Annotated in this window: 51 protein-coding genes and 2 tRNA genes (2 of these 53 only partly in view); 27 read left to right on the plus strand and 26 right to left on the minus strand. The window is 69.9% G+C overall.

The annotated features are described in order from the left end of the window. Window positions 1-206, minus strand: partial view of an RNA polymerase subunit sigma-70 gene (locus tag PUT80_RS24605; protein ID WP_275293637.1) — the beginning only. 697 nt of this gene lie to the left of the window's left edge; only the first 206 of its 903 coding nucleotides appear in the window; it begins with the start codon at window positions 204-206; the stop codon falls past the left edge of the window. 7 nt (window positions 207-213) lie between these two features. Then, entirely contained in the window at window positions 214-1,092 is an 879-nt protein-coding gene (locus tag PUT80_RS24610; protein ID WP_275293638.1) for a LysR family transcriptional regulator, read from the minus strand. 112 nt (window positions 1,093-1,204) lie between these two features. On the opposite strand from PUT80_RS24610, the gene PUT80_RS24615 reads away from it, so the two are divergent. The 6 genes from PUT80_RS24615 (at window position 1,205) to PUT80_RS24640 (ending at window position 7,720) form a co-directional block, all read left to right on the plus strand. Further along, a complete protein-coding gene (locus PUT80_RS24615; RefSeq protein ID WP_275293639.1) occupies window positions 1,205-2,902 on the plus strand; it encodes an aldehyde dehydrogenase family protein in 1,698 nt (565 codons plus the stop codon). Window positions 2,903-2,969: 67 nt separating this feature from the next. Continuing rightward, window positions 2,970-4,313: a hypothetical protein gene (locus tag PUT80_RS24620; RefSeq protein ID WP_275293640.1), complete on the plus strand. Its 1,344-nt coding sequence runs from the start codon at window positions 2,970-2,972 to the stop codon at window positions 4,311-4,313. Continuing rightward, window positions 4,314-5,303 (plus strand): membrane dipeptidase, encoded by a 990-nt coding sequence (locus PUT80_RS24625; RefSeq protein WP_275293641.1) that lies wholly within the window; start codon window positions 4,314-4,316, stop codon window positions 5,301-5,303. Continuing rightward, window positions 5,300-5,992 (plus strand): hypothetical protein, encoded by a 693-nt coding sequence (locus tag PUT80_RS24630; RefSeq protein WP_275293642.1) that lies wholly within the window; start codon window positions 5,300-5,302, stop codon window positions 5,990-5,992. Before PUT80_RS24625 ends, PUT80_RS24630 begins: the two co-directional genes overlap by 4 nt. Then, the gene (locus PUT80_RS24635) at window positions 5,989-6,390 is read left to right on the plus strand and encodes a RidA family protein (RefSeq protein WP_134663108.1); all 402 of its coding nucleotides are present in this window, start codon (window positions 5,989-5,991) and stop codon (window positions 6,388-6,390) included. The genes PUT80_RS24630 and PUT80_RS24635 overlap by 4 nt, the downstream gene beginning before the upstream one ends. After that, on the plus strand, window positions 6,380-7,720 hold the full coding sequence (locus PUT80_RS24640; RefSeq protein ID WP_275293643.1) for an MFS transporter: 1,341 nt from the start codon (window positions 6,380-6,382) through the stop codon (window positions 7,718-7,720). Before PUT80_RS24635 ends, PUT80_RS24640 begins: the two co-directional genes overlap by 11 nt. A gap of 49 nt (window positions 7,721-7,769) precedes the next feature. Here the strand turns inward: PUT80_RS24640 and PUT80_RS24645 are convergent, their stop codons facing one another. Then, entirely contained in the window at window positions 7,770-8,432 is a 663-nt protein-coding gene (locus PUT80_RS24645) for a fasciclin domain-containing protein (RefSeq protein WP_275293644.1), read from the minus strand. A gap of 64 nt (window positions 8,433-8,496) precedes the next feature. Continuing rightward, window positions 8,497-10,014: a molybdopterin-dependent oxidoreductase gene (locus PUT80_RS24650; RefSeq protein WP_275293645.1), complete on the minus strand. Its 1,518-nt coding sequence runs from the start codon at window positions 10,012-10,014 to the stop codon at window positions 8,497-8,499. A 185-nt stretch (window positions 10,015-10,199) separates the two neighbouring features. Between PUT80_RS24650 and PUT80_RS24655 the strand changes: the two genes are divergently transcribed. Continuing rightward, window positions 10,200-11,519, plus strand: a complete 1,320-nt coding sequence (locus tag PUT80_RS24655) for a PQQ-binding-like beta-propeller repeat protein (RefSeq protein ID WP_158714494.1) — start codon at window positions 10,200-10,202, stop codon at window positions 11,517-11,519. Here PUT80_RS24655 and PUT80_RS24660 read toward each other — a convergent pair. Then, window positions 11,509-12,003, minus strand: coding sequence for a DinB family protein (locus tag PUT80_RS24660; protein ID WP_037813966.1), 495 nt, complete (start codon window positions 12,001-12,003; stop codon window positions 11,509-11,511). The genes PUT80_RS24655 and PUT80_RS24660 overlap by 11 nt on opposite strands. Window positions 12,004-12,053: 50 nt before the next feature. Between PUT80_RS24660 and PUT80_RS24665 the strand changes: the two genes are divergently transcribed. After that, complete coding sequence (locus PUT80_RS24665) at window positions 12,054-13,232, plus strand: DUF6236 family protein (RefSeq protein WP_275293646.1); 1,179 nt, start codon at window positions 12,054-12,056, stop codon at window positions 13,230-13,232. An 11-nt stretch (window positions 13,233-13,243) separates the two neighbouring features. Here the strand turns inward: PUT80_RS24665 and PUT80_RS24670 are convergent, their stop codons facing one another. The 4 genes from PUT80_RS24670 to PUT80_RS24685 all read right to left on the minus strand — a co-directional run bounded on the left by PUT80_RS24670 (window position 13,244) and on the right by PUT80_RS24685 (window position 17,996). After that, window positions 13,244-16,036, minus strand: coding sequence for a BTAD domain-containing putative transcriptional regulator (locus tag PUT80_RS24670; protein WP_275293647.1), 2,793 nt, complete (start codon window positions 16,034-16,036; stop codon window positions 13,244-13,246). Window positions 16,037-16,098: 62 nt separating this feature from the next. After that, the gene (locus tag PUT80_RS24675; RefSeq protein WP_037813959.1) at window positions 16,099-16,926 is read right to left on the minus strand and encodes a hypothetical protein; all 828 of its coding nucleotides are present in this window, start codon (window positions 16,924-16,926) and stop codon (window positions 16,099-16,101) included. A 7-nt stretch (window positions 16,927-16,933) separates the two neighbouring features. Next, window positions 16,934-17,359 (minus strand): HutD family protein, encoded by a 426-nt coding sequence (locus PUT80_RS24680; protein WP_238605090.1) that lies wholly within the window; start codon window positions 17,357-17,359, stop codon window positions 16,934-16,936. 58 nt (window positions 17,360-17,417) lie between these two features. Further along, window positions 17,418-17,996, minus strand: a complete 579-nt coding sequence (locus tag PUT80_RS24685) for a TetR/AcrR family transcriptional regulator (protein WP_275293668.1) — start codon at window positions 17,994-17,996, stop codon at window positions 17,418-17,420. 103 nt (window positions 17,997-18,099) lie between these two features. Between PUT80_RS24685 and PUT80_RS24690 the strand changes: the two genes are divergently transcribed. Next, on the plus strand, window positions 18,100-19,053 hold the full coding sequence (locus tag PUT80_RS24690; protein ID WP_275293648.1) for a hypothetical protein: 954 nt from the start codon (window positions 18,100-18,102) through the stop codon (window positions 19,051-19,053). 28 nt (window positions 19,054-19,081) lie between these two features. On the opposite strand, the gene PUT80_RS24695 is transcribed toward PUT80_RS24690, so the two are convergent. Beyond that, a complete protein-coding gene (locus tag PUT80_RS24695) occupies window positions 19,082-19,906 on the minus strand; it encodes an SAM-dependent methyltransferase (RefSeq protein WP_078870499.1) in 825 nt (274 codons plus the stop codon). Between the two features lie 259 nt (window positions 19,907-20,165). Here PUT80_RS24695 and PUT80_RS24700 point away from each other — a divergent pair, with 259 nt between their 5' ends. The 3 genes from PUT80_RS24700 to PUT80_RS24710 all read left to right on the plus strand — a co-directional run bounded on the left by PUT80_RS24700 (window position 20,166) and on the right by PUT80_RS24710 (window position 24,173). After that, window positions 20,166-21,203: a M48 family metallopeptidase gene (locus PUT80_RS24700; protein ID WP_134729633.1), complete on the plus strand. Its 1,038-nt coding sequence runs from the start codon at window positions 20,166-20,168 to the stop codon at window positions 21,201-21,203. A gap of 366 nt (window positions 21,204-21,569) precedes the next feature. Continuing rightward, window positions 21,570-23,081, plus strand: coding sequence for a trypsin-like serine protease (locus PUT80_RS24705; protein ID WP_275293649.1), 1,512 nt, complete (start codon window positions 21,570-21,572; stop codon window positions 23,079-23,081). A gap of 135 nt (window positions 23,082-23,216) precedes the next feature. After that, window positions 23,217-24,173, plus strand: coding sequence for an RNA polymerase subunit sigma-70 (locus PUT80_RS24710; protein ID WP_275293650.1), 957 nt, complete (start codon window positions 23,217-23,219; stop codon window positions 24,171-24,173). Here the strand turns inward: PUT80_RS24710 and PUT80_RS24715 are convergent, their stop codons facing one another. Further along, on the minus strand, window positions 24,174-24,743 hold the full coding sequence (locus tag PUT80_RS24715; protein WP_275293651.1) for a dihydrofolate reductase family protein: 570 nt from the start codon (window positions 24,741-24,743) through the stop codon (window positions 24,174-24,176). It lies immediately after the preceding gene. Between the two features lie 91 nt (window positions 24,744-24,834). Further along, a complete protein-coding gene (locus PUT80_RS24720; RefSeq protein WP_275293652.1) occupies window positions 24,835-25,179 on the minus strand; it encodes a hypothetical protein in 345 nt (114 codons plus the stop codon). 222 nt (window positions 25,180-25,401) lie between these two features. Here PUT80_RS24720 and PUT80_RS24725 point away from each other — a divergent pair, with 222 nt between their 5' ends. After that, window positions 25,402-25,851: a DUF4240 domain-containing protein gene (locus PUT80_RS24725; protein WP_275293653.1), complete on the plus strand. Its 450-nt coding sequence runs from the start codon at window positions 25,402-25,404 to the stop codon at window positions 25,849-25,851. A 178-nt stretch (window positions 25,852-26,029) separates the two neighbouring features. After that, complete coding sequence (locus PUT80_RS24730) at window positions 26,030-26,368, plus strand: ankyrin repeat domain-containing protein (RefSeq protein ID WP_275293654.1); 339 nt, start codon at window positions 26,030-26,032, stop codon at window positions 26,366-26,368. A gap of 295 nt (window positions 26,369-26,663) precedes the next feature. On the opposite strand, the gene PUT80_RS24735 is transcribed toward PUT80_RS24730, so the two are convergent. Continuing rightward, window positions 26,664-26,737: transfer RNA gene (locus PUT80_RS24735), tRNA-Pro, on the minus strand. A 125-nt stretch (window positions 26,738-26,862) separates the two neighbouring features. On the opposite strand from PUT80_RS24735, the gene PUT80_RS24740 reads away from it, so the two are divergent. Continuing rightward, window positions 26,863-26,936 (plus strand) — tRNA-Gly (locus PUT80_RS24740). On the opposite strand, the gene PUT80_RS24745 is transcribed toward PUT80_RS24740, so the two are convergent. After that, window positions 26,888-31,396 (minus strand): HAMP domain-containing protein, encoded by a 4,509-nt coding sequence (locus tag PUT80_RS24745; RefSeq protein WP_238608284.1) that lies wholly within the window; start codon window positions 31,394-31,396, stop codon window positions 26,888-26,890. The two genes, PUT80_RS24740 and PUT80_RS24745, sit on opposite strands and share 49 nt — an antisense overlap. A gap of 467 nt (window positions 31,397-31,863) precedes the next feature. Here PUT80_RS24745 and PUT80_RS24750 point away from each other — a divergent pair, with 467 nt between their 5' ends. Beyond that, window positions 31,864-33,297: a PP2C family protein-serine/threonine phosphatase gene (locus PUT80_RS24750; protein WP_240691326.1), complete on the plus strand. Its 1,434-nt coding sequence runs from the start codon at window positions 31,864-31,866 to the stop codon at window positions 33,295-33,297. Between the two features lie 30 nt (window positions 33,298-33,327). Here PUT80_RS24750 and PUT80_RS24755 read toward each other — a convergent pair whose 3' ends face one another. Further along, the gene (locus tag PUT80_RS24755; protein WP_158714492.1) at window positions 33,328-33,477 is read right to left on the minus strand and encodes a hypothetical protein; all 150 of its coding nucleotides are present in this window, start codon (window positions 33,475-33,477) and stop codon (window positions 33,328-33,330) included. A gap of 96 nt (window positions 33,478-33,573) precedes the next feature. Then, window positions 33,574-34,881, minus strand: a complete 1,308-nt coding sequence (locus PUT80_RS24760) for a serine/threonine-protein kinase (protein ID WP_051729001.1) — start codon at window positions 34,879-34,881, stop codon at window positions 33,574-33,576. A 248-nt stretch (window positions 34,882-35,129) separates the two neighbouring features. On the opposite strand from PUT80_RS24760, the gene PUT80_RS24765 reads away from it, so the two are divergent. Next, a complete protein-coding gene (locus tag PUT80_RS24765) occupies window positions 35,130-35,582 on the plus strand; it encodes a MarR family transcriptional regulator (RefSeq protein ID WP_037813922.1) in 453 nt (150 codons plus the stop codon). A 99-nt stretch (window positions 35,583-35,681) separates the two neighbouring features. Here the strand turns inward: PUT80_RS24765 and aspS are convergent, their stop codons facing one another. Both aspS and xylA read right to left on the minus strand, forming a co-directional pair. Next, complete coding sequence (gene aspS / locus PUT80_RS24770) at window positions 35,682-36,926, minus strand: aspartate--tRNA(Asn) ligase (protein WP_275293655.1); 1,245 nt, start codon at window positions 36,924-36,926, stop codon at window positions 35,682-35,684. Window positions 36,927-37,215: 289 nt separating this feature from the next. Further along, complete coding sequence (xylA, locus tag PUT80_RS24775; RefSeq protein WP_275293656.1) at window positions 37,216-38,364, minus strand: xylose isomerase; 1,149 nt, start codon at window positions 38,362-38,364, stop codon at window positions 37,216-37,218. A gap of 79 nt (window positions 38,365-38,443) precedes the next feature. Between xylA and PUT80_RS24780 the strand changes: the two genes are divergently transcribed. Next, complete coding sequence (locus PUT80_RS24780) at window positions 38,444-39,577, plus strand: ROK family transcriptional regulator (protein ID WP_275293657.1); 1,134 nt, start codon at window positions 38,444-38,446, stop codon at window positions 39,575-39,577. Here the strand turns inward: PUT80_RS24780 and PUT80_RS24785 are convergent. Beyond that, window positions 39,574-40,296 carry a dienelactone hydrolase family protein gene (locus tag PUT80_RS24785; RefSeq protein ID WP_037813918.1) on the minus strand — a complete coding sequence of 241 codons (723 nt, stop codon included), beginning with the start codon at window positions 40,294-40,296 and terminating at the stop codon, window positions 39,574-39,576. The two genes, PUT80_RS24780 and PUT80_RS24785, sit on opposite strands and share 4 nt — an antisense overlap. Before the next feature lie 134 nt (window positions 40,297-40,430). Here PUT80_RS24785 and PUT80_RS24790 point away from each other — a divergent pair, with 134 nt between their 5' ends. Beyond that, on the plus strand, window positions 40,431-41,660 hold the full coding sequence (locus tag PUT80_RS24790; protein ID WP_275293658.1) for an alkaline phosphatase: 1,230 nt from the start codon (window positions 40,431-40,433) through the stop codon (window positions 41,658-41,660). On the opposite strand, the gene PUT80_RS24795 is transcribed toward PUT80_RS24790, so the two are convergent. Genes PUT80_RS24795 through PUT80_RS24805 form a run of 3 tightly spaced genes read right to left on the minus strand, consistent with a single transcriptional unit; the run spans window position 41,655 to window position 43,086 of the window. Then, window positions 41,655-42,284 (minus strand): dihydrofolate reductase family protein, encoded by a 630-nt coding sequence (locus PUT80_RS24795; protein WP_134729652.1) that lies wholly within the window; start codon window positions 42,282-42,284, stop codon window positions 41,655-41,657. The genes PUT80_RS24790 and PUT80_RS24795 overlap by 6 nt on opposite strands. Beyond that, a complete protein-coding gene (locus tag PUT80_RS24800; RefSeq protein ID WP_275293659.1) occupies window positions 42,284-42,754 on the minus strand; it encodes an SRPBCC domain-containing protein in 471 nt (156 codons plus the stop codon). The genes PUT80_RS24795 and PUT80_RS24800 overlap by 1 nt, the downstream gene beginning before the upstream one ends. Beyond that, the gene (locus tag PUT80_RS24805; protein ID WP_134663085.1) at window positions 42,751-43,086 is read right to left on the minus strand and encodes a metalloregulator ArsR/SmtB family transcription factor; all 336 of its coding nucleotides are present in this window, start codon (window positions 43,084-43,086) and stop codon (window positions 42,751-42,753) included. The genes PUT80_RS24800 and PUT80_RS24805 overlap by 4 nt, the downstream gene beginning before the upstream one ends. Window positions 43,087-43,708: 622 nt before the next feature. Between PUT80_RS24805 and PUT80_RS24810 the strand changes: the two genes are divergently transcribed. After that, window positions 43,709-45,163: an amidohydrolase gene (locus PUT80_RS24810; protein WP_275293660.1), complete on the plus strand. Its 1,455-nt coding sequence runs from the start codon at window positions 43,709-43,711 to the stop codon at window positions 45,161-45,163. On the opposite strand, the gene PUT80_RS24815 is transcribed toward PUT80_RS24810, so the two are convergent. Beyond that, a complete protein-coding gene (locus tag PUT80_RS24815; RefSeq protein WP_275293661.1) occupies window positions 45,160-46,161 on the minus strand; it encodes a hypothetical protein in 1,002 nt (333 codons plus the stop codon). The genes PUT80_RS24810 and PUT80_RS24815 overlap by 4 nt on opposite strands. Window positions 46,162-46,352: 191 nt before the next feature. Between PUT80_RS24815 and PUT80_RS24820 the strand changes: the two genes are divergently transcribed. The 5 genes from PUT80_RS24820 to PUT80_RS24840 are packed head-to-tail and all read left to right on the plus strand — an operon-like array spanning window position 46,353 to window position 52,915. Next, window positions 46,353-47,345, plus strand: a complete 993-nt coding sequence (locus PUT80_RS24820) for a LacI family DNA-binding transcriptional regulator (RefSeq protein WP_275293662.1) — start codon at window positions 46,353-46,355, stop codon at window positions 47,343-47,345. 9 nt (window positions 47,346-47,354) lie between these two features. After that, on the plus strand, window positions 47,355-48,971 hold the full coding sequence (locus PUT80_RS24825; protein WP_275293663.1) for an FAD-dependent oxidoreductase: 1,617 nt from the start codon (window positions 47,355-47,357) through the stop codon (window positions 48,969-48,971). Window positions 48,972-48,999: 28 nt separating this feature from the next. Further along, window positions 49,000-51,132 (plus strand): hydantoinase/oxoprolinase family protein, encoded by a 2,133-nt coding sequence (locus tag PUT80_RS24830; protein ID WP_275293664.1) that lies wholly within the window; start codon window positions 49,000-49,002, stop codon window positions 51,130-51,132. Further along, a complete protein-coding gene (locus PUT80_RS24835; protein WP_275293665.1) occupies window positions 51,129-51,641 on the plus strand; it encodes a hypothetical protein in 513 nt (170 codons plus the stop codon). Before PUT80_RS24830 ends, PUT80_RS24835 begins: the two co-directional genes overlap by 4 nt. 2 nt (window positions 51,642-51,643) lie before the next feature. Then, window positions 51,644-52,915 (plus strand): transporter, encoded by a 1,272-nt coding sequence (locus PUT80_RS24840; protein ID WP_275293666.1) that lies wholly within the window; start codon window positions 51,644-51,646, stop codon window positions 52,913-52,915. Window position 52,916: 1 nt separating this feature from the next. Here the strand turns inward: PUT80_RS24840 and PUT80_RS24845 are convergent, their stop codons facing one another. After that, the gene (locus PUT80_RS24845) at window positions 52,917-53,681 is read right to left on the minus strand and encodes an SDR family NAD(P)-dependent oxidoreductase (protein ID WP_037813898.1); all 765 of its coding nucleotides are present in this window, start codon (window positions 53,679-53,681) and stop codon (window positions 52,917-52,919) included. Window positions 53,682-53,782: 101 nt separating this feature from the next. Between PUT80_RS24845 and PUT80_RS24850 the strand changes: the two genes are divergently transcribed. Then, window positions 53,783-54,622 (plus strand): helix-turn-helix transcriptional regulator, encoded by an 840-nt coding sequence (locus PUT80_RS24850; protein ID WP_037813897.1) that lies wholly within the window; start codon window positions 53,783-53,785, stop codon window positions 54,620-54,622. Here the strand turns inward: PUT80_RS24850 and PUT80_RS24855 are convergent. After that, window positions 54,619-54,996 carry a helix-turn-helix domain-containing protein gene (locus PUT80_RS24855; protein ID WP_037813896.1) on the minus strand — a complete coding sequence of 126 codons (378 nt, stop codon included), beginning with the start codon at window positions 54,994-54,996 and terminating at the stop codon, window positions 54,619-54,621. The two genes, PUT80_RS24850 and PUT80_RS24855, sit on opposite strands and share 4 nt — an antisense overlap. Before the next feature lie 89 nt (window positions 54,997-55,085). On the opposite strand from PUT80_RS24855, the gene PUT80_RS24860 reads away from it, so the two are divergent. Then, complete coding sequence (locus PUT80_RS24860) at window positions 55,086-55,928, plus strand: NAD(P)H-binding protein (RefSeq protein WP_037813894.1); 843 nt, start codon at window positions 55,086-55,088, stop codon at window positions 55,926-55,928. On the opposite strand, the gene PUT80_RS24865 is transcribed toward PUT80_RS24860, so the two are convergent. Further along, on the minus strand, window positions 55,929-56,401 hold the 3' portion of the coding sequence (locus PUT80_RS24865; RefSeq protein ID WP_037813891.1) for a phosphoribosyltransferase family protein. 76 nt of this gene lie beyond the right edge of the window; only the last 473 of its 549 coding nucleotides appear in the window; its start codon lies beyond the right edge, outside the window — the gene reads right to left on this strand; it ends in the stop codon at window positions 55,929-55,931.

Here is a 56,401-nt window from a genome sequence, read left to right on the forward strand (position 1 = left end):
GCCCGGCCTTCCAACGCGGTCAGGCAGACGTTCGTCGCGATCCGGTACAGCCAGGTCCGGACCGAAGCGCGGGCCGGGTCGTAGCGGTCGCGGGCTTTCCACGCGCGCAGCAGCGTTTCCTGCACCAGATCCTCGGCCTCGTGGAACGAGCCGGCCATCCGGTAGCAGTAGGCGGTCAGTTCGCCGCGGTGCGATTCGAGGTCCACCGCGTCATCATCCGGCACGTGCGACGCTGAGGAAACGGTCGACCACGGGGTTGTTCTCGTGGTCGGTGCGCGAGATCGCTGAGACGGTGGAGAGCGCGCCGGGGTCGGTGAGGGTGAGGTAGCGCAGTCCGGGCAGTTGCAAGGCGCGCAAGGCGTTCGGCACGATCGCGATGCCGGTGTCGGCGGCGACGAGGCCGAGCATGGTCGGGAATTGGACGGCTTCCTGGACCACGCGCATCCGGAATCCGGCGCGCAGGCACAGCGTCTCGATGTGGTCGTGCAGCCGCGAGACGCGCGTGCGCGGGAAGGCGAGGAAAGGCTCGTCGGCCAGTTCCGCCATCTCGACGGTTTCCTTGTCCGCCAACGGATGCGTCTCGGACACTGCCACGATCAGCCGTTCGCGTCCCAGCGGGTGCACGGTGAGTCCGGCGGCTTCGCCGACCTCGCGCGCGATGCCGACATCCAGCTGACCGTCCCCGAGCGCGGCGATCTGCGCGTCCGTAGTCGATTCGGTCAGTTCAAATCGGACGTTCGGCCATTGCCGACGCATTTCCAGCACCGTGGCGGGCACGATTTCGAGCGCCGCCGAGCTGACGAACCCGATCCGCAGCAGTCCGAGTTCGCCCCGTGCGGCGTGTGCGACGGCGGTGAGGGCGTGCTGGCTGTCCGCGAGCACCCGACGGCCTTCGGTCAGCAGCACACGGCCCGGTTCGGTCAGCTCGACGCTGCGGGTCGTCCGCAGGAGCAGCCGTACGGACAGCTCCTTCTCCAGCTTCGCGATCTGCTGGCTGAGCGCGGGCTGGGCGAGGTGCAGCCGTTCGGCGGCGCGGCGAAAGCTGCGTTCTTCGGCGACCGCGACGAAGTAGCGAAGCTGGCGGAGTTCCACGCCGCTGATAATGGTTCCTTATCAGTGAGTAGGCAATAGATACTTCACTCTGTGTTCCGCGCGACTTAGCGTCATGGACGACAAGCACCGTCGCGAACGTCGAGGAGCACCCGTGGATCACGCATTGTCGTTGCAGCACTTCGTAGCGGGACGGTGGGTTCCCGGCGACGGACCGGTCGCGCGGAGTGTCGACCCGGCGGATCCCGCGCAGATCGTGGCCGAGTACCGGACGGCCGGTCCGGAACTGCTGGACGAGGCGGTGCGCGCGGCGGTCGCGGCGCAGCCGGGGTGGGATCGCCAGGGCACCATCGCGCGCGGTCTCGTGCTGCGGCGGGCGGCGGAACTGCTCGCCCAGCGCGCCGAATCGGTGGCCGCGTTGATGACCCGCGAACAGGGCAAGACGCTGGCGGAGTCGCGCGGCGAGGTGGCCGCCTCAGTCGAGACGCTGCACTATCACGCGGGCCGGGCGCGCAGCGCCGACGGCGTGCTCTACCCCTCCGGCAACCCGGACGAGGTCGTGCGGACCGTGCGCCGTCCGCTGGGTGTCGTCGGCGTGATCACGCCGTGGAACTTCCCGGTGCAGATCCCGGCGTGGAAGCTCGCGCCCGCGCTGCTGTGGGGCAACTCCGTGGTGTGGAAGCCGGCCAGCGACACGGTCGCGCTGGCGGTCGCGTTCGCCGAGATCCTGATCGAGGCCGGGGTGCCGGACGGCGTGCTCAACCTGCTGCTCGCGCCCGGATCGCTGGGCGCCGAGCTGGTGGAACGGCCGGAGCTGTCCGGCGTCACCTTCACCGGGTCGGTGCCGGTGGGCCGGGCGATCCAGGCTGCCGTCGTGCCGCGCGGGGCGAAGGTACAGCTCGAACTCGGCGGGCACAGCGCGGCGATCGTCCTGCCCGACGCTGACCCGGCCCAGGCCGCCGCGGCGCTGGTCACCGCGTCGATGAGCGGGACCGGGCAGAAGTGCACGGCCGCCCGCCGGATCATCGCGGTCGGGGACGCCTACGACCGGCTGGTTGCCGAGCTGTCCGCGCGGGTCAAGGGCCTCGTGGTCGGCTCGGGCACGACGCCGGGAGTCGAGATCGGGCCGTTGGTGTCCGCCCGGGCGGCGGAAGAGGTCGAGGGCGCGATCCAGCAGGCGGTCGACGAGGGCGCGACGGTGCTGGCCCGCGCGGACTGCCCGCAGGGCGGGGCGTTCGTCGCACCGACCCTGCTGGCCGGGACGCCCGAACTGACGATCAGCCAGGAGGAAGTGTTCGGCCCGGTCGCCACCGTGCTGCGCGCCGCCGACCTGGACGAGGCGATCCGGCTCGCGAACGGCACCCGGTTCGGGCTCACCGCGGCGGTGTTCACCGACGACGAGCGCGCGGTGCGGCAGTGCCTGCGCGACCTGGACGCGGGCATCGTGAAGGTCAACGCACCGAACACCGGGTCCGAGGTGCACGCGCCGTTCGGCGGTCTCAAGGACTCGTCGTTCCCCGCGCCCCGCGAGCAGAACGGCGAATCCGCCGCGGAGTTCTTCACCTGGACCAAAACCGCGTACCTGCGGACGTCCGCGCCCGGGAACAATCGTGACCCGGCCCGCGGACACCGCGCTCGCCCCGGCGGAACTGGGCGCTGCCCGCTACACCCGGCACAGCTTCGCGCGGTCGTTCCTCCGGCAGGCCGCTCGGGAACGCTGGGCAGTGTCCCGCACCCGGTGGGAGTTCGACGACAGCGGTCACGGCGAGGCGGTGTACCGGATCGATGCGGGCGGCACTCCGCTGCACTTCACGGTGTTTTCCACGGTACTGCAGGAAAACGAGCGCACTGACCGCGTGATCGCGAAGCGGTGGGATGTCACTGCCGCACTGGTGGAGGGTCCAGTTTCGGACACGCGGATGGCAGAGCTGCGCCGTGAAGTACCACGGCAGGAAGCTGGCCGCGCCGACGCCGCGACGCTGGTGTGGACTCGGGCGAACCGGAGCGAACGGTTCTTCGAGTACGTCGCAGCTCAACTGGCCGCTGGTGAACAGCCCGACTGCGCCACGATGGGCGACAACTGCTACATCCTGCGCAGCACTGCCTTCTACAGCAACGGTAAGTTCGGTCTCGCCGACTTCGACCGGCTTGCCGAAATCCCGCCGCTGCAGGTGCCCTACCGCGCGCAAATGCTGGCCGCGTGGCTGCTGCGCGAGTTCAGCTACGACCTGGTCGAGCATTGCGCCGTCCGCCGAAACCCTGCCGCGGCAAAGCTTTCCGGCGATTGGCGGCGGTATCTCGGCCTCGGGAACGCGACCGGACTCGGCATGGTCCCGTTCGTGGTGAACCATCCGCACATCCTCGACGCCTGGTGCTCGGCACGGGAACTCCCGCTGGCCCATGCCCTCGACGCCGAGGCGGACGCCAGTGCGGTCCGGCGGGCGAGCGAACTGCTCGACCGCGCCCGCCGGTACTTCGCCGAACGCGACACCCTGACGACCGCGCCGTACCTGACCGGCCCCGAACTGGCTGAACGACTCGCTGGAATCGCCTCGCTGCTCAGCGAATTCCCCGCGGGCGGCTTCGGGTGGCGGGACCTCGACGACCGGGCCGCGGAGTTCGGCGCCGAGGCCCGGGCTGTGCTGCACACTGTTCTGGTCGAACTGGACGACTCGCTCGACTCGGAGATCGAGCATCTGCTGACCTGCGACCAACGGCGGCGCGTCGACCTCGCCCAGTCCTGCGGCGAACTGCGCGACCTGCTCGCCGACCGGTACGACTGGACCCGCGAGTTCGACTTCGCCGACCCGAACGAGCAAGCGAGGTTCTGGTTCTCCGCTGAGGACAACGAAGAACCCCGGCGCGGCAATCGCGGCCAGGACCCGGGCGAATCGATGGAGCATCCGATCGACATCGCCCGCGCCGTGCACGCCCTCCGGCACGACCTGGCCGCCGCCGACGCGGGCCGTTCGGTCGCGGAGTTCCTGCTGGAATTCCCGTGGCATCGGGGCATTGTCGCGCGTGTGCAGTCGGTCGCCGGGCTCCGCTACGGCGAGGTCCGCGCGAACCTGCTCGCCGACGATTTCCTCCCGCTGCACCTGCAGCGATTCCAGCTCGCCCTCTACGGCATGGAGAACTACAGCCCGCAGTCGACCGACTGGTTGCGCGTCACGCTGTTCTCCGGCGCGCCCCGGGCGCGCGACGTCGAGTCCGGAGTGGACGACGACTGGCTGTTCACCCGCAAGCCCGGAAAGGAGTCCTGAGTGGACCCCCTGGAGCACGGCGACCTCACTGTCGTCGACGGATTGCAGATCAACAACTGGGACCGCAAAGTCCTGGAGGAACTGAAAGCGGGCGGCGTCACCGGGGTGAACGCGACCTGCGCGGTCTGGGAAGGCCCGCAGGAAACGCTGCGCGCGGTCGCGGACTGGTACGAACTCGCGCGGGACAACGCCGATCTGGTCGTCCTCGCCGGGAACGCCGACGACATCCGGCAGGCGAAGCGCGACGGCAGGCTCGCCGTGCTGCTCGGCTTCCAGAACACCTCGCCGTTCGGCGACGACTACCGGATGGTCGAGGTCTTCCACCGGCTCGGCGTGCGCATCGCGCAGCTGACCTACAACATCCAGAACCTCGTCGGCGGCGCCTGCTACGACGAGCACGATTCCGGGCTCACCGCGTACGGCCGGTTCATCGTCGCGGAAATGAACCGCGTCGGGATGCTGGTCGACCTGTCGCACGTCGGGAACCGCACGAGCCGCGACGCGATCGACGCTTCGGCCGGGCCGGTCGCGATCACGCACGCGAACCCGCTGTCCTTCGCGGATTCGCCGCGCAACAAACCGGACGACGTCATCGACGCGCTCGCCGCGCGCGGCGGCGTGCTCGGCTGTTGCCTGTACCCCAACGTGATCGGCGGCGAGAAGACGACCCGGCGGCAGTTCTGCGAGATGGTCGCGGGGCTGGTCGAGCGGATCGGGCCGGACCACGTCGCGCTCGGCAGCGACTGCACGCGGAACTGGTCGCAGGACTACGTCGCCTGGCTGCGCAACGGCCGGTGGCGGCCCGCGTCGGCGGTGCCGGTGGAGCCGCAGTGGCCGGTGTGGCTGAACTGGTTCGGCGGGCCGGCCGATTTCCCGGTGCTCACCGAAGGATTGCTGGAAGTGGGCTTGGACGAGACCGTCGTGGCGCAGGTGCTGGGCGGCAACTGGCTCCGGCTGTTCGACACGGTCTTCCCCGGAGCCGGGCAATGACCGCGGCGAAGGCCGAGCGCGTCTCGGCGGCCGAAACCGTGCAGACCCGGGTTTCGGTCCGGGAGATCCACGAGGTTTCGCTGCGCGCCTTGCGGGCTTCGGGGCTGAGCAGCGGCGAGGCGGACTACCTGGCCGAGGTCATCGCGACCGCGGAAATCCACGAGGCCGCCGGGCTCGACGCCTTGACCATCGAGACGGCCCGGATCCCGGCCGGACGGGTCGGCCTCCGGCTGGAACATTGCGACGGGTACGCCGTGGCGCACGACCCGGCTTCGCGCGGCCCGCTGCAGGCTTTCGTGCCCGCCTGCGAAACGGCCGCCGTGGTGGGCACGTTGGTCGTGCCCGGAATGGCTGCCAGTCCGGTACTGGACTGGGCTGCTTTGGACATCGCCGAACGGGCCGGGCGGATACTGTCCCTTTCGGACGGTGGGCACCGCACAGTCGTCACGCCCAGCGGGGATCTGCTGCGGCTTCCGGCCGCTGCCGAACCACGTCCGCCGGTCGCGGGATTGGTGATCCGCCCGCTGGCCGAGGTGCCGGACGCGCAGGTGATTTCCACTGCGGCGGAACGGAAACAGCGGCATCGCGAAGCGGTCGCCCATGGCGTGTCCGTGAAAACTCCATTGTGGACTCTCGCGTACTCGATCGCGTGCGGGTTCCTGATTCCGGACCACCGGGAGGGCCGATGACCTCGCGCGAGCTAGTGGCGCATCCGCACGGACCGCGGCCCTACGCCGGAGCCGCCGTGTTCGGCGGAGTGATCTGGGCGTGCGGGCAGGTCCCGGCACGGCGGGACGGCAGCGTCCCGGAAGGAATCGACGAGCAGGTGCGGGTCGCCCTCGACAACCTCGAGGACACCTTGCGGGCCGCGGGAGGGAGCCTGCGCACGCTGCTCAAACTGACGGTGTTCCTCGCCGACCTCGGCGAGTTCGACGCCTACCACCAGGCCTACCTCGACCGTTTCGCCGGCATCGACCTGCCGCCGCGGACTACGGTCCAGGTCGCCGGGTTCCGGGGGACGAAACGCATCGAGATCGACGCCGTGGCGGCGGTCGGCAGCGAGGAGACCAACCGACATGAAGACTGACCGCGCACCGGACAACGCTGTTCGGGCGACCCTGGATTCGGCCCGGCTCAACGGGTTCCACCGCAAGCTCGCGCTCTACTCGTCCGGCGGGCCGTTCCTGGACGGCTACATCCTCAGCATCATCGGCATCGCGCTGGTGCAGATCGGCCCGCAGTGGCAGATGGACTCGCTGTGGTCCGGACTGATCGGCGCGTCCGCGCTGGTCGGCGTGTTCATCGGGGGAGCGGTGTTCGGCCCGCTCACCGACCGGATCGGCCGGAAGCTGATGTACACGATCGACCTGATCGCGATCATCGTGTGCTCGGTCCTGCAGTTCTTCGTCGCCGACGCCGCGCAATTGTTCGTGCTGCGGCTGCTGATCGGCATCGCGGTGGGCGCGGACTATCCGATCGCGACCGCGCTGGTCACCGAATTCGCGCCGAAGGCGTGGCGGGCGCGGCTGGTCGGCGGGCTGAACGCGATGTGGTTCGTCGGGGCCACCGTCGCCGCGTTCGTCGGGTTCTTCCTGCTGAACGTGGACCAGGGCTGGAAGTGGATGCTGCTGTCGTCGGCGGTGCCCGCGCTGCTGATCGTGATCGCCCGCACCAGCATTCCGGAATCGCCGCGCTGGCTGCACAGCAAGGGCCGCGACGCGGAAGCGCTTGAGGTGCTGCGCACGACGATCGGCGAGCACGCCACACTGGACGATCTCCCGGAAGCCGAAACGAAAACCCCGATGTCCGCGTTGTGGCGCGGCGGATATCTCAAGCGGGTCGTGTTCATCTCGATCTTCTGGACGTGCACGGTCGTCCCGTTGTTCGCGATCTACGCCTTCGGGCCGCAGATCCTCGAACTGTTCAACCTCGGCGGCGGCAACCTGTCGCACCTCGGCTACGGCCTGATCAATTTCTTCTTCTTCGTCGGCAATATCGCCGCGCTGCTGCTGGTGGACCGGCTCGGCCGCCGTCCCGTCCTGATCTGGGGCTTCGCGATTTCCGCGGCCGGACTGTTCTATCTCGGTCTGCAACCGGGCGCCGCGTTGTGGCTGATCGCGCTCGCCTTCGCGGTGTACGCGGTGTTCAACGGCGGACCGTCCATTCTGGAATGGATCTACCCGAACGAGCTGTTCCCGACGGAGGTCCGCGCGTCGGCGGTGGGGCTCTGCACCGGGATCAGCCGGATCGGCGCGGCAGTCGGCACCTTCGCGACACCGTGGGCGCTCACCAATCTCGGATTGTCGGCCACGATGTACATCGCCGCCGGGATCGCCGCGCTGGGCGCGATCGTGAGCGCGTTCATGGCCCCGGAGACCAAGAACGTCGATCTGCACGTCGCTTCTTCGCTCAACTAGAGGTGGAAACCGGGCCCGGCGCCGGGGAGGCGCGCCGGGCCCGGTGGCTTCAGTTCTTGTTGGTGCCCGGGGTGAGCACCTTGTCGATGACGAACACGGTCGCGTTCTTGGTCGGGATGTTGCCGCACAGGATCTTCGCGCCGTTGACGGTCATGTTCTCGCCCGAACCCTCGATCTTCAGCGGGCCGCCCGCGGTGTTCAGCGAGGTGACCGTGCCAGCCTGTTCGAGACCCTTGGCGTCGTATCGCTTGCCGACGACGTGGTACTGCAGGATCGGCGCGAGCTGGTTCGGGTTGGCCGCCAGCTCCTTGAATTTCGCGTCGCCGAGCGCGTTGAACGCCGGGTCGGCCGGGGCGAAGACGGTGATCGCCTGCTGGCTGTTGAGGGTGTCGACCAGGTTGGTGGCCTTGACCGCCGCGACCAGCTTCGTGAGCAGCGGGTTCGTCGAGGCGGCGGACGCGACCGGCTGCGGGCCCATCGAGTCGAGCGAACCCGGCGCGCTGCCCTGCGGCAGCTTCGAGCAGGCCGGGCCGAACACGTCGGCATTGGTGGTGACACCGGAGTCGCTGCTGGACATCGGCGCCGAGGACGGCATCGACGAGGGCATCGCCGACGGGGAGCTTCCCGAGGCGTTGTTGTCGGTGCTGGTGCCGCACGCGGTGAGGGCGAGGGCGGCAGCGGCGCCGATACCGGCGAGGCGAAGGGTCTTCACGGCAATTCTCCGTTCACAGTGGATTGTTCGACAGGGATTCGGCGCCGGGCCGGCACCGGATTGGTCAGGAAGCGATAAAAGTCGTGGAATGCCATCCGGTCGCCCCGTCGGGCACGGTTCCGGCGCGGGCTTCGGTCTGGGTGTAGCCGGAGTTGTCGGTCGCGCGCACGAAAACCTGGTGCGTGCCGGGCTTGACGGAAATCTGGGTCCACCACATCCGCCAGGTGTTCCGGTTCACCTCGGCGGACAAGGTGGCCGGCTGCCAGGGCCCGCCGTCCACTTTGGTCTCCACCTTGGCGATCCCGGTGTGCTGCGCCCAGGCGACGCCGGCGATCCGCACCGCCCCGGCCGGAACGGTGGCGAATCCCTTGGGCGTGTCGATCCGGGATTCGGTCTTGACCGGCGCCTGCTCGCCCCAGCCGCGGCGAAGCCAGTACGCCTGCCGGGCCTTCCACGTGGTGACCTCGATGTCGACCACCCATTTGACCGCCGAGACGTACCCGTAGAGCCCGGGAGTGACCAGGCGCGCGGGGAAACCGTGCTCCAGCGGCAGCGGTTCGCGATTCATCCCGATCGCCAGCATCGCGCCGCGCGAACGGTCCAGCGCGGCCGCGACCGGGGTGCCGGACGTCCAACCGTCCACACTGGAGCAGAACAGCTGCTCCGCGCCCGGCTGGACCCCGGCTTCCGCCAGCAGATCCGCGAGATCGACGCCGACGAAGTTCGAAGTGGACACATAGTCGCCGCCGACCTCGTTGGACACGCACGTCATCGTCACCGTGCGCTCGACCAGCGGCCGGTCGCGGAGATCGCGGTAGTGGTACCGGATTTCCCGGTCGACCATCCCGTGGATCCGCAGGCTCCAGTCCTCGGTACGCACCTGCGGAACCGACAACGCGGTGTCGACGCGGTAGAAGTTCCGGTTGGGCGTGAGGAACGCCGGGGTGCCGAGTTTGGCGAAATCCGCGTCGGCGGGAATGGGCGGAGCCGAAACCGCGGGCACGAGCGGCCCGACCGCCTCCCGGGACGCCGCGGCATCTCTCGTTCCGCTGATCGCCTGCCCGGCACCGCCGAGAACTCCGGCCCCAACGACGGTGCCGACGCTGCCGAGCAAGAACGACCGGCGCGACGAATCCATCGCCTGCTGTCGCGCCGCGATTCGGTGCAGCAGAAGGAAAACCGCGACCCCGACGACGAGACTGGCCAGCGGAGCCAGCAACGCGACCGCGGTCAGATCCGGCCGTGCGGCGACTGCGACCCCGCCGATCAGTCCAAACGCGACAATGATCGTGACACCCGGCCACGGCTTCCGCCGGGACAGCAGTCCCGCCGCTGCGGAGACGACCACCAGCACCGCCGCCATGCCGCCGAGCAGGACGGCTTTGTCGTAGGTGCCGAAGGTCCGCACCGCGAAATCTTTCAGCGGCAGCGGGGTCAGGTCGATGGCTCCGTTGCCGACCGCGAGGTACGGCGAGGCGTTGACGTTGCCGAACGATGCGGCCAGGTGCCCGGCGGCCAGCGCCGAGACCAGGGCGAGCACGCCGCACAGCGCTGCCGGAAGGAACCGCAGACGGGAGGTCATGCCAGGCATTCGCAGCCGGACCGGGCGCGGATGGGTGGGTGTGCGTCACCCGTCCGGGGGTCCGCTCGGGCCGGTGGCGCCTTTCTCGGCGCATTTGCGTGATTTCGTGCGCAAGCGGCTGTTCCGTCGGCTAAATTCCCGGACGACTCCGGATGGAGCAGTCATTCGGGAGAATGGGGACACCGATGCGGCGAATGTTGATCACTGCGGCCTGTCTGGGGGTGCTGGCAGCCACGGCCGCGTGCGGCGGCGGGGCGGCCCCGGCCCTGCCCACCGACCAGGCCGGACCGGCCGGGCAGCCGCCTGCCTCGTCCGCAGAGCCGGAAGCGGTCACCGCCGATCCGCCGATGGCGTTCGACACGAGCAAGGGCGTCGCGCTGCCCCGCACGGCGCTGCAGGCCAACATGGGCGGCTCGGTCACGTCGAAGTTCATGACGCTGCGCGACCGCACTGGCTACATCATCGCCCCCGAATCGCTGAGCGCGGTCGACGTCCTCACCGGCCGCGAGAAGTGGAACACCAGGATCGAGGGCCCGGCCGCCGACCCGAACGCGCACAAGGGCCCGTTCGTCGAGCAGAGCGGACCGCGTCCGCCGCTCGTCACCGACCAGCTCGCCGTCGGAGCCGTCCCGCTGCGGATGCCCGAGCAGGGCACGACGCCCGGCTACCTCGCGCTCGCCGTCATCGCGGTGAATCCGCAGACCGGGGCCAAGGTCTGGCAGACGAACACCAAGATCGCCGACGACCAGTACGGGATCAGCGGCGACCGTTCGGTCACGCACGTCGTCGCGGCCACCGGCAAGGCCGTGATCGCCAGCTTCGCGCAGTCGGAGGGCAACCTCACCGTCGCGCTGGACCCGGCGACCGGGAAGCAGCTGTGGGTGCGCAAGGACTACGACGCGGGCAGCGTGAACGGCGACGTCGTCGTCGGGGTCGACTCGAATGTCGCCGAGAACGAGTCGATGGTCCAGGCGACCGCGCTCGACATCGCCACCGGCCAGCAGAAATGGGTCGGCGCCGCCAAATCGAGCGCGGTCGAGATCCTGCCCGCCGATCCGGCGATGGTGGTCCTGAAGGCCAACGAGTACAGCAGCGGCCACGCCTTCCTGAAGTTCCTCGACGCGGCGACCGGCGCGGAGAAGTTCTCCGTGGAAGGCACCCGGAACCTCGGCCCCGATTCCTACGGCGACTGCCTGTACGACGAGCAGTCAGTGCTCGCCTGCACCGACTCTGGCGTGCTGACCGCGTACGACGCGAAGGCCGGGACCAAACTGTGGAGCCTCCCGGACCAGGCCGCGAACCGCGTCGCGCCGGGCGGCCTGACCGTCGCCTGGCACGGCGCGCTGTACGGCTACACCAACGGAAAGCAGCCGATCGTCCTCGACGCGAAGACCGGCAAGGACCTGTCCACCGAGGTGGGCTTCGTGCCGGACTGGGTCAGCAAGTACGCCGCGGCGGGCGTCGACCAGGACGGCTCGCCGAAGGCTTATCCGGTCAAGAAGTAGCCGATGCGCCGTCCTCCGCGAGGATCTGCTCGCGGAGGATGTCCGCGTGCCCGCAGTGCTGTGCGAGTTCCCGCAGTACGTGCAGGTAGACGAACCGCAGCGGCAGCGGGCCGCGCCGGTTGCCGGGGAGGATGTCGGTCAGTTCGAGCGGCGCGGTGGCTTCACGGGCGGCTTCGCACGCCTCGCGGTGCGCTTGCTGGATGGAGGCGATGGTGTCGTCGTCGGTGAGGACGAATGATTCGTCGGGTGTCTCCGGGATCCCGATTTCGGCGCGCGAACGGCCGGTGACGGCCTCGTCGAACCAGGCCTTCTCCACGAAGGTCACGTGTTTGACCAGCCCGAGCAGCGTGGTCTTCGACGGCACGAGCCTCCGGCGGGCCTGCTCCTCGGTGAGTCCGTCGAGACAGTGCTGGAGCGCTTCGCGGTGTTCGTCGATGAAGTAGTCGAACTGGGCCTTGGCGTGGTTGTCGATCGCTGATTCCATGGGCACGGACCCAGCTTGCCGGATGTCGGAATCCAGGTGAAGGAGCAGGCATGCCGTCGTTCGGCCTGTACTACCCGTGGACGCACTTCCAGAACGACAACTGGCTCAAGCTCGCGCTGCTGACCTGGGACCGGCTGGCCCGGATGCGCCCGCCCGCGGCGCCGGACCGGGACGGAGACCTTGTCCGCCGTCTCCGCGGCGAGACCGATTTCCTGGTGGAGACCGCGCCGAGCGCCGCCGTGCTGAACGTCGTCGCCGAGTCGTTCGGCGAGATCTTCGACGCCGACCCCGGCCGCCTGCTCGACCGCTACGGGCTGGACGAGCCGCGGTCGTGCGACGGAGACCCGAGCGGGCCAGGCTGGCGAGGGTATGCGCCGCCGATCACCCAGCACATGGTGATGGGGCCGCCGCCGGTCGAGGTGCTGACGGCGGTCCCGGTCGGCGGGCCGGGCGCGAAAATGACCGGTGGGCTCCGGGACGGGCTGGTCCGGCTCGGCCTCGCGGTGCCGATGGACGGACAGTGGGTCGGTCTCGACCCGGAACTGGCTTCCATCTACCTCGCGGTGCTGGCCGACGCGATGAGCCACCGCGAAGCGCTGTCGCCGGTCACCGACGACCCGCGCATGCATCACGCGACCGGTGCGCTGGACCGGTTGGTGTCGCTGGTGTTCGACGAGCACGTTCCGGTGCCGGCGGTGGAGAACGTTTCCAGCGCCTACCTGCAGATCGCGCTCGAGACGGTGCTCGAACCGTCCCATGTGGACCGGGTGCCGGCGGACAAGCTCATCAGTTTCCGGGAAAAGCACCGGGCCGAACTCGCCGCGTTCCAGGCGCACGTGGCGAGCCTCGGCCCGGAGCTGCAAGCCGCCGCGGAAGCGGAGAACCTGGAAGTGGCGGCGGCGCATCTGTGTGCGTTGTACGAAACCCGGACCCGGCCGCAGCTGGACGAACTCCGCAAAGCGTTGCGCGGCATGGGCATCGAGGCGTCCGCGGGAACACTGGTGCAGAAGATTGACCTCAACGCGGCGGCGGGCACCGTACTCGGCAGCGTCGCTGCGGCGGGCGGACAGCTGGCGGTAGCGGGTGCCGCGGTCGCGGTGACGCTAGTGCCTTATCTGGCAGGGAAGACGAAGGCACGGCGGCAGCAGATGGCGAAATCGCCGGTAGCGTATTTGCTTGCGGCGGACCGCAAACTCACCGGACACGCGCTGCTGCGGCGCGATCGCTAGGGGACGCACGTTCAGTGCGGCGCGGGCCGGGTCTTTCCGGCATCGAGCCGAGCCAGTGCCGTTTCCACCGCATTGACCTCCGCGAACCGGCCTTGGGCGCGGAAAAGATCGAGCGCCAGCTGCCACACCGAGCGCGCCTTGCCGGAGTCGCCCATTGCGCGGTGGGTGTGGCCGAGGTGTTCGAGGGTGTCGGCTTCCAGGTAGGTGTTCCCGGATTCCCGGTACAGCGCAAGTGCTTCGCGATAGTGCTCGATGGCGTCGATGTGGCGGCCGGTGTGGTGGGCGATGTGCGCGAGGCTGTCCAGGACGTCGGCCACCGCCGGGTGGTTCGCAGTCCGGTAAAGCTGGAGCGCGCGTTCGCAGTGCGGCCGGGCCTGCTCGTGCTGGCCGAGGAGGGTGAGATACCAGCCGACGCCGTTCTGGGCCTGCGCTTCCCACACCGGATTGCCGAGCGGGCGGAACAGCTCCAGCGAGCGCTGGGCGTGCTCGAGCGCGGCGCGCTGGTCGCCGTGCAGTTCCCAGGTTTGGGCGAGATCGTGTTCGATGATCGCCCGGACGCGCTGGTCCTCGCCGCGGTCAGCCAGATCCAGCGCTTCGGCGAGATGGGCGAGGGCGTCGTCGTGCCGGGCCCCGCGGGCGCAGGCCAGGCCGTAGCGGCGGTGCGCGAGGACGCGGGTTTCCGGAGTCCCGAGCGCGTCGGCGGCCTGCACCGCGATGGGCCAGACCGCGAGGTCTTCGTGCAGGAATCCGCGACGGTAGTGATAGGCGGTCAGCGCCAAGGCGATCTGCCACGCGGGTTCGTGCCACCCGTGTGCGGAGGCGATGCGCTGGGCGTCGAGAAGGCAATCGTGGTCCGCGTCGAACCAGTCGAGAGCTTCGCCGGTGCTCGCCGGCGGATGCGGATAGGGATGATCGTGTCCGGTGTCGATGCCGGGTGGGAGGACGCCGTGCGGATGCAGGACGCGGTTTCCGGCCAGCGCGGTGCCGGTGTAGTAGCCGATGACGCGGACCAGCGCCGCGGTGCGCGCCTCGGCGGGAAGGCTGGTGTGGGTCCTCGCGAAAAGGCGGACCAGGTCGTGCATCCGGTAGCGGCCGGGCGCGTCCTGCTCCACCAGTGAAACCCGTTCCAGCGCAAGGAGAATCGCCGCGGTGGCGTTCGGGGGCAAGCCGGTGAGGTTGGCGGCCGCGCGGACGCTGATGTCCGGTCCGGGAGCGAGCCCGAGCAATTCGAACACCTCGGCGTGCTGCGGCGGGAGAGCGCGCAAGGACCACGACAGAACTGCGGCGACGCTGGCATCGCCGTCGTCGAGCGCGCTCACGTCGGTGAGTTCGGCGGCCAGTGCGGCCAACGGGAAGTCGGGGTGTTCGGCGGCGCGGGCGGCCAGGATTCCCAGTGCCAGCGGAGAACCGGCGCAGCGGGTGACGAGTTGTTCGGCAGCCTCGGGGTCAGCGTTGAGGTAGTCCGGGCCGAGCCGGTCGATCAGGACACTTCGGGCGTGTGCCGCGGGCAGCGGCCGGACCGCCAACGGAGTGGCGCCGTGCGTGGTGGTCAGGCTGGTCATGCGGTTGCGGCTGGTCACGACGACGGCGCAACTCGGCTCGCCCGGCAGCAGCGGCGTGATCTGGCTGGGGTCGCGGGCGTTGTCGAGGACGACGAGGACGCGTCTTTCGGCGAGAAGGGTGCGGTAGAGCGCGGTCTGCGCGTCGGGTTCGGCCGGGATGGCGGAGCCGGTGACGCCGAGCGCGTGCAGAAAACCCCGCAACGCGACGTCGGGCGCGGTCGGGTCGCCGTCCGGGCTGAAGCCGCGCAGGTCGACGTAGAGGCGGCCGTCCGGGAACGCAGTCGCTTGCCGGTGGGCCCAGTGCAGCGCGAGGGCGGTTTTGCCCATTCCGCCACCGCCGTGCAGGACGGTGACGGGCACCGCGGCGTGTGGTTCGGCGAGGGTGTCGAGGTGCCGGAGTTCGTCTTCGCGACCGGCGAATCGCGGCGGCGGGGACGGGAGTTGCTGGGGGACCGGCGCGGCCCACGCCCGCAGCGGCGCGGGGCCGGGAGCTTGGGCGGCGAGGATTTCCTCGTGCACCGCGCGCAGGTGCGGCGACGGGTCGGCGCCGAGTTCGTCGACGAGCATCGTGCGGGTGCGCTGGTAACGCGCGAGGGCTTCGTCGGTGCGGCCGCTGTGGTGGAGGGCGCGCATGAGAGCGGCGGCGATGCGTTCGTCTAGCGGGTATTCGTCCGCGCGCCGGGCGAGGAGACCGAGAACGGCGCCGTGCTGTCCGCGACGCAGCTGCCGGTCGGCGTAGTCGAGTTCGGCGGCAGTGCGCTGGCGGGCAAGGGAATGCCGGACGTTGTCGGCCCACGCCGAATCGACCCCGAGCAACGCGTCGCCCTGCCACCGGCCGAGGGCGCGCTCGTACAACCGCGCGGCCTCGGCGTCGTCGGCGGTCGCGCGGGCCTGGCCGACCAGGTCGGTGAACTGGTGCAGATCGAGCGCGTCGGGGCTGGGCAGCGGGATGACGTATCCGCCGGACCGCCGTTCGATCCCGCCGCCGTGCGGATGCAGGACCCGGCGCAGGCGGGCGACGTAGGTCTGCAGCGCGTTCGCGACGCGCGACGGCGGATGCTCGCCCCACACCCGGGTCACGAGCTGATCGGCCGGAACGACGCGCCCGGCGTCGAGCAGCAACGCGGCCAGCACGAGCCGCTGCCGCGCGTGCCCGACCGCCAGCACCTCGCCGTCCGCGGTCGCGCCGACCTCGCCCAGCACCCGGAACTCCAGCGCCATCGCGTAGCCTCCCCGGTCCACCGGACGAGGCTAAAGCATTGCCGAGCGGGCATGAATCGAAAATGAGCCGGACTCTTGTCGCGTCACCGCGATCCGGCGGCCACCAGCTTCTCCGTGATCGGTTCCAGCGCGGCGATCAACTCGTCGAGTTCGGCCGCCGACAGAGCTTCGTACGGCGCGGCGGCAAGCTCGTCGGTCAAGCTCTCGATGCGCTGCTTCACTTCACGGCCCGCGTCGGTGAACCGACCCTCCGCGTCGACGAGACCTCGTTCGCGCAAGCCGTCCATGATCGCGGCCAGCCGCTTCTTCGGCAGGTGATGCACGCGCCCGAACGACTCCGGCGGGTGGATGCCCATTTCCAGCGCGGACAGGATGTGCGCCTCCGCACCGTCGATCCGCGCGCTGACCAGCGCGGCGATGTGCCCGTCCCCGCGATGCTCGCGCAGCATGGTCGCGGAATGCCACAATCGCGCGACCGGATCGCTCGGCATCGGCAGGGTGCGCATCCCGGCGTACATCATCCGACCCACGGTGGGCGCGCTCGTCGCGGCTTTGGCGGTCAGGTCGGCGGCGCGCACCAGACCCGGGGAACCGGCGAGTTCGTCGCCGAGGATCCGGCGCACCGACGCGGCGCTGCCTCGTTCCCGCGCGGCGACGGAAGCCTCGGGCGGGATCGTCTCCCACGCGCTCGGGATGTGCCGCGCGGCCTCGCCTTCGGCGAAGTTGTAGAACGCCGCGTGGACGACCTCCGCCGGCACCCGCCCCAGCGGCGCGGCCCGGCTGGCGAAGTATCCGTCCCAATAGGTGCGGTGGCCGAGTGCGGCCAGTTCTTCGTTGCACTCGTCGGCGAAGAAGGTGACGAGGCAGATCGGCTCCAGGAGCTCGAACATGCGCCGGGCAGTGCTGGTCATCGCTGCATCATGCCAGCGTGGTGAGGAAAATATCGGCGATTTGCTGGCCGAGGTCGACCGACGCGACCGCCCCGTCCGGGTCGTTCTCCGCGGGGGAGCGAAGGACGACCTCCGCTCGGTACAGCCCGCGCCGGGTCATCACGTTGAGCGCGCGGGTCGGCTGATCGAGGGTGACGCTGACCGTGTCCTCCCCGGCGAACCGGAGCTGGTCGCCGCGCTCGAGATCCGTCGTGGTCCCGTTGACGGTCAGCCGGAGCGGCCCGAGAGCGGTGAAAAGCCGGTCGATTCCCGGAAAAGACGAGAACGGCGCGTCTTCGAGAAGGTCCGCGACGCTGATCCGCCACCGGGAGGGATCGGCGTCGGCGGCGAGTTCGCGGGTGGTGCCTGCGCCGTTGCGCCAGGGGACCGGGGCGACTTCGGACGGGTTGAGCATCAGGGCATCTCACTCGTTCTCCGCGGCAGATGCAAACCCGCCGGGCGTCAAGCGAGGTTCACTGCGGCAACAGTGTGCGGACCGCGTCCGGGAATCCGGCCACTCCGTCCGGTCCGGACAGTGCCAGGTTGAAGAGAAACCCGGGCAGCAGCGCCAAAATCGCCTGCGCGAGCGCCTCGGCCGGCACACCGGTCCAGGCCCCGGCCTCCTGGCGGCTGCGCACGAGACCGGCCACCTCGGCACTCATCTCGGCCGACGCGGCGGCGAGGCGCTCGGCGAGTTCCGGATTGCGCTGGGCCTCCGACCAAACCAGCACCGCCATGCTCGCCAGTTCCCGGTCGCGATGCAGCCCGGTGACGGCCTCCAGCAGTTCCGCCATCACCTCGCCGACGCCGCGCTCGCCGCCGCGGGCGAGGGCAGCGCGCAGCACGCCGGTGACGTCGTCGAGGTTCTGCGCGGCGACCGCGACGATCATGTCCTCCTTCTTCGGGAAGTACCGGTAAACCGCGCCCGCGGACTTGCCCGCCTCGGTGAAGACGTCCTGCATCGACGTGCGGTGGAAGCCGTCGCGGAGGAAACAGCGGCGCGCGGCCGCCAGGATTTCCCCGCGCTGGTCGTCCTTGTACTGCTGGCTCACCCTCGGCAACGTCCGCTCCTCGCCTTGACACCCGTCGCCGGGGCAGCCTAGCGTAAAAGAAAAGCGGATGTCCGTCCTCTTTTAGCGTCAGGAGACCCCCGCCATGCCCATGACTCCCGTCCCGGACGTCACGCTGACCCCGGTCGCGTCCTTCCCGGAGAAGTACTTCCCGGAAAACCTCGCCGTCCGCTCCGACGGTTCGGTGCTGGTCACCGTCCTCCTGCAGCAGGAGCTGTGGATCGTGCCGGAGCCGCAGCGACCCGTTCTCGTGCACCGCTTCGACCACCCCGTGACGGGGATCGTCGAGGTGCAGCCGGACGTCTTCGTGCTCAGCCTGACCGAGGGCTACACCACCCACGAATCGCATCTGGTGCGGCTCGACCTCACCGGCTGGACGCCCGGCGAACCGGTCGCCCCGGAGGTCGTCTTCACCTTCGACGACCGGGTGCGCGCACTCAACGGCAGCTGCCTGCTCGGCCGCGGAGTACTCGCCGTCGCCGACTGCTTCGCCGGGCTGATCTGGCGCGTCGACCTCGATGCCGACGCTCGTAGTGGGCAGGCCCGGGTCTGGCTGGCCCACGACACCATGGCCGACGACCCGGACGCCGAGATCGCCCCGCCGCGGCAGCCAGGCGTCAACGGCGTCCGGTACAGCGCGCGGACCGGCTACCTCTACTACACGTCCACCGCGCAGAAAGTCTTCATGCGAGTGCCGGTCGATCCCGAGACGCTAGACCCGGCCGGTGGCGCGGAATTCGTCGCCGCGATCGACAACGCCGACGACTTCGCCCTGGACGACGAGGCCGGATTCGCTTACGTGACAAGGCATCGCGCCAACACGCTCGACCGGGTGCCGCTCATTCCGCGCCACGGCAGCGAAGTCCGGCACATCGCGGGCGAGCCGTTCGACGAACGCCTGGTCGGGCCGTCCAGCGCGGCCTGGGTTCCGGGCCAGGAAGGGCGAGCCTTCTACGTGACCACGGACGGCGGCACGACCGCCCCGCCGGACGGGATCCTTCGCAACGCCATGCTGCTGCGGGCTGACCTGCATCCGTGACGCTTAGGGGAGGCGGTTTCGGCGCGGATCAGGGCTTGCGCGCGACCCCGGCCAGCATCGCCGCCTCGCTCGGATCCGCGAAGTCGACCACCGGCGTGTTGACCCCGCTTTCCTCGGGATGCCAGGCGGCGGTCCAGGTGACCCCCGGGTCCAGCATCTCGAAATCGCCGAACAACGCGCGGATTTCCGCGTTCGAGCGCAGCACGTGCTTGCTGACATTGGTGTCGTACAGCTGGATCACCGCGCGCAACTGCCTGGCGATGTCCTCGGGCAACCCCTCGTGGGTGATCTGCGACAGCACGAGATACGACCCCGAGGGCAGCATTTCCCGGTACCGCGCGATGGCCTCCGGCCCGAGGTCGCGCCCGTCCGGGCCGGGCTGCTGGATGTGCAGGACCGCGGTGACCAGCAGCGCCAGCGGCCGCCCGGGATCGATGACGCCGGTGTCCGCGACGGACTGCCACAGTTCGTCCGGTTCGCGAAGATCGCCCTGGATCACCGCGTGGCGTTCGGGATCCCCGTGGCGCTCCAGCAGGATCCGGGAATGCGCGACCGCCACGGGTTCGCGGTCGATGTAGACGACGCGGGAATCCGGCGCGACCTCGTCGGCGATCTGGTGGACGTTGCCCATCGTCGGGACGCCGGACCCGATGTCGACGAACTGGCGCACGCCGAGGCGCACGAGATGCCGCACCGCGCGGTGCAGGAACGCGCGGTTGGCCCGGGCGCAGTACATCCCGGCCGGGAAGGTTGAGAGGACCATCTTGCCGAACTCGCGGTCGATGGCCCAGTTGGCCGTGCCGCCGAGATACCAGTCGTAAACCCGCGCCACGCTGGGCCGGTCGAGGTCCACGCCCGGGATGGGCTCTTCAGGTCCTTGCGCCACGCCGCCTCCCCCGCAGTCGTGGCCCAATCGTAGCCAATCCGGCCGATCCCGCCGGACGGGCACAGCGGCGACCGCCGGCCCGGCGCGGGCAGTGGTCTGGACAACGCGGATATTCCTTGCGTGATCCACTGCGTTTTCGTTAATGGGAAACAGCAGTTCAGCGCCGGGGAATCGGCCGGTGATCGTCGTTGAGTAGGCTGCTGTCAACGACTTCATTGGGGGAGCGATGACTGAAGAAATCGAACCGGTGCGCCGGGCCGCCGTCCGTTTTCCGGGAATCAGCCCGAGAGCCTACGAACACCCGGTGGACCGCGGCGCGCTCGCCACGTTGCGCGCGATGCCCGGATTCGCCCAGGTGATCAAGGCCGTCTCCGGTTTCTACAACGAACGCGGCGAACGGCTGATGGCGCTGGCGTCGTCGATTCGCGTGGGACCGAAGCAGTATCCGGAACTCGACCGGCTGCGCCACGAATGCGCCGAAACGCTCGATCTCCCCGCCGTGCCGAACCTGTTCGTCTACCAGGACCCGCGGCTGCAAGCGTCCGCGCTCGGCATGGACGAGCCGTTCATCCGGATCAGCACCGCGCTCGTCGAGCGGCTGAGCCACGAATCGCTGCGGTTCGCCATCGGCCACGAAATGGGGCACGTGCTGTCCGGGCACGCGGTCTACCGCACGATCATGGTGCGCCTGATCAACCTCCAGATGTCGATGTCCTGGACGCCGGTCAGCGCGCTCGGCATCCGGGCGATCATCGCGGCGCTGAGCGAGTGGTACCGCAAGGCCGAACTGTCCTGCGACCGCGCGGGCCTGCTCTGCGGCCAGGACCCGACCGCCGCGCTGCGCGCGCAGATCCAGCTCGCCGGCGGCGTCGACCCTTCCCGCATCGACATCCCGTCCTTCCTCCAGCAGGGAGCGGAATACGAGTCGGGCGAAGACATCCGGGACAGCCTGCTGAAGCTGAAGTACGTCGAGACCGAAACCCACCCGTTCGCCGTGGTCCGGGCGACGCAGCTGCAGAAATGGGCCGCGTCCGAGGAGTACCGGGCGATCCTGACCGGCGAGTACCCGCGCCGGGACGACGACGCGCCCGCCACGGACTGGAAGGACGACCTGAAGTCCGCGGCGAAGTCGTACAAGGATTCCTGGACCGCCTCGGCGGACCCGCTGACGAAGGTCTTCACCGACGTCGGGGAGACGGTCGCGGACACCGCGAGCAAGGTGTGGGCCAAGTTCGGCGGGGGCTCGGAGAACGGCAACGCCTGAGGTCGGTTTCGTGCGGAAATGCAGAACCCGGAAAAGGCCGCGGCGAAATAACTGACAATTCTTGTCTGCTCGGACGCCGACAAAGCGCCGCATCTTAACCGCGTGTCCAGAGCCCGTGGAATGTGGGGTACGTCACCGCGTGCTGCGGTAATGGCGGCCTGATGTGCGCGATGGTATCTGCGGCGCGTCAGGGGATGGGGCGCGTCGGCAAACGGGGGAGGGGCATGCGGCACATGGAGGAATGGCTTCCCGTGTCGCGGTGGATTCCCCGGCGTGGACCGGCCGTAATCGGCGAGTGCGGAAAAGCCTCGCTGTTCTGTGGCCGGTAATCGGAGGAATTCGGCGTCCGAACGAAAGGGTTTCTTCATGGTGTTCAACCGGAAAGCTTCGCGCTTGGCCGGCTGTGTCGCCGGGGTGACCGCAGCGGGGCTGCTGGCCGCCGCGGCGCCGGCGAACGCGGTGGCCGGGGGTGCGCCGGTCACCGGTGCCGCGGCGTCCTCGCTGGTCCGGCTCGCGATCGGGGGTGACGCGACCAGCGGCGGCCACGCCTGCACGGGAACCCTGGTTTCCTCGCAATGGATTCTGACGACCGCGTCGTGCCTCACCGGCAAGACCGGGGCGCACGCCGGCGACGGACTGGTCGACGGCGCGCCGCCTGCCGTCGCCGTGAACGCTGCGGTGACCGAAACCGGGAAGCCGACCCGGCAGATCGCCGTGGACCGGGTGGCGACGCGGACCGACCGCGACGTCGTGTTGCTGCGGCTGGTCGCGCCGGTTCTCGGGGCCAGCGTGGGGAATCTCGCCGCGACGCCGCCGCCGTCGAGCGGGCAGGTGACGGTGGCCGGGTTCGGCCGCACGGCGACCGAATGGATCCCGGACGCTCCGCAGTCGGCTTCGCTGACCATCGCGGCCGGCGCTCCGGAGCACGGACTGGCCCTCGAAGCGTCCGGCACGAGCGGCGTGTGCCGCGGCGACGCCGGAGCGCCGGTGTTCACCGCGGACGGCCGGATCACCGGCGTCATCACCGGTTCGTATCAGCACAACTGCCTCGGCGAGACCGCGACCAACCCGGCGGTGAGCGCCGCCCGCGTGGACGACCTCGGCGACTGGATCACGGCGCACACCGTCGCGGGACACCACGGTCTGTACCGCGTCGACGCCAACGGAGCGGTCCTCGCCTATTCCGGCACCGGCAGCACTTGGACGACCCTCGGCACCGGGTTCGACCGGGTCTACGCCGGGGAAAGCGCCGTGGTCGCGACCCGCGCCGACACTCACGACGTCTACCGCTACACCGGGACCCCCGGCCAGTGGGCGAAGATCGGCGGCCCGGGCGACGGGTTCGTGGTCAACGCCGACGGCGTCTACGGCTACAACGGCGGCGGCGTCCTGCGCTGGACCGGCACCGGCTGGGAAACGGTCGGCCCCGCCGGGACCGCGTTCTACGCCGCAGGCCACCTGCTCGCCCGGACCGTGCCCGGCACCGGCGACCTCTACCTGATGACCGCACCCGGCACCTGGGTCAAGATCGGCACCTCCGGCAGCGGCTTCGCGATCAACGACGACGGCATCTACGGAGCCAACGGCGGCGGCGTGTACCACTGGACCGGCAGCGGCAGCGCATGGGCGAGCGTCGGCAAGGCGCAGAGCGCGCTGTACGCGGGTGCGCACACGCTGCTCGGCATCGAACCGGCCACCAAGGACGTCAACCTGCTGACCGGCAACGGCTGGACCCGCATCGGCGGCTCCGGCGACGCGTTCGCGGCCAACGCCGACGGCGTGTACGGCATCAACAGCGGCGGCATCTACCGCTGGAACGCCCAGTCCGGCGGCTGGGCGGCGATCGGTCCCGCCACCCGGGCTCTCGCCACTGACTGATCCCGCGCGTCGGCCGTGAAGGACCCCTTGCGGGACTGGGATTCCCGCAAGGGGTCCTTCGCGGACCGATGAGAAATCCTCCGCCCGGTCGTCAGTTCTGGTGACCCCCTCTCCGCGGTGGAAGGATCGACGACCATGAGCCCGCCGGACACCGACGACCCAGCGCGGTTCGCGCTGATGACCGAGCGCCACCGGCGTGAGCTGCAAGTGCACTGCTACCGAATGCTCGCGAACTACGAAGACGCCCAGGACCTGACGCAGGAGACCTTCCTGCGAGCGTGGAACAAACGGGAGTCCTTCAACGGCCGTGCTGCGCTGCGAACCTGGCTGTACCGGATCGCGACCAACGCCTGCCTCGATTTCCTGGACAAACGCAACGACCGCACCCCCGTGCCGTCCGGCCTCTTGGGCGCTGAGCTCCCGTACCTGCAGCCGTACCCCGACCGGATGCTCCCGGAGGATCCGCAGGAATCGGTGGTAGCGCGGGAGACGATCGAGCTGGCGTTCATCGTCGCCGTCCAGCACCTGCCGCCGCGGCAACGCGCAGTCCTCATCCTGCGCGACGTCCTAGGCTGGCCGGCACCGAAAGCCGCGGAAGCCCTCGAGCTGACCGTCGCGTCGGTAACCAGCGCACTGCAACGGGCGCGCGTGACAATGCGCGAGCAACTACCCGCCCGCCGTCTGGACTGGCGCAGCCCCACCACCCACGAACTGTCGCAAGACGAGCGCGCCGTGGTGAAGTCGTACATCGACGCCCACGAACGCAACGACCTCGACCGCCTCATGTCCCTGCTCCGCGACGACCTGCGCTTCGCGATGCTGCCCGACCCCGGCACCGTGATCACAACGGCCCGGGACGCCGTCGACGGCTGGGTATCCGGCGGCCTCTTCCAGCGCTACGACGACTGGCGCTGCATCGCCACCACGGTCAACCGCATGCCCGCCGCCGCGCTCTACCTCCGGACCGCCGACGACCCGGCGTACCGGCTGCTGAACCTCGCGGTCCTGCACATCGCCGACGGAAAGATCGCCGAACTCACCGGATTCGAGGTCGCCGACAAACCATGGCTGGGCCTGGCCGCGACCCTGTGATCACCGCCTGGTCGCGTAGCGGGTCAGCACCACGCCGCCGGGAAACGTCCGCGTCTCGACCAGATTCAGGTTCACCCAGTTGTCCAGCGCGCTGAAGAACGGCGTACCGCCACCCACGAGAACCGGATGAGTGACTACCGCGTACTCGTCGACGAGCCCCGCCCGCATAGCCGCCCCGGCGAGCGTCGCGCCGCCAACGCTCAGCGGCCCACCGTCGCCTGCCTTGAGGTGCGCGATCTCGGCGACCGCGTCGCCAGCGAACAGCCGGGCGTTCCAGCCGACCTGTCCGATCGTCGACGAAAACACGACCTTCGGCGTATCCCGCCAGTTCCGCGCGAACTCGACCTCCGCCGCCGTGGCGCCCGGCTGCTGGTCGCCGGTCGGCCAGTAGGAACTCATCGCCTCCCACAGCTTGCGCCCGTAGAGCGACATGCTGTTCGCGCGCTCCTGATCAAGCCACCACTGGAACAACTCCTCGCTCGGCGGCCCGCTCCAGCCGATGTCGTCTCCCGTCGCGGCGATGTAGCCGTCCAGCGTCAGGTTCATGCCGAAGATCAGTTTCCGGGTCATGTCAGCCTCCCTTGTGTGGCGATCGCACATATACAGACGGGTGGGGCGCGAAAACCTCATCGGGGGCTGTCAGGGCCATGCTGGATCTCCATCAGCCCCACCACGACCTGGTCGCCGAGCCCGGCTCACCCCTCCCGGCGTGTTGGCGAGCCAGTACAGCCCGAGCCGGGGTGTCCAGTTGACTGCTTGGCAGCCGCGGACGACCCGGTCCACGGTCGTCTTCGACGGCGACGGGCGGCCAGGGTTCGAATCCGGTGTCGCCGATCTCGCCCACGACCATCAGACCTTCGCGGAGCAGGTACTCGAGCACGGAGGCGAAGAATCCGGTGAAGCGGTCGCTGTTTTCGGGAACCACCCGTGTTGTGTTGGCGATCAGCCAATCCAGCGGAACGACCCGTTCGACATCGTTCCGCGCTCGCGTTCCTGGCTCATCCATCAACGTGCACCTTCTCTTTGAGCGGCGTGGCGAAGTCGATGATTTCGCCGCCTGATCTGGACGTGTTCCGCCGTTGGACAGTGACGCCTTCGCCGAGGTCCTACATTTCGGGGATCTTGTCTCCGCGCGACGGGAGCCTCGAATGGTCGAACAGCGTCCGCGACTCGGCGGCATCGGTAATCTCGGCAATACCGTCAACTCGCCCGGAAGGAACAGGCCCTGATGGACGACCACGAGTTCTGGGCACTCGTCTCCTTGGTGCGGCAGGACCCTCCGGCGACGGATCAGGCCGCTTTCGCTCCCCTGGAAGAGGAACTCGGCAGGCGCGACGAAGCTGAGATCAAGAAGTTCGAGGACATCCTCGCCCAGCGTCTCTACGACCTGGACCGGTCCGAGCTCGCCGCGGTGCCGTCAGCCGTCACCGGTTTGCCTCTCTCCAGCGATTCCTTCCTGTACTGCCGGGCAGCGGTGGTGCTGGCGGGGGAGCAGGCCTACCGATCTGTTCTCGAAGACCCGGAAAAATTCGGTTCGTACACCGGTGCCGGTGGACCAGAGGCCGAATTCCTGCTCTACGTCGCGCAACACGCCTACGAGAGCTCGACGGGAAAAGATTGGGAACACGTCAGCCCTGTCGACTACGAGACGGGATCGAACCCGGCGGGCTGGAGCTGAAGCGAACTTCGGAGGCGAAGCCGTGCAAATTCGCCTCGCCAGAGAGTGAAGCACAGTCGGTTCGGACGGATGTCCGCGTGGTTGGGATACCGAGCTCAAATATTGACCTACTTCGTCGATCGCCTAAGAATTTCCGGGAATCGACGCAGAGATCACCAGTGGTGGATAGGATGTTGTTGTGGTCGAGTATATGACGCCCGCACATATTGCGGTAGAGATGAGCGATCTTCCGGCTCTTCGGGACCTTTTGGATCAAGGTGTCGATGTCGACGAAGAATGCAACGGCATGACGCTCCTGCAGCATGCCATTGACGTCGAAGGCGATGGTCATGTGCAGACGGGCAATCCGTTGCATGTCGATCTCACGGCTTATCTTCTCGCTCGCGGAGCCGACCCGCTTCGTCGAAGCACTGACTTCGAGCAGGTGACGGCAGAGGAGATGGCTCGAAGCTGCGGTCACTGGCTGGCGCTCGCCCTGTTCGAAGCATGGAAACACCGCGAAAGCCGATCCGTCTGATACTTGGTGTTGAATCGGTGGCGGCGTGGCGATTGCTCCGGTGGTGCCGATGCCAGGTCATGCGATCGGGTCGGCGAGCCAAGTGCGGAAGAGTGCACGGTGTCGCAGCAGCCGCGGATGGGTGCGAGAGCTCTTGGCTCCGCCTCGAGTGGCGTAGATCACTCGTCGATCAAGGCCTACCAGGCGAGCGGAGCCAAGGTCAGTGCTCGGCCCGGCGGTGAAACCTCAAACAGAAGGGCGGACGCGTCCGGCGGCACGAAAAAGGGGCTGAACCCGCAGGTCCAGCCCCTCTCGGTCGGGATGACAGGATTTGAACCTGCGACCCTCCGCTCCCAAAGCGGATGCGCTACCAAGCTGCGCCACATCCCGGCACCCCCGAAGCCCGTGGTCCGGGAGCCTCATGAAGGCCTCCGGAGCCCAGGTACCCGGGGGGTGTACGACCCACCCTAGCGGGCACGCTAAGCTTGCTTCGCTCCCGGGTCACCGAGGGCGCTGCGGGTGTAGCTCAATGGTAGAGCCCTAGTCTTCCAAACTAGCTACGCGGGTTCGATTCCCGTCACCCGCTCCAAGCACTTCCGAGTTCGAAGACGACGCCGCGTCCGCCTCCAGGCGGGCGGCGATCACGTCCAGCAGCAGGTCAGTGTCCACCGGCTTCGTGATGTAGTCGTCCGCTCCCGAAGCCAGCGTGCGTTCGCGGTCTTCCTCCGTTGCCTTCGCTGTGACGGCGATCACTGGCAGGTCCTCGTGGGCCGCTTCGGCGCGGATGGCCGCGATGGTGGCGTTGCCGTCCAGTTCCGGCATCATCACGTCCATCAGCACCAACGCGGTGTCCTCGTGGCGTTCCAGCGCCCGGATTCCGGCCACGCCGGTGTCGGCGTAGATGACTTCCAGGCCCGCTTGTTCCAGGACCGCCGCGAGGGCGAAGACGTTGCGCAGGTCGTCGTCGACGATGAGGACCTTTTCGCCGTTGAAGCGTTTCGGGGCGCTGTTCGGTTCGGCCACGGTGATGGTGCTCGGCAGGACCGGCAGCTTCGGGGTCGGGCGCACGGGGGTCGTCGGGGCGATCAGGTTCGCGGCGCCGACCGGCAGGTACAGCGTGAAGGTGCTGCCCTTGCCGGGGACGCTGCTGACGCGCAGTTCGCCGCTCAGCAGCTCGGTCAGCTGCTGGCTGATCGACAGGCCCAGGCCGGTGCCGCCGTACTTGCGGCTCGTCGTGCCGTCCGCCTGGCGGAAGGCGTCGAAGATGACTTCCAGCTTCTCCTCGGGGATGCCGATGCCGGTGTCCTCGACGCCGAACGCGATGATCCCGGCCGCCGAGCGCAGCGACTCCTGTTCGACCTCCTCGGGGTCTGCCATCCGGATGTGCAGGCGTACGCCGCCCTCGTCGGTGAACTTCGCGGCGTTCGACAAGAGATTCCGGAGCACCTGCTGGAGGCGGTGTTCGTCGGTGTGGACGCTGCCCGGCACCGGCGGGTCGATCATGACGGCGAACTCCAGGCCCTTGTCCGCGGTCAGCGGGCGGCAGAGCGATTCGACGTAGTTGACCAGCTCCGGCAGCGTCACGTCGGACATCTGCAGGTCCAGCTTCCCGGCCTCGACCTTCGCCAGGTCCAGGATGTCGTTGATCAGCTGCTGCAGGTCGGAACCCGCCGCCCAGATCGTCTTCGCGAACTGGATCTGCTTCTCCGTGAGGTTGCCCTCCGGGTTCTCCGACAGCAGTTTCGCCAGGATCAGCGCGCTGTTGAGCGGAGTTCGCAGCTCGTGCGACATGTTCGCCATGAATTCGTTCTTGTACTGCGACGCGACCGTCAGCTGCCCGGCCCGTTCCTCGAGCTCCTGGCGGGCCTGCTCGATCTCGATGTTCTTGACCTCGATGTCGCGGTTCTGCTGGGCCAGCAGCGCCGCCTTCTCGGCCAGTTCGGTGTTCGACCGGCGCAGTTCGCCCTGCTGGGCCTGCAGCTGCTCGGACCGCGCGCGCAGTTCCTGGGCCAGCCGCTGCGATTCGGTCAGCAGCGCTTCCGTGCGCGAGTTCGACAGGATCGTGTTCACGTTGACGCCGATCGTGTGCCGCAGCTGCTCCAGCAAATCCAGGTGCACCGCGGAGAACTCGTTGACCGACGCCAGTTCCAGCACGCCGAGCACCTCGCCCTGGAACAGCACCGGCAGCACGATCACGTTGACCGGCGGGGCCGAGCCGAGCCCGGACGACACCAGTGCGTACTCCGGAGGAGCGCCGTTGACCAGTATCGTCCGCCGGTCCACCGCGGCCTGGCCGATCAGCGATTCGCCGAGCCGGAAGCGCAGGCCGGTGCGCGCCTGGGCGAGGCCGTAGGCGGCGATGCAGTCGAGCAGCTTGTCCGGGTCGCCGGCGTCCTCATCGTCGTGCGCGATGAAGAACGCGCCCTGCTGCGCGCTCACCAGCGGGGCCAGCTCCGACAGGATCAGCGTCGCCACCGACGCGAGGTCGCGGTGGCCCTGCATCCGCCCGGACAGCCGCGCCAGGTTCGTCTTCAGCCAGTCCTGTTCGCGGTTCGCGGAGGTGGTCTCCTTGAGGTTCGCGATCATCTGGTTGATGTTGTCCTTGAGGTCCGCCAGCTCGCCGGACGCGTCCACGGTGATGTGCCGGGTCAGATCGCCCGCGGTCACCGCCGTCGCGACCTGGCCGATCGCGCGGACCTGCGTGGTCAGGTTGCCCGCCAGCTGGTTCACGCTCTCGGTCAGCCGCTTCCAGGTGCCGGACACGCCTTCGACCTCGGCCTGACCGCCCAGCTTGCCCTCGGTGCCGACCTCCCGGGCGACCCGGGTGACCTCCGCGGCGAACGCGGACAGCTGGTCGACCATCGTGTTCATCGTCGTCTTGAGTTCCAGGATCTCGCCCCGGGCGTCGACGTCGATCTTGCGCGACAGGTCGCCGCGCGCGACCGCCGTGGTGACCTGCGAGATGTTCCGCACCTGACTGGTCAGGTTGTGCGCCATGAAGTTGACGTTCTCGGTCAGGTCCTTCCACGTCCCGGCCACGCCGGGCACCCGCGCCTGACCGCCGAGGATGCCTTCCGTGCCGACCTCGCGGGCAACCCGCGTCACCTCGTCGGCGAACGCGCGCAGCGTCTCGACCATGTCGTTCAGCGTCCCGGCCAGCGCTGCGACCTCGCCCGCCGCGTCGATGGAGATCTTCTTCGACAGGTCGCCGTTCGCCACCGCGCTCGCCATCGTGGCGATGCTCCGGACCTGCACGGTCAGGTTGTCGGCCATGACGTTCACGTTGTCGGTGAGGTCTTTCCAGATCCCCGCGACGCCCGGAACGCGCGCCTGGCCGCCCAGCCGCCCTTCGGTGCCGACCTCGCGGGCGACCCGGGTGACCTCGTCCGCGAAGGCGGACAGCTGGTCGACCATCGTGTTCAGGATGTTCTTGAGCTCCAGGATCTCGCCGCGCGCGTCGACGGTGATCTTCTGCGTCAGATCGCCGCGCGCCACGGCCGAGGTGACCTGGGAGATGTTCCGCACCTGGTCGGTGAGGTTGTTGGCCATGAAGTTGACGTTGTCGGTGAGGTCCTTCCAGGTCCCCGCCACGCCCGGCACGGTCGCCTGACCGCCCAGTTTTCCTTCCGTGCCAACCTCTCGCGACACTCGGGTGACCTCGTCGGCGAAGGACGAGAGCTGGTCGACCATCGTGTTCAGCGTCGTCTTCAGCTCGAGGATTTCGCCGCGCGCGTCGACCGCGATCTTCTTCGTCAGGTCGCCCCGCGCGACCGCCGTCGCGACCTGCGCGATGTTCCGGACCTGCGCGGTGAGGTTGTTGGCCATGAAGTTCACCGAGCCGGTGAGGTCGCGCCAGATGCCGGCGACCCCGGGCACGGTGGCCTGGCCGCCCAGCTGCCCTTCGGTGCCGACCTCGCGGGCGACTCGGGTGACCTCGTCGGCGAAGGACGAGAGCTGGTCGACCATCGTGTTCATCGTGGTCTTGAGCTCGAGGATCTCGCCCCGCGCGTCCACGGTGATCTTCTGCGTCAGGTCGCCCTTCGCGACCGCGGTGGTCACGTGCGAGATGTTGCGGACCTGGTCGGTCAGGTTGTCGGCCATCTGGTTGACCGAGTCGGTAAGGCCGCGCCACGTGCCGGCCGCGCCGGGGACCTCCGCCTGACCGCCGAGGCGGCCTTCGGAGCCGACCTCCCGGGCGACTCGGGTGACCTCGTCGGCGAACGACGAGAGCTGGTCGACCATCGTGTTCAGCGTCGTCTTCAGCTGCAGGATCTCGCCCCGCGCGTCGACGTCGATCTTCTTCGTCAGATCGCCCGCCGCGACCGCCGTGGCGACCTGCGAGATGTTGCGGACCTGGTCGGTCAGGTTGTCCGCCATCAGGTTCACCGAGTCGGTGAGGTCGCGCCAGGTGCCCGCCACGCCCGGCACGCGCGCCTGGCCGCCCAGGCGGCCTTCGGAACCGACTTCGCGCGACACCCGGGTGACCTCGTCGGCGAACGACGAGAGCTGGTCGACCATCGTGTTGATGGTGTTCTTGAGCTCGAGGATCTCGCCCCGGGCGTCGACGTTGATCTTCTGCGTCAGGTCGCCGCGGGCCACCGCGGTGGTGACCGACGCGATGTTCCGGACCTGCTCGGTGAGGTTGTCGGCGAGGAAGTTGACCGAGTCGGTGAGGTCGCGCCACGTCCCGGCCACGCCGGGGACCTCGGCCTGACCGCCGAGGCGGCCCTCTCCGGCGATCTCCCGGGACAGCCGGATCACTTCGGCGGCGAACCGCGACAGCTGCGCGTTGAGGCCGTTCACGGTCTTCGCCAGCTCGGCGTACTGCCCGCGCAGCGGACGGCCGTCCAGCTGCAGCGCCATCGGCTGCGACAGATCGCCCTCGGCGACCGCGCCCAGCACCCGGTCCAGCTCCACGACCGGGCGGCTGACGTCCTCGATCAGCCCGTTGACCGTGTCGACCGCGGTGGCCCAGCCGCCGGGGCCGATCTCGGTGCGCACGCGTTCGGTGAGCTTGCCCTCCTGGCCCACCTCGCCGCGCACGCGCATGAGTTCCGTCACGAGCCGCTGGTTGCGCTCGGCGATGTCGTTGAACGCCGACGCGAGTCGGGCGGTGATCCCGTCGCCGTGCGCCACGAACCGCCGCCGGAAGTTGCCGTCCCCGAGGTCGTGGACCGCGGCGAGCAGCCGCTCCAGTGCCGCGACCTCGTTCGCCGGGACGGAATCCGGGTCAGGGGCCCCGGAGTTCCGGGGGCTCCCGGAAGCCTGGGGAGTCTCTGTCATCTCTGCCGACCTTCCCACCACGCGTGTGCCAGCCATGGTCGTCGACCCAGCCTGCCACGGTTCGCCCTACACTTCGACCCAGTCCGCCCGCGCACACTGTGCCAACCTGGAAGGACCAGGACCGTCAGGTCGACCCGGAGGCAGGAGGTTCGTGCATGGTGTCACGGCCCGCTCCGGCGTCGGCCCTGCCACCCGGCGCCGAGCTGCCCGGGCACGCCGGTTTCTGGCGCTCGGTGCTCGACGACGTCCGGGAGCCGGTGTTCCTCCAGGACCCGGAAGGCGCCCTGCGCTGGGCCAACGCGGCCGCGCAGCGGCTCGGCCCGGCCGAGCTCGTCGGCGTGACCGAGACCACCGGCAAGGTCGGCCACCGCCCGGCCAAGGTCCGCGCGCTGCCCGGCGGCTGGCGCGCCTGGACCGTGGTCGACGACGGCCGCCGCCGTCCCGAAGAGTTCCTCGCCGAGGCCGGTCCGAAACTGGCGCTCGCGCGCGGACGGCACGGCACGGCCCGGGTGATCGCCGAGCTGGCGGCGTCCGCCTTGGGCGATTGCGCCTTCGTGCTGCTGCCGACGACCCGCGGCCGCTGGGAATGGTGGAGCTGCACCGAGCACGGCGCGGCGGGCCACGGCCGGATCCGGCGGGTGCCGGCCCAGCTCGCGCCCGTGGTGTCCGACGCGGTCACCGACGTCGCCCGGCCCGAGGTCCGCGCGGTGCCCGCGACCGAGGTCGCGGCGCTGCCCGCGGCGGTCGCCGAGCCGTTCGAGGGGCACCTTGAGGTGTCAGTGGTTTCGTTCGGCTCCGGCATGGCGGGCGCGGTGCTGCTCGGCAGGCGCGGCGAGCCCGCGTTCGGTCTCTCGCAAGGCGAAGCCGTCGAGGCGTTCGCGGACGCGGCCGGCACGGCGCTGGCCAACGCGCAGCGCTATGCCCGCCAGGAGGAAGCCACGCGCGGGCTCGAATCGACGTTGCTGCCGACGCCGCCCGCGCAGGTCGAGGGCGCGAATTTCGAGCTGTGGTACGAACCCGCGGGCGGGGTGCTGGGCGTCGGCGGCGATTTCTACGACGTCCTTTCCCGCGACGACGGCAGCGCGTTCGTGGTGGTCGGCGACATCTGCGGCAAGGGCGCCGAGGCGGCCGCGCTGACCGGACGCGTGCGGCATTCGCTGGCCGCGCTGCATCTCGTCGAACGCGACGGCCGGACGATGCTGCGGCTGCTCAACGAACTCCTGATCTCCGGCGGCAGCAACCGGTTCGCGACGCTCGTGCTCGGTTCGGTCGCGGCCGCCGAGTCCGGGCTCGACGTCACTCTCGCCTCCGGCGGCCATCCCGCCCCGCTCGTGCTGCGGCGCGGGGGCGGGGTCGAGGAGATCAGCGTGCCCGGCACGCTCGTCGGCGTGTCGCCGCAGGCCCGCTTCGCCGAGGCGACGACGCATCTGGACGAGGGCGACGTCTGCCTGCTCTACACCGACGGCGTCACCGAAGCCCGCAACCGCACGGAATCCACCGAACTGTTCGGCGACGAACGGCTTTACACGGTGCTGGAGGACTGCGTCGGGCAACCGGCGCGCGAGGTCGTGCGCCGGTTGCGCGAGGCGGTGCGGGCCTGGCTCGGGAATTCCGGCCACGACGACATCGCGGTGCTGGCGATCGAGGCCGCGCCGCGGGCAGAGTAAGCACCGTTTTCCTTGCCCGGCACCGGAAAGCTACTTCCCGGGCCGGGTCTCCGGCTCCGGCGCTCGCTCCGGTTCCGGAACCGCCTCGGCGTCCGGTTTCGGCTCGGCCGTGCGGGCGGGTTCCGGGCGCTCGAAGTGTTCGCGGCACTGCCGTCCGAACCGGCGCGAGTGTGCGGTCATCGGTTCCACCTCCCCGGCTCGCCACCAGGATCGCGCGCCGGGACGGACTTCGCCACCGAATTGCGCCGCGTCAGCCGACCGGGTGGTCCGGTCTGTCTAATGTGGAGGCTTGCCGCTCGGCGGACCGGTGGCCGTGTTGCGGGGCGGTTTCGTCTGTCCTGGCGGGGTTTTCGGCGGTGTCCGGCCCGGCTGGCTCGTCGGGCTGACCTGGCTTTCCGATGCCGGCGCGGTCTGGGCCGTCGTGCCGGGCGGAACCGCCGTGGTCTGCACGGGCGGCGTCGCCGCGTTCGTCGAACGGACCGGCGGCGCGGACGGCGAATGCCGCGGCGCCTGGTCCGGGGAATCGGACGGAGCGGACGACGGCGGAGAAACCGGAACCGGTGCCGGGTCGAGGCCCGGCGCGGACCCGGTGCCGGGGCGAAGCGGAGACGCGAACAGCAGCGTTCCGGCCGCGACCAGCACGACCGGCAGGCCCGCCGCGAGCACCGCGCGCCGCCGCGAGACCCGGTGGCGGCGGCAGAAGACGGCCAACCGCGTTTTGATCGGAAGCCGCAACGTTTCCGTGCCGCGCAACGCACGCGCCACGGCGGTCGCGGAGGGTCTTTCTTCCGGATCGCGCATGGTCATCGCGCGCAGAGTCCTCGCAAGCGGTTCCGGCGTGCCCGGCGGCACCCGCGGCGATCGATGCAGCCGCACTACCGCGGTTTCCGCTGCCGTACCCGGGTATTCGCGGACGCCGGTGAGGCATTCCAGGAGGACGAGCCCGAGCGCGTACACGTCCGAAGCCGGGCCGGGGTGCTCGCCGAGCACCTGCTCCGGCGAGAGGTAAGCCGCCGTCCCGACGACCGCGCCGGTGTCGGTCACGCGGGTCGCGTCCACGATGCGCGCGACGCCGAAGTCGGCGATCCGCGGGCCGTCGTCGGACATGAGGATGTTGGCGGGTTTGAGGTCGCGGTGGGTCACCTCGTGCGCGTGGACGTGAGCGAGCGCCTCGGCCAGCTGCGCGCCCAGTTCGACCACCCGGTCGGCGGGCAGCGGCCCGGAGCACAGCCATTCGGACAGGTTGGGCCCGTGCACGCAGTCCATGACGAGGTACGCGTACCCCTCGTCGATTCCGGCGTCGACGAACCCGACCAACCCCGGATGCCGCACCGCGCGCAGCGCCGCGATCTCCTGGTCCCGGCGGTTGCGGCCCAGTTCGACCGCTCCGGCGTGGAACAGCTTGACCGCGACCTCGCCTCCGGTTTCGCGGTCCTCGCCGCGGTGCACGCTGGCGGTCGCGCCTTCGCCGATCCGCTCGCCCACCTCGTACCGGCCGGCCAGGACCAGCGGAGCGGGCCCGTACCGGCCCAGCGCGAACCGTCTCGCGGTCGTGCCCGCGTCCGCATCGCCGGTGCCGGTCATGTGCCGCTCGCCTTTCCCCCGGGTAGCGGGGACAACTTACTCGCCGCCGGGCGAGGACAAAAGCTGAGCCGCGGTCCGGGGGAGGACGCACGAGGTCACGCCGCCGGGCGGACCTCCCGGCGTTTCGCGAGTACAGTGGCGGCTGAGTACTACCGGCGCGCGCAATACTTGCAGTCACATTGACCTGCGCCGATGCTGCTCGGGGCCCGCGGCCGCCCGCAACCGGGGCCGTCTGGAGGAGGTGCACCATGTCGGTGTCGGACGACGCCGTCGAGGCGCGCGCGCAAGGCTGGCGGACGCTGGCGGCGCTGCACGCGCGGATCGAAGACCGGCTGAACCGCGCGCTGGAAAGCGAGCACGAGCTGTCGGTGAGCGAGTACACGGTGCTCGACGTGCTCGGCCGCCAGGACGGCTTCCACCTGCGGATGAGCCAGCTGGCCAACGCGGTGGTGCTGAGCCAGTCGGCGACGACCCGGCTGGTCACCCGGCTGGAGGAGCGCGGCCTGCTGTCGCGCTACCTGTGCCAGGACGACCGGCGCGGCATCTACACCGAGGTCACGCCCTCCGGGCAGAAGCTGCTGGCCGCCGCCCGCCCGACGCACGACACGGCGCTTTCGGCCGCGCTCGCCGAGGCGGAGGAGCTGCCGGAGCTGGCGCCCTTGGTCACCGCGCTGGGGTCGCTCACCTTCGCTGCTCAGTGACGTTCCGTGAAGGCTCCTTGAGGGAGCCAGATTCCCTCAAGGAGCCCTTCACGGACCGAAAACCCCGCGTACCAGGCCAGCGGCACCTTCGAGGGGCGATCAGGGCCGCAGGCGGTGCAGGTCCCGGGGGAAGAGCGTCGCCCCGCGCACGTTCGCCACGCCCAGCACGCGCGCGACCCAGCGCTCCAGCCCGATCGCGAACCCGCCGTGCGGCGGCATGCCGTACGCGAACGCGTCGAGATAGTCCGAGTACTGCCCGGCCGCCTCGCCGAGCACGGCGAGGTAGTCCGCGTGCCGGTGCAGCCGCTGGCCGCCGGTCACCAGTTCCAGGCCGCGGAAAAGCAGGTCGAAACTGTGCGACCGGGCCTGGTCCGCCGGGTCCGGATGGGTGTAGAACGGCCGTTTCGCCATCGGGTATCCGGTCACGAACAGGAATTCCGACCCGTGTTCCCGCTCGGCCCACGCGCACAGCCAGCGTTCGTGTGCGGGCGCGAGGTCCGGTTCGCCGCGCGGGTCCTCGCCGGTGTTCCGGGCCAGAAGTTCTTGCGCCGCGGCGAAATCGATCGACGGGATCTCTTCCGGCACCACCGGCGCGTCCGGTCCCGCCGCGGCGGCCATCTCCGCTACGACGTCGCGCAGCACGGCCATGACGTCGCGGTGGTCGGCGATGAAGCCGAGTTCCGCGTCGAGACTCGTGTACTGGGCCAGATGCCGTGCGGTGTCATGCGGTTCGGCCCGGAAAACCGGTCCCACCTCGTACACCCGCTCGAACACGCCGACCATGGCCTGTTTGAAGAACTGCGGCGACTGCGCGAGGTAAGCGGGACGGCCGAAGTAGTCGAGCTGGAACACATTCGCCCCGGATTCCGTCGCGGTGGCGACGATCTTCGGCGTATGAATCTCAGTGAATCCCTGCCTGTCCAACACTCGCCGAAACGCCGCGACACTGGCTGCGGCCACCTCGAATCGCCGCCGCAGCACCGGATGCCGCAACGCGACCGCGGCATTGTCCAGCACCACCGGCAACCCGGCGGCCACTTCGGGCCGATAAAGATCGAACGGCGGCCGCTTTTCCGGCGCGGACAGCAGTTCTAAAACCGGTTCCCGCAGTTCAATTCCTTGCGGTGCCTGCGGATTGGCGACCACCTGCCCGGTGAGCCGCACGACGGTCTCCTCGGCGACCTCCGGCGGCTCGGCGAACACTGCCTGCGCAGTGCCGGACCGGTCGCGGACGACCAGGAACGCCACGGATTTCAGCACGCGCCGGCGGTGCACCCAGCCGGCGATCGTCACGGTGGAGCCCACGCGATCACGCAGGCAGGCCACCGGGGTGCGGGTACTCATTCCTTCTCCTGAGCGCACTCGGCGACCCCTTGGGGGTGCGGGCGAGAAGGGACACTCGCGGTGCCACCGCACCTTCGCCGCCGAGTGGGCGGCCTCGTTCTGGCCGGGTGACGGCGGCCGGGCCGGCGGGGCATTTCCTCCCCGCACTCAGGAGTGTCTTCGCGCAGGGCCGCGACGCTGCCTTCTCACCGGCGGCAGCTCTCTGTCCCTCGCGGCGCCCTGCGCTACTCGTCTCCGTCAACGTGTTGCCCGCAACGGTAAAACACCGCCGCCGCCCGCGTCGCCTGATTTACCGGACGCCCAGCAGGTGCTCCAGTGCCAGCTGGTTGAGCCGGGTGAAGTGGTAGCCGCGGCGGCCGGCCGCTTCGACGTCGAACTCGTCGGCGGCCAGATCGTCCAGGGTTTCGCCCTCGGACAGCGTCGGCGTCGCCAGCTCCGGCACCCGCGACGCGGCGAGCGCTTCGGCGACCTCCGGATCGGCGCGGAAGGCACGGGCTTTCTCGCGCAGGATCAGGTAAGTGCGCATGTTCGCCGCCGCGGAAACCCAGACGTCCTCGGGATCCTCGGTGCGCAGCGGCTTGTAGTCGAAGTGCCGCGGGCCGTCGTAGCCGCCGTGCTCCAGGAGGTCGACGAGGAAGAACGCGCTGGTGAGATCGCCGTGCCCGAAGATCAGGTCCTGGTCGTACTTCGGGCCGTGCTGGCCGTTGAGGTCGAGGTGGAACAGCTTGCCCTGCCACAGCGCCTGCGCGATGCCGTGCACGAAGTTCAGCCCGGCCATCTGCTCGTGGCCGACCTCCGGGTTCAGCCCGAACAGCTCGGGCCGCTCCAGCTGCGAGATGAACCCGAGCGCGTGGCCGATCGTCGGCAGGAGGATGTCGCCGCGCGGCTCGTTCGGCTTCGGCTCCAGCGCGAACCGCAGGTCGTAGCCCTGCGAAACGGCGTAGTCGGCGAGGACGTCGAGCCCCTCCTTGTACCGGGCGAGCGCGGCGTGGACGTCTTTCGCCGCATCGGATTCCGCGCCTTCGCGGCCGCCCCACAGCACGTAGGTCTGCGCGCCGAGTTCGGCGGCGAGGTCGAGATTGCGCCGGACCTTGGTCAGCGCGTACCGCCGGATGTCGCGGTCGTTGCTGGTCAGGCCGCCGTCCTTGAAGACCGGATGGCTGAACAGGTTCGTCGTCGCCATCGGCACGCGCAGGCCGGTTTCCTCGAGCGCGCGCTTGAACTTGGCGATCGCGGTGTCGCGGTCCGGTTCGGTGGCGAGGAGGTCGTCGTCGTGAAAGGTGACGCCGTACGCGCCCAGTTCGGCCAGCCGGTGCACGCTCTCGACCGGGTCGAGCGGCGGGCGCGTGGCGACGCCGAACGGGTCGGCCGCGGGCCAGCCGACGGTCCACAGTCCGAACGAAAATTTGTCCTCCGGTGCGGGGGCGTAGTCGGCCATGCCCGTCCCTTCATTTAGTTCACGTTGTAGACTAAATACTGCGCTACGGTCGTCCCGGCCGTCAAGAGCGGAGGTCTGCATGGAACCGGTCCGGCACGACGCGATGCGGGCGCGGAACCTCGAACTGGTGCTCGGCGAGATCAGCCGCGGCGGCCCGCTGACCCGCGCCGCGCTGGCGGAGCTGACCGGGCTGACCAAGTCGACGGTGTCCACTTTGGTCGGCTCGCTGCTGGACGCGGGCTTCCTGTCCGAGACCGCCGCCGTGCGCGCGGGGGAGCGCGGCCGGCCCGGGGTCGAGGTTTCGCTGAGCGGCGCGCGGATGGCTTCGCTGGGGCTCGAGGCCAATGTGGACTATCTCGCCGCGCGCGTCCTGGACTTGACCGGCACGGTCCGCCGGTCGGTTCGCATCGAGCGGGACAACCGCAGCGTGCCAGCGGAAACTGTGCTGAAGGCGGTGCGGGAACTGGCTTCCGCGGAGTTGGCCGAGGCGCGCGAGCTGGGCTTGACGGTCGCCGGCGCGGTGCTCGCGGTGTCCGGCCCGGTGCGGGACGGCGTGGTGCTGAGCGCGCCGAACCTCGGCTGGCGGAACGTTCCGGTCGAGTTGGAGCTGCCGGTCCCGGTTTCAGTGGACAACGAGGCGAATCTCGGTGCTCTCGGCGAGCTGTGGTTCGGTGCCGGGGCGGCGGATTTCCTTTACGTGTCCGGCGAGATCGGCATCGGCGCGGGACTGGTCGTCGACTCGCGGTTGTTCCGCGGCACCGGCGGCGAGCTTGGGCACGTGCTGGTTTCCCCGTCCGGCCCGTCCTGTCGCTGCGGTGCGGTGGGCTGTCTGGAGACCTACGCCGGGCAGGAAGCAATGCTCGCCGCGGCTGGAGTGTCCACAGTGGGCGCTCTCGCTGCCGCTTTGGCCGCAGGTGACGACGCGGCGTTGTCAGCTGTCTCGGCGGCGGGGGAAGCTCTAGGGCTGGCGCTGGCGTCGGCGGTCAATCTCGTGGATGTGGACCGCGTGGTGCTCGGCGGCGTATTCGGGCCGTTGTTTCCCTGGTTGGCGCCCGCTGCGGAGGCCGTGCTGCGGACGCGGTTGACCGGCCTCCGCGGTTCGGTGCCGGTGCTGAGCCCGTCCGCACTCGGCGATTCCGCCGCGACGCTGGGCGCCGCGGGCCGCACCATCCACGGCGTTTTGGCTGACCCGGGGCCGTTCCTCGCCCGTTAGCCGAGGTTGTCGGCAAGCAGGGTCACGACGTCGCGCCAGGCTCGCTCGGCCTGCACCGGGTGATAGCCGACGCCGGGGAGGAGTCGCTGCTCCGGGCCGATCGGCGGGTGGTGGAACGCGTGCTGGGCGCCGCCGTAGACGGTGAGCCGCCAGTCGACGCCCGCCGCCTGCATCTCGGCGGCGAACGCGTCCCGTTGCGCGGCAGGCATGATCGGGTCCTCCGAGCCGACGCCCGCCCACACCGGGCAGCGGATGTTCGCTGCCTCGCCCGGACGGCCGGTGACCAGGCCGTTGATCGTGCCGATCGCGCGCAGATCGACGCCCGCGCGGCCGAGTTCCAGCACGATCGCGCCGCCGGTGCCGTAGCCGATCCCGGCGATCCGGTCCGGGTCGGTCCGCGGTTCGGCGAGCAGCACGTCGAGCGCCGCGCGGCCGATGTCGCGCATCCGGTCCGGGTCGTCGAGCAGCGGCAGGCAGCGCGCCAGCATCTCGTCGGGATCGGTGAACCAGCGTCCGCCGTGGATGTCGAACGCGAGAGCCACGTAACCGAGTTCGGCCAGCGCGTCGGCCCGTGCGCGCTGAAAGTCGTTGAGGCCGGTGCCTTCCGGCCCGATCAGGACCGCGGGCCGAGGGCCGGTCCCCGCGGGGAGCGCGAGACGCCCGACCATGGTGAGGCCGTCGGCCGGGTATTCGACGGTGCGCGTCGTGACGGTCTCCATGAGAACCCACCGTAATGAGCGCCGGGGCCCGTCGGGGTGCTGTTCACCGTCGGCGGACACGTCCATTCAGGTGACCCTCTCGCGGCGCATCCGGAAACATGTTAGGAAAGCTTCCTAACTAAAGGAGGATCCGGATGCGCAAGACGATGGTGCTCACCGCGGCCGTGCTCGCGGTGGCCGGAGCGGTGCCCGCGGTCGCGATGGCGGGGGACGGCCCGGTCGCGGATTCCCCTGGCTGGCATCCGAAAGCGCGCAACATCGTCTACATCCAGGGCGACGGCATGGGCGCGGCGCAGCGGGAGTTCGTCCGGCTCGCGACGACCGGCCGCAAGGGCGACCTGGTCATGAACCGGCTCCCAGTCACCGGCATGGTGCACACCGACCCCGACGACCCGGAAGAACTCGTCACCGACTCGGCCGCGGCGGCGACCGCACTCGCCACCGGGCACAAGACCCGCAACGGCGCGGTCGGCCAAGACGCGCAGGGCCGTCGTCTGCTGACCGTGCTCGAGCAGGCGAAACGCGCCGGGAAGTCGACCGGCCTGGTCACCACTGCGCAGGTCACCGGGGCGTCGCCGGCCGCGTTCGCGTCCCACGTGCCGTCGCGGGATCTGCAGAGTGACATCGCGAAGCAGTACATCACCGAAAGCCGTCCGGAAGTCCTCCTCGGCGGCGGCGAAGACTGGTGGCTGCCGAAGGGCGATCCGGGCGCGTGGCCGGACAAGCCGGGCGAGGAAAGCCGCAGCACGCACGGAAACCTCATCGAGCAGGCGAAGCGCTCCGGCTACACCTACGTGCGGAACGCCAGCGAACTCGCCGCGACTCGCGCGCCGCGGCTGCTCGGACTGTTCGCGAACGAGGACATGGTCGATTACGGCCCGGACGGCAAGGGCGCGTACCAGCCGAAGGTCGCGTTGCCGGTGATGGCGAAGAAGGCGCTCGACACGCTTTCCGCCAACCCGCGCGGCTTCTTCCTGTTCCTGGAAGAAGAAGGCATCGACGGGATGTCCCACGAAAACAACGCGCACGGCGTCCTCGACGCGGGCCGGGCGCTCGACGCGGCTGTCGCCGAGGTGCTGCGCTTCACCCGCTCGCATCCGGACACCCTGGTGATCATCGGCGGCGACCACGAGACCGGCGGACTGGCCATCGAGAACACCGACGGTGCGCCCGAAGGCAACGAGGACGGCCCGTTTCCCGTTCCCGGCACCAAACTTTCGCTGACCGTCGACTGGACGAGCGGCGACCACAGCGGCGTGCCGACCCCGGTCACCGCGACCGGCCCCGGCTCGGACCGCCTCGACGGGACGCTGGACAACACCGACGTCTACCGCGCGATGGTCTCCGCCGCGCACCTTTCATGAGGCGAGATTCGTGACTCCGTCGTAGTCGTCGAGCGCGGCTGCTCCGGTGACGTCGTACTCCAGCAGCACCAGTCCGCTGGGCGTGGCTTCGTGGCGGACGAGCCGCAACCCGGTCGCCGACACCGGATGCGGGAACTGCAGCCGTCCCGCCCCGAGCACCGTCGGCGTCATGACCAACCGGACCTTGTCCACGACTCCCTCGGACAGCAGGGTGTTGCCGAGCCGGGCGCTGCCGTGAATCTGCAGCTCCCGGCCCGGCTGCGCCTTGAGCTCGCGCACCGCGGTGGCCGGATCGCCGCGCAATACGGTGGTCGGGGCCCAAACGCCGGTTTCGAGCGTGTTCGACACGACGTACTTCGGCAGGGAGTTCATCCGCTCGGCGAACGGATCGTCCGGATCCGTGACCGCGGGCCAATCCCGCGCGAACGACGTGTAGGTGCGGCGGCCGAACAGCAGTCCGTCTGCCAGATCCAGCCACTCCGACGCCCGCTGGACGAACGCCTGGTCGAGATGCGGGACGAACCAGCCGCCGCGGGAGAACTCGCCGCTGGTGTCCTCTGTGGACGATCCAGGCCCTTGGCTGACGCCGTCGAGCGTGACGAACGCTGTGAGGGAGATCTGCATCAGGCCTCGCTTTCCGCGACCCGGGCGAGCTGAGCCGTGACCGTGCCCCAGCCGTCCGCGAACCCGAGATCGGCGTGCCGTTCCCGGGCCGCCGGATCCCCGTGCCGGACGACGACGCGGTAATCCGTCCCGTCCGGATGATCCCGGAGGACGATCTCCGCCGTCATCGCGACCGGCTGCGGGTTCGCCGGCCGCCACGAGCTGTCGAGGGCGTTCGTGAAAACGATCCGCTCGTAGTCCTCGACGACGAGGAAGCACGCGTCGAGATGCGAGACGAAGGTGTCGCCGTCCTCGCTCATCCGCGTGACGAACGCACCCCCAGCACGCACGTCCAGTTCCTCGACGCGGCACCGCAGCGGGGCGGGAATCCACCACTGGGCGAGGCTGGCCGGGTCGGTCCAGGCGTCCCAGACGCGTTTGCGGGGCGCGCGGATGACGCGGTCGAGGGAAAGATCGAGGTCGGGGTTCACGGCTGGTCCTCCTGGCTGGTGACGAACTGCTCGAGCCGGTCGGTGCGCCCGGCCCAGACGCGCCGCTGCTCGGCGAGCCAGTCCTCGACGAGCGCGAACCGCTCGCGGTTGAGGACGCACGTCCGCACCCGCCCGGACTTCTCGGTGCGGATCAGCCCGTGCGACTCGAGCATCCGCACGTGCTTCATGAAGGACGGCAACGTCATCGGCGCGTCGCCCGCGAGCTCCCCGACACTCGCCGGCCCCACCCCGAGCCGCCGCACGACAGCCCGCCGGGTCGGATCGGCGAGGGCGGAGAAGACCCCGTCGAGCGTGGTCGAATACTGAGCCATGAGGCTAAGTATTGCGGGCGGGGATGGTTAGCGCAAGAGCTAAGTGTTTCGGGCCGCGGCGAGGCGTGCTCACGGTCGGAGTTTGAAGCGCTGGTGGCCGCCGGGCGGACGGGAAACCCTGCGCGAAGCGGGGTCAGCTGCTCGCGCTCTGTGAGGAATTCGGGAGTGCGGCTAGCCGAAGCTTCCGCTGCGTCGGGGCCGGGCTGGGCAGCCGATCCCGCCACCCGGGCCGGTCGCGGCGAGCGGCGCGGTAGGTGGCGTTGAGACCGCGTCGGCGCACAAACCCAGCTCGCGCCGATGAACCGGGTCGCGGCGAGTGGCGCGGTAGCGGGCATCAAGCGGACCCAAGCGCGTAAAAAACCCATCCCGTGCGAGGGCACCACAGCCGTATCCGCGAACCGAGACAACTCCGCCCGACCCGCGCCTACGCACGCGGTCCAGCGGAACAAAGCGGCAACCGAGGGAGTCGAACCCTGCGCGGCTTGTGAAGGCGGCGCTCCTGACCGGCCCTGACCCTTCGGCGGGCGACGGCTGCCATGCATTGCGTGTACCCGTTTCAACGCCCGCCCCAGCATCGCAATTCCCGCTTCACCCGAACGGGGCCTGCTGGCAGGCTGGGCGCATGGACGATCTTCTCCTCCGCCGCGTCCGGGTCGGGTTGCAGGGGCCGCTGGCCGACGTTCGGGTGCGCGACGGTGTCGTGTCGGCAGTCGAGGAACCGGGCGCGGGGACCGGGTTCGCCGCCCGCGTGCTCGACGGGCACGGCGGCACGCTTCTGCCCGGGCTCGTCGACGCGCACGCACACCTCGTGCAGTGGGCCGGATTCCGCAGGCGCATCCCGCTGGACGGTGCGCGATCCGCGGTGGGTGCGGTCGAATTGCTGATGGAGAAGCTGCTCGACGCTCCGGCGGGGGAACTCGTCGTCGGCGTCGGGTTTCGGGACGGGCTCTGGCCGGACCGGCCGCACAAGGACCTGCTGCAGCGCGCGCTCCCGGGCCGCGCGGTGGCGTTGTTCAGCGCGGATCTGCATACGTTGTGGCTCAGCCCGGCCGCGTTGAAGCTGATCGGCCGTGAGCACCCGACCGGCGTCCTGCTGGAGAACGACTGCATGAGCGCCACGGCCGCGCTGCCGTCCGCGCCGGTCGAGGTCCAGGACGCTTGGGTTGCCGACGCGCTGGCTGCCGCCGCGAAGCGGGGCGTGACGTCGGTGGTCGACTACGAATACGCGGACACGGTCACGGATTGGACCCGACGGGCGGCCACGGCAAAGCCAGCGACGAGGGTTTCCTGTGTGATCGCCCGGTATTTGCTGGACGAGACCATCCAAAGAGGACACCGAACCGGGGACGTGCTCGACGCGGGCGAAGGACTGCTCACGGTCGGCCCGTTTAAGCTGTTCGTCGACGGTTCGCTCAACACCCGCACCGCTTACTGCCACGATTCGTACCCGGGATCCGGCGAGAACGGGCTACTGGAGCTGCCGCCGGAGGAGTTGGTGCCGTTGCTGCGCCGCGCGCACGAGCACGGGCTGACCCCGGCGGTGCACGCGATCGGCGACCACGCCAACACCATCGCGCTGGACGCGTTCGCCGAGGTCGGCTGCCCGGGCCGGATCGAGCACGCGCAGTTGCTGCGGCCCGAGGACGTGCCGAGGTTCGCCGCGCTCGGGCTGGTCGCGAGTGTGCAGCCCGCGCACCAGCCCGACGACCGCGACGTCGCCGACCGGCATTGGCACGGCCGCACCGACCGCGCGTACGCCTATCGCGCCCTGCTGGAATCCGGCGCCCGGCTGGAACTCGGCTCGGACGCGCCGGTCGCGCCGCTCGATCCGTGGGACGGGATCGCCGCCGCGGTCGGCCGGACCGACGACGAGCGGCCGCCGTGGCATCCCGAACAGGCCATCCCGCTCGCCGACGCACTGGCCGCGTCCTCGGGCGGCCGCCGCGGCGTCCAGGTCGGCGACGTGGCCGATCTGGTGCTGACGGCGGCCGACCCGAGTGGACTGTCCACCAAGGAACTGCGGGAAATGCCGGTGTCCGCGACGATCGTGGCCGGGAGGCCGACGTACTTGGCCTAGACCGCGCGGGCGATGGCGATCGCGCCCTTGAGCCGTTCGCCCGCCTCGTAGAACATGTACTCCTTGCCGTTCATCGTGCCGAACGACGGGGCGGCGCACCGGCCGTTGTCCGGCGCGCCCGCGAGCGGAGCGTGGAAGACGCCGAGGTGCTCGCGTTTGCCGAAGTCGTTGCCGACCTCGGTGATCAGCATGTTCCCGCCGGCCTCGATGTTCTCGTGGTACACGACGTAGGTGGAATTGTTGCGCCGCACCACGGTCGGCGCGCCGATGTTGCTCGCGCCGACTTCTTCGGGACGGATCAGCGGCGTCTGCGAGAATGTCCAATCGCGAGCGTCGGCCGACCAGCCCCACCCGATGCTGCGGTGGTTGGCGGTGGTGTTGATCATGAACACCATCACGTACTTCGCGCCGCGCGAAGGCAGGTCGTGCTCGAACACCTTGGCGTAGGAGGTTTCGGTGGTGCCCTTGGGCAGCATCGACGTCGACAGCACCGTTTTGTCGTAGGTGAAGTGGATCCCGTCCTTTGACCGCGCGAGGCGAGTCGTGGTGTTCTCGCCGTGGAAATACAGCCACAGCTCGCGGGTTTGCCCGTGCCACAGGACGAACGGCGACGACACGTGCGACACGTCGTAGTGCGGCTTCCAGACGTTCTTGACGATCGGGTTGCGCGGGTATTCGACGAACGGCCCTTCGAGACTGTCCGCATAGGACAGACAGATGCCGCCCGGCGCGTCGTGCGGGGCGTAGTAGAGGTAATAGCGGCCGAGCGGGTTGGCGAGCTTGTCATAGACGCCGCGGATGCACGGGAAGATCACCTCGCGCCTCGCCGGCGGGTACTGCAGTTTGCTTTTGTCGAACGCGGTGCGCACGTACCGGTACTCCGGGAATCCGGCGGGCGCGGCGCTCGCGGTTCCGGTGCCGAGCAGGGGCAGCGCGGCCAGTGCGAAGCTCGCTCCGGCTGCGCCGCGCAGGGCGGTGCGGCGGGAAAGTTCGGTCATGCGGACGCTCCCTTTCATCGACGGTTACCCTGAGCGACTCTTCGGGTGCCGCTGAGGCGCTGTCAAGGTGCTAATACGTATTAGTCCCTCGCTCCGGCAAAACAGGACAGAAACATCCCGGAAGCCTTGACGGTGCCGGGCCCGGCGCAGATCCTCGCCTAATCCGCATTAGCGCTCCTCGGAGGTGAACCGTGCCCGGCCGCAACCGCATGCCTCGCCAAGCCGACATCGCCCGCATCGCCGGGGTGTCCCAGGCGACGGTTTCGGTCGTGCTGGCGGGCAACCGGACCGTGCGGATGGCCGAGTCGACCCGCAGCCGGGTGCTGCGGGTGGCCGAGGAACTGGGCTACGTGCCGAATCCGGCGGCCACCCGGCTCGCGTCGGCGCGGGCGAATCTGCTCGGGCTGTACACCTTCCGCACGGCGTTCCCGACCGACGAGGCCGACGCGTACCACCCGATTCTCTCCGGCGTCGAGGAGGAAGCCGCGGCGCTGGGCCAGGATCTGATCCTGTTCACCGGAACGAGCGGGCCGCACGCGCGGCAGGAGGAGGCGATCCGCCGCACACGGATGGCCGACGGCTGCTTGTTTTTCGGCAGGCACGTTCCGGAGGGACCGGTTTCGCGGCTGATGGCGTCCGGGTTCCCGTTGGTCTACATCGGACGCCGGCCGGAGCTGGACGGACAGATCCCGTACATCGGCGCGGATTACGTCACCGCTTCGGCGCAAGTGCTGGAGCGGCTGATCGGCCTCGGCCACCGGGAAATCCGGTACGTCCGGGAGGCGGACGAGGCACCGTCCTCTGAAGACCGTCAGCTCGGCGTGCTGCGCGCGGCACCGGACACGAAGATCGTCCGGCTCAACGGAAAGCCGGTTCCGATCCGGGAATGGCTCGAAGAAGGCGTCACGGCGGTGGTCGTGGAAGGAACCGACACCGGCGCCGCACACCGTGCGGTGCGGGCCGCGATCGACCAGGCCGGACTGTCCACTCCGGACGACCTGTCCCTCGCGGTGCTGGGCGGGACGGCGGGGACGAGCGGATTCGAGGTCCCGATGCGGGAGATGGGCCGGTTGGCCGTGCGCCTGCTCGTGGACCTCGTCACCGAGAAGACGACCACGCGGCAGCAGCTGCTGTGGTGCCCACCGGTGGCCGGCGAGGACGTCGGCGCACCACGATCCGGTTAGGACAGAGCAATGGCTGAACTCGGCACGGAGATCCTCGTCGCGGGCGGCGGGGTGGGCGGCGTCGCCGCCGCGCTGGCCGCCGCGTCGGCAGGACACCGCGTCGTGCTGACCGAGGAGACCGACTGGCTCGGCGGCCAGTTCACCGCGCAGGCGGTGCCCCCGGACGAGAATCCCTGGATCGAACAGTTCGGCGGCACCGCGACGTATCGCCGGTTCCGCGAAGGGGTGCGCGACTACTACCGGCGGCACTATCCGTTGCGGGCCGAAGCGGCCGCACTGACCGAGTTGAATCCCGGTGCGGGCCGGGTCAGCAAGCTGTGCCACGAGCCGCGCGTCGCGCTCGCGGTGCTGGAATCGATGCTGGCCCCGCATCGCTCGTCCGGCCGGCTGACTGTCCTTTTGCGACACCGGCCGGTCGCGGCGGACGTCACCGGCGACCGTGTCGAGGCGGTCACCTTCGAAGGGCCGGACGGGAACCGCACGACGGTTCGCGCCGAGTACACATTGGACGCCACCGAAAACGGCGACCTCTTGCCCCTCACCGGAACCGAGTTCGCGATCGGGGCCGAAGCGCAGTCCGAGCACGGCGAACCGCACGCGCCGGAGCAGGCCGACCCGGGCAACCTCCAGGGCATCACCTACTGCTTCGCGCTGTCCCATCACGCGGGCGAGGACCACACGATCGACCGGCCGGAACTGTACGGCGTCTGGAGCGAATACCAGCCGGACTTCTGGCCCGGTCCGCTGCTCGGGTTCCTCGCCCCGGATCCCCGGTCGCTGGAGCCGGTGCCGCGGACCTTCGACCCGAACCCGGAGACGGATCCGCTCGCGGTGAGCGCCGACCAGAGCGCCGACGCCGGGGACAAGGAATTGTGGGGCTTCCGGCGGATCCTCGCCCGCAAACTGCACCAGCCGGGCGCGTTCGATTCCGACCTCACCCTGGTCAACTGGCCGCTCAACGACTACTGGCTGCGGCCCGCGCTGGAGATCGACGGGGTCACGACCGCCGCGGACGTGGCCCGCGCGCACTACGAGGCGAAACAGCTTTCGCTGTCGGTGCTGTATTGGCTCCAGACCGAGGCGCCACGGCTGGACGGCGGCACCGGTTTCCCCGGCCTGAAGCTGCGCCCGGATGTGGTCGGCACCGACGACGGGCTGGCGAAGTCCGCGTACGTGCGCGAAGCGAGGCGGATCCGGGCGGTCACCACGGTCGTCGAACAGGACGTGTCGCTCGACATCCTCGGCCCGACCGGCCGCAAGCGGCGCGAGGATTCGGTCGGGGTCGGCAGTTACCGGATCGACCTCCACCCGTCGACCGCCGGGGACAGTTACCTCGACGTGCCGAGCGTCCCGTTTGAACTGCCGCTGGGCGCGCTGCTGCCGCAACGGATGCGCAACCTGTTGCCCGCGGGCAAAAACCTCGGCACCACGCACATCACCAACGGCTGTCACCGGTTGCATCCGGTGGAGTGGAACGTCGGCGAGGTCGCCGGCCGCCTCGCCGGGTTCGCGCTGCGCGAAGGGCTGCAGCCGCACCAAATCCGCGAGGACCGGTTCGACGAGTTCGCCCGCGTGCTGGACCGCGCCGGGGTCGAACGGCGCTGGCCCGACGTCCGCGGCTACTGATCACGATTTCCCTCAGGAGGTGCGGACAATGGCGTTCCATCCCGGCCCCGTGCGCGTCGGAATCGACGTCGGCGGCACGTTCACCGACGCCGTCGCCGTCGACGCGCGGACGTTCGAACTGCTCGGCCAGGTGAAAGTGCCGACCAGTCACGACCACGAAGACGGCGTCGCCCACGGCATTCTCGAAGCGCTGGAGAAACTGCGGGCGGAGGTCGGCGCGGAGGACGTGTCGTTCCTCGCGCACGGCACCACCCAGGCGACGAACGCGTTGCTGGAAGGCGACGTCGCCACCGTCGGCATCGCCGGCGTGGGCACCGGTTTCGACGCGTTCGCCACCCGGCGGCTCACTGCGCTCGGCAAAATGGAATTGGCTCCCGGGCGGCGGATGCCGGTGCGGTTCGCCCCGGTCGCCGACCTCTCGGCGGCTGGGGACGCGGTCGACGACCTGGTGAAACAGGGTGCCGAGGTGATCGTCGCCGTCGAACCGTTCAGTGTGGACGATCCCGAGGGCGAGCAGGCGGTGACAGCCGCGGCGAGGGAACGCGGAGTCCTCGCGACGGCTACGCATGAGATCACCGGGCTGTACGGGCTGACCAAACGAGCCCGGACGGCGGTGCTGAACGCCGGGATCATGCCGCGGATGGTGTCCACCGCGGACGTGGTCGAGGCCAGTGTGCAGCGGGCCGGGATCACTGCGCCGCTGATGGTCGTGCGCGGTGACGGCGGGGTGATGTCGCTGCCGGAGATGCGTCGCCGTCCGTTGCTGACGGCGTTGTCCGGCCCGGCCGCCGGCGTGGCCGGCGCGTTGATGGGGGAGAAGGTCAGCGAGGGCGTTTTCCTGGAAACAGGCGGAACTTCCACGGACATCAGCGTGATCCGGCGTGGTCGCGTCCAAGTGCGGCACGCACATCTCGGCGGGCACGAGACGTACCTGCCCGCGCTCGATGTGCGGACGGTCGGCATCGGCGGCGGCTCGCTGATCCGGTTCTCCGGGCGCGCGGTGACCGAGGTCGGGCCCCGCAGCGCGCACATCGCGGGACTGCCGTACGCGTGTTTCGAGCCGGCTTCCGCGTTGGCGGGGGCGAAGCTGGTCACGGTGTCGCCGAGGCCGGACGACCCGTCGGATTACGTCGCACTGGAGCTGTCCGGCGGTCGTCGCTGCGCGCTGACGCTCACTTGCGCGGCCAACGCGCTTGGCGTGGTCCCGGATGACGCCTATGCGCGCGCCGAGCGTGAATCGGCACGGTTGGCGATGGAACCGCTGGCCGCGGCGCTGGGGGTGCCGGTCGACGAGGCCGCACGGACGGTGCTGGAGCAGGCGGTCAAACCGGTCCGGACGGTCGTGGACGGACTGGTCGCCGAATACCGGCTGAACCGGCCGACGCTCGTCGGCGGCGGTGGCGGAGCGGCGGCAGTCACGCCGTTCCTCGGCGCGCAATCCTCCCACGACTGGCGGATCGCCGCGCACGCCGAAGTGATCAGCCCGCTCGGTGCGGCGCTCGCGCTGGTGCGGGAATCGGTGGAACGGATCGTGCCGAGTCCGTCCAATGCGGACATTCTCGCCGTGCGCACCGAAGCGGAATCCGCCGTCGTGGCCCAAGGTGCGGATCCCGCGGGCGTCGAAGTGGACGTGACGGTGGACCCGCAGCGCAACCTGGTGCGTGCGATCGCCACCGGGGCAACCGAACTGCGCACCAAGGATCGAGCCTCCACTGTGGACGAAGCAGCGGTACGAGCCGAGGTCGCGCGCAGCATCGGGGTCCAGCCGGGCGAAGTGCGGGAACTGGACGGCACCGCGCAGCACCGCGTCTTCGGCGCGAAAGCGCGGCGTGCGGGATTCCTCGGGCGGTTCGCCCGGTCCGTCGAGCAGGTGCGCGTGGTCGACGGCGAGGGGGTGATCCGGTTGCACGGCACCGGCTCAGTCATCGAGCACACGGACGCCGGCTCCGCGCAAGCCCGCCTGGCGACGCTGGCCGACCAGCACACCCGTTACGGCGACGGCGGGTCCCAGGCGCCGGCGGTGTGGTTGCTGGTCGGGCCGAAGATCGCGGACCTGTCCGGCGTGCTCGACCGGGACCAGCTGGTCGCGCTGGCCGGAGCCGAGGTCAAAACCCGAGCGGCGGACGAGCCGGTCGTCCTGATCCTGGAGGACCGCCGGTGAACACCGATCTGGACCTGGCCGTCGACCTGCTGCGCGCGACGCCCACCCACGAGAACCGCAGCGAGGACCAGCTCCGCGAATGGGCCGCGATCGCCCTCGCCTACGGCGACGAACTGGCCGCCGGAACGGACGAAGACGTGCACGTCGTGGAGCGCGAGGGAGGGGTCCGCCGCGACGAGATCCTGGTCGCCGAACACCACGGAGGCACCGTCACGGTGTATACGGATTCCTTGACCCGACTGGCAAAACTCGCCGCTGAGCACGGGTATCAAGTCTCTCGCGAAGCGTTGCGAAAGGCTGCCGTCGCCCACGAGACGGCCCACCACCGCCTCGACGTCCGCGAGCTGAACCGGCGGCTCGGCCACACCGCGCTCCGGCTCGGCCCGTTCCGCGTGCGCGGCCACGTCGCCGGGGCCGAAGAGATCGCCGCACACCGCTTCGCCCACCGCCGCAGCGGCTTGAACGTCAGCCCGCTGCTGCTCACCACCGCACTCGCGGGAGGGAACTGACCATGGGTATCGCGATTCTGGTCCTGATGGCGGTCGGGGTGGTGCTGATGCTCACCCGGGTGCTGCCGACGGCGTTCGCGCTGGTGTTCCTCGCGATCGGCATCTCGCTGCTCGCCGGCGCGCCGCTGGCCGAGGGGAAGAACAGCATCCTCGCCGGCGTCCTGCAAACCGGTGCCGCGGCGTTGGCGTCCACGATGATCGCCGTCCTGCTCGGCTCGTGGCTCGGCACGCTGATGGACGAAACCGGCATCGCCGACACGCTGGTGCGCAAGATCGTCGAATTCGGCGGCGAACGGCCGTCTGTGGTGGCGCTCGGCGTGTTCGCGGTGTCGATCCTGTGCGGCAGCATCACCGGCTCGGCCCCCGCCGCGATGCTCGCCGGGGTGGTCGGCATCCCGGCGATGATCGCGGTCGGCGTGCGCCCGGTCGCCGCGGGCGGCACCGTCCTGATGGGCATTTCCGCGGGCTCGCCGCTGGAACTCCCGGTGTGGCAGTTCCTCTCCGACGCACTGGGCGCGCCGGTCGCCGACGTCAAATCCATCATGATCAAACTGTTCCCGATGGCGCTGATAGTCGGCATCGTCTACGTCCTCGTCCAGACCCGCCGCGGCGCGCGGCACGCGTGGGCGGTGAAGCTCGACCGGCCGAAGGCACGCGTCCGACGTGGCGACGCGCCCTGGTACGCGCTGCTCACCCCGTTGCTGCCGATCGTGCTGGCGCTCGGGTTCGCGGTGCCGATCGTCCCGTCGTTGCTGGCCGGCGTGCTGTACGGGCTGGTCGCCACCACGAAATGGGGCGAGCTGAACGGCCGCGCGCTGCGTTCGCTGTACAAGGCGTTCGACGTCGCCGCCCCGCCGATCGCGCTGTTCGTCGCGATCGGGATGCTGCTCGCGGCGGTGAAACTTCCCGGCGCCAAGAACGCGCTGACGCCGATCGTCTCGGCGATCAGCCCGTCCGGCGCGGTCTGGTTCGTGGTGGTCTTCGTGCTTCTCGTGCCGCTGTGCCTGTTCCGCGGGCCGCTCAACGTGTTCGGCCTCGGCGCGGGCGTGGCGGGCGTGCTGGTGACCGGCGGCATCTACCCGCTGTCCGCCGTGGTCGGGCTGATGGCGTCGTACAACCAGGTGTTCGGCGTGTCCGACCCGACCAGCACCCAGACGGTGTGGGCCGCCCAGTACTCCGGCGTGCGCCCGGAGCGGGCGATGGCCTCGACGCTGCCCTACACCTGGGTGGTCGCGCTCGGCGGCATGGTGCTCACCGCCGTGCTGTACCTGTGAGTCACTTCCCGTGCGGGTCCGCGGCGTTGAGCATCGCCACCACCTGGTGGTAGTCGCCGCGGGCCTCGCCGTGCCGGAGGAATTTGACGTTCTCGACCTGGATCTCGGTCGCGTCCGGCTGGGTTTCGAGCAGCGTCATGACCTCGGCGACGAAGGCGTCCAGCGGCATCGCGAACTCGCTTTCCTCCTGGCCGGGCAGGAGCGCGGTGCGCACGGACGGCGGCTCCAACTCGACGACCTTCACCGAGGTGTCGGCCAGTTGCAGCCGCAGCGATTCGCTGAGCATGTGGATCGCGGCCTTCGACGCGTTGTAGCTCGGCGTGGCCTTCAGCGGCGCGAAGGCGAGGCCGGACGAAACGGTCAGGATGGTGGCGTCCGGACGCGTTTGCAGGTGCTCGACGAACGCGGCGATGAGCCGGATCGGGCCGAGGACGTTGGTGGTCACGGTGGCTTCCGCGCTGTCCACAAAGGACTCCGGGTGGTGCCAGTCCTCGACGCGCATGATGCCTGCCATCGGCACGAGCACGTTGAGGTCCGGATGCTTCGCGAGCACCTCCTTGGCCGCGGCTTCGATGCTCGCCGGATCGGTGGTGTCGATCTGGACGGTGTCGAGACCGGGGTGTTCGGCGGCGATCTGCGCGAGCAGTTCGGTGCGCCGCCCGCCGACGATGACGGTGTTGCCCTTCGCCCGCAGTTCGAGGGCGAGAGCGAGGCCGATGCCGCTGGTCGAGCCGGGGATGAAGACGGTGTTTCCGGTGATGTTCATGCCACTGAGTTTCGGCCGGCCGGCGTCGCGGCGGCAGAGAGCGCATATCGGGGGATCGGCGGTCCCTGGCTGAGGCGCCGGACCGAGCCGATACTGGACCCATGGATCGAGCTGAGCTGGCTGCCTTCCTCCGCAGCCGTCGCGAGGGATTGCGGCCCGAGGACGTCGGGCTGCCCGCGGGCGCGCGGCGGCGGGCGGCGGGACTGCGGCGGGAGGAGGTCGCGGCGCTGGCGGCGATGTCCACCGACTACTACACGCGGCTGGAGCAGCAACGTGGACCGCAGCCGAGCGAGCAGATGCTGGCCTCGCTGGCGAGGGCGTTGCGGCTCACCGACGACGAGCGCGACTACCTGTTCCACCTCGCGGGCCGCAACGCACCATCGCCGATCGTCGCGGCCACGCACGTCGCGCCCGCGCTGATGCGGGTCCTCGACCGGCTGTCGGACACGCCCGCGCTCATCCTGTCGAACCTCGGCGAAGTGCTGGTGCAGAACCGGTTCGCGGAGGCGTTGTACGGGGACCGCTCGCAGTACACGGGTCTGGCGCGCAGCGAGATCTACCGGTGGTTCACCGACCCGGACGAGCGGCTCGTCTATCCGGCGCACGACCGGGACCGGCAAAGCCGCGCGCTGGTGGCGAACCTGCGGGTCGTGCACGGGTCGATGGGGCCGCGCTCGCGAGCGGGCGAACTGGTGCGCGCGTTGACCCGCGAGAGCCCGGAGTTCGCGCGAATCTGGGAAGAACACCAAGTGGCGAAACGGTTCGAGGACCACAAGGTGCTCGTGCATCCGCAGCTCGGCGAGATCGAGGTGGACTGCCAGGTGCTGTTCACCGAGGACCAGTCGCAGGCGTTGCTCGTGCTGACCGCGCCGCCGCGCAGCGCGGCGTTCGAGAAGATCCAGCTGCTCGGCGTGCTGGGGAACGAGCAGTTCGCCGGTTAACGCGGAAGCGGGCCGGTGTAGGCGTCGCGGGCCTTCTCGACGGCGGGCAGATGCTCGTCGGTCCATTCGGCGAGCGCGGCGAAAACCGGCGACAGGCTCCGGCCGAGTTCGGTGATCTCGTACTCGACGCGCGGCGGCACCTCGGCGTAGTAGTGCCGCTCCACCAAGCCGTCGCGCTCGAGCTGCCGAAGCCGTTGCGTGAGGACCTTCCCGGTCGCGCCGAGCCGCCGTTCCAGTTCGCCGAACCGCACCGGACCGGATTGGCTGAGCGTCCACAGGATCGGGGTCGTCCACCGGCTGAACAGCAGGTCGACGGCAGGGCTGATCCGGCACGCGGCGAGCGGATCGGCCCCGGTCTGCGCGGTGGTGGTCATGCGGCTCCAATACTTTCCCTGGGGAACCTACTGTACGGCGGCTTTTAGCCTCGCTGTGTCGCTTTCGACCCCTAGCTGAGGAGCAAGTCATGATCGTCGTCACCGGCGCCACGGGCAACGTCGGCCGCCTGCTGGTCGAGTCCCTGACCGAAGCCGGGCACGCCGTGACCGCCGTTTCCCGCGGCGTGACGTCCCCGCCGCCGTCGCGGCCCGGCGTGACCCCGATGGTCGCGGACCTGGCGGACGCCGGCAGCCTGGCCCCTGCGCTGAAGGGCGCGGACGCGCTGTTTCTGCTGGTCTCCGGCGCGGGCGCGCACGTCGACGGGGAAGCTGTCCTGCGGGCGGCGGCCGACGCTGGCGTCTCGCGGGTCGTCCTGCAGTCGTCGCAGGCCGCGGGAACCCGGCCGGAAGCGGTTTCGCACGCGCCGCTCGCCGCGTTGGAAGAGGCGGTGCGGTCTTCCGGTCTGGAGTGGACAGTCCTTCGCCCCGGCGGGTTCACCACCAACACTTTCGCGTGGATCCCGACGATTCGGGCCCAGCGCAAGGTTTTCTCGCCGTTCGGCGACGTCGCGCTCCCAGCCGTGGACCCGCTCGACATCGCCGAAGTCGCCGCGGCCGCGCTGACCGGAGGCGGTCATGCCGGACAGACTTATGTCCTTACTGGACCGGAGGCGACGAGCCCGCGACAGCGCGCGGAGATCCTCGGCGCGGCCCTCGGCGAGCCGCTGGAATTCGTCGAACTTGACCGTGCGCAGGCACGCGAGCAGATGGTGCAGCAGATGCCGGAACCGGTCGCCGACGGCACGCTCGACATCCTGGGCCAGCCGCTTCCGGAGGAGCTCCGCAGTAGCCCCGATGTCGAGAAGGTGCTCGGCCGTCCGGCGACCTCGTTCGCTTCCTGGGCGAGCCGCAGCGTCGACGCGTTCCGGTGATCAGAAGTCGCGCGAGTGCAGGAGGGAGCGCACGCGGAGTTGCCGGCGGGGCTCGTGGCGACGCAGCCCGTCGACGACCACGGCGACGCCGATCCACGTCGCCCCGGCGTCGGCGACCAGGGCTTGTGCGGCGAAGGCTTGGCCGCCGGTGTCGATCCAGTCGTCCACGAACAGCGCACGGTCGCCCGCTTGGAGCAGACTGCGGCGGAAGCCGAGCCGCAGGTGCCGGTCCTGGTAATCCGGCGGCGAGGTGCGCTGGAACCACCGGTCGGAATCGCAGGTCGGGTACCGGTTCTTGCGCACCTCGACGAAGCCCGCGCCGAATTCCACCGCGACCAGCGGACCGAGCAGGCACCCGCGGGATTCGGGGCCCAGCACGACATTCGGCTGCTCGTCGGCGAACAGCGCGGCGAGCGCCGGACCCAGTTCGCGCAGCAGTCCGGGCGCACGCCACCACCCCGTCGGGTCGGGGA

Origin of the sequence: Amycolatopsis sp. La24 (genome assembly GCF_029087445.1) — a bacterium.
GTDB lineage: Bacteria > Actinomycetota > Actinomycetes > Mycobacteriales > Pseudonocardiaceae > Amycolatopsis > Amycolatopsis nivea.

Bases quoted from the DNA above. Each gene is read 5' to 3' on its own strand.
- PUT80_RS24790 (WP_275293658.1), top strand. From the start codon at position 40,431: ATGCGCAAGACGATGGTGCTCACCGCGGCCGTGCTCGCGGTGGCCGGA.
- PUT80_RS24700 (WP_134729633.1), top strand. From the start codon at position 20,166: ATGACTGAAGAAATCGAACCGGTGCGCCGGGCCGCCGTCCGTTTTCCG.
- PUT80_RS24620 (WP_275293640.1), top strand. From the start codon at position 2,970: ATGGCAGAGCTGCGCCGTGAAGTACCACGGCAGGAAGCTGGCCGCGCC.
- PUT80_RS24630 (WP_275293642.1), top strand. From the start codon at position 5,300: ATGACCGCGGCGAAGGCCGAGCGCGTCTCGGCGGCCGAAACCGTGCAG.
- PUT80_RS24660 (WP_037813966.1), bottom strand. From the start codon at position 12,003: ATGGAATCAGCGATCGACAACCACGCCAAGGCCCAGTTCGACTACTTC.
- PUT80_RS24635 (WP_134663108.1), top strand. From the start codon at position 5,989: ATGACCTCGCGCGAGCTAGTGGCGCATCCGCACGGACCGCGGCCCTAC.
- PUT80_RS24650 (WP_275293645.1), bottom strand. From the start codon at position 10,014: ATGACCTCCCGTCTGCGGTTCCTTCCGGCAGCGCTGTGCGGCGTGCTC.
- PUT80_RS24755 (WP_158714492.1), bottom strand. From the start codon at position 33,477: ATGACCGCACACTCGCGCCGGTTCGGACGGCAGTGCCGCGAACACTTC.
- PUT80_RS24805 (WP_134663085.1), bottom strand. From the start codon at position 43,086: ATGGCTCAGTATTCGACCACGCTCGACGGGGTCTTCTCCGCCCTCGCC.
- PUT80_RS24665 (WP_275293646.1), top strand. From the start codon at position 12,054: ATGCCGTCGTTCGGCCTGTACTACCCGTGGACGCACTTCCAGAACGAC.
- PUT80_RS24745 (WP_238608284.1), bottom strand. From the start codon at position 31,396: ATGCGCGTGCGCGGCGAGGTGGGCCAGGAGGGCAAGCTCACCGAACGC.
- PUT80_RS24655 (WP_158714494.1), top strand. From the start codon at position 10,200: ATGCGGCGAATGTTGATCACTGCGGCCTGTCTGGGGGTGCTGGCAGCC.
- PUT80_RS24840 (WP_275293666.1), top strand. From the start codon at position 51,644: ATGGGTATCGCGATTCTGGTCCTGATGGCGGTCGGGGTGGTGCTGATG.
- PUT80_RS24765 (WP_037813922.1), top strand. From the start codon at position 35,130: ATGTCGGTGTCGGACGACGCCGTCGAGGCGCGCGCGCAAGGCTGGCGG.
- PUT80_RS24860 (WP_037813894.1), top strand. From the start codon at position 55,086: ATGATCGTCGTCACCGGCGCCACGGGCAACGTCGGCCGCCTGCTGGTC.
- PUT80_RS24710 (WP_275293650.1), top strand. From the start codon at position 23,217: ATGAGCCCGCCGGACACCGACGACCCAGCGCGGTTCGCGCTGATGACC.
- PUT80_RS24845 (WP_037813898.1), bottom strand. From the start codon at position 53,681: ATGAACATCACCGGAAACACCGTCTTCATCCCCGGCTCGACCAGCGGC.
- PUT80_RS24680 (WP_238605090.1), bottom strand. From the start codon at position 17,359: ATGCTCAACCCGTCCGAAGTCGCCCCGGTCCCCTGGCGCAACGGCGCA.
- PUT80_RS24780 (WP_275293657.1), top strand. From the start codon at position 38,444: ATGGAACCGGTCCGGCACGACGCGATGCGGGCGCGGAACCTCGAACTG.
- PUT80_RS24725 (WP_275293653.1), top strand. From the start codon at position 25,402: ATGGACGACCACGAGTTCTGGGCACTCGTCTCCTTGGTGCGGCAGGAC.
- PUT80_RS24715 (WP_275293651.1), bottom strand. From the start codon at position 24,743: ATGACCCGGAAACTGATCTTCGGCATGAACCTGACGCTGGACGGCTAC.
- PUT80_RS24640 (WP_275293643.1), top strand. From the start codon at position 6,380: ATGAAGACTGACCGCGCACCGGACAACGCTGTTCGGGCGACCCTGGAT.
- PUT80_RS24855 (WP_037813896.1), bottom strand. From the start codon at position 54,996: ATGACCACCACCGCGCAGACCGGGGCCGATCCGCTCGCCGCGTGCCGG.
- aspS (WP_275293655.1), bottom strand. From the start codon at position 36,926: ATGAGTACCCGCACCCCGGTGGCCTGCCTGCGTGATCGCGTGGGCTCC.
- PUT80_RS24825 (WP_275293663.1), top strand. From the start codon at position 47,355: ATGGCTGAACTCGGCACGGAGATCCTCGTCGCGGGCGGCGGGGTGGGC.
- PUT80_RS24760 (WP_051729001.1), bottom strand. From the start codon at position 34,881: ATGACCGGCACCGGCGATGCGGACGCGGGCACGACCGCGAGACGGTTC.
- PUT80_RS24720 (WP_275293652.1), bottom strand. From the start codon at position 25,179: ATGGATGAGCCAGGAACGCGAGCGCGGAACGATGTCGAACGGGTCGTT.
- PUT80_RS24795 (WP_134729652.1), bottom strand. From the start codon at position 42,284: ATGCAGATCTCCCTCACAGCGTTCGTCACGCTCGACGGCGTCAGCCAA.
- PUT80_RS24705 (WP_275293649.1), top strand. From the start codon at position 21,570: ATGGTGTTCAACCGGAAAGCTTCGCGCTTGGCCGGCTGTGTCGCCGGG.
- PUT80_RS24810 (WP_275293660.1), top strand. From the start codon at position 43,709: ATGGACGATCTTCTCCTCCGCCGCGTCCGGGTCGGGTTGCAGGGGCCG.
- PUT80_RS24675 (WP_037813959.1), bottom strand. From the start codon at position 16,926: ATGACCAGCACTGCCCGGCGCATGTTCGAGCTCCTGGAGCCGATCTGC.
- xylA (WP_275293656.1), bottom strand. From the start codon at position 38,364: ATGGCCGACTACGCCCCCGCACCGGAGGACAAATTTTCGTTCGGACTG.
- PUT80_RS24690 (WP_275293648.1), top strand. From the start codon at position 18,100: ATGCCCATGACTCCCGTCCCGGACGTCACGCTGACCCCGGTCGCGTCC.
- PUT80_RS24850 (WP_037813897.1), top strand. From the start codon at position 53,783: ATGGATCGAGCTGAGCTGGCTGCCTTCCTCCGCAGCCGTCGCGAGGGA.
- PUT80_RS24815 (WP_275293661.1), bottom strand. From the start codon at position 46,161: ATGACCGAACTTTCCCGCCGCACCGCCCTGCGCGGCGCAGCCGGAGCG.
- PUT80_RS24785 (WP_037813918.1), bottom strand. From the start codon at position 40,296: ATGGAGACCGTCACGACGCGCACCGTCGAATACCCGGCCGACGGCCTC.
- PUT80_RS24830 (WP_275293664.1), top strand. From the start codon at position 49,000: ATGGCGTTCCATCCCGGCCCCGTGCGCGTCGGAATCGACGTCGGCGGC.